General features: G+C 52.0%; 34 protein-coding genes and 1 tRNA gene. 21 read left to right on the top strand and 14 right to left on the bottom strand.

What is annotated here, in order from left to right; genetic code table 11:
• Positions 1-161 precede the first annotated feature (161 nt).
• Positions 162-641 (bottom strand): DUF1844 domain-containing protein, encoded by a 480-nt coding sequence (locus P8J86_12795; GenBank protein ID MDG2055567.1) that lies wholly within the window; start codon positions 639-641, stop codon positions 162-164.
• Positions 642-848: 207 nt separating this feature from the next.
• Here P8J86_12795 and P8J86_12790 point away from each other — a divergent pair, with 207 nt between their 5' ends.
• The 4 genes from P8J86_12790 to P8J86_12775 all read left to right on the top strand — a co-directional run bounded on the left by P8J86_12790 (position 849) and on the right by P8J86_12775 (position 3,446).
• On the top strand, positions 849-2,168 hold the full coding sequence (locus P8J86_12790; GenBank protein MDG2055566.1) for a hypothetical protein: 1,320 nt from the start codon (positions 849-851) through the stop codon (positions 2,166-2,168).
• A 5-nt stretch (positions 2,169-2,173) separates the two neighbouring features.
• Positions 2,174-2,617: a YraN family protein gene (locus P8J86_12785; GenBank protein MDG2055565.1), complete on the top strand. Its 444-nt coding sequence runs from the start codon at positions 2,174-2,176 to the stop codon at positions 2,615-2,617.
• Between the two features lie 301 nt (positions 2,618-2,918).
• Positions 2,919-3,122: a hypothetical protein gene (locus P8J86_12780; GenBank protein MDG2055564.1), complete on the top strand. Its 204-nt coding sequence runs from the start codon at positions 2,919-2,921 to the stop codon at positions 3,120-3,122.
• 3 nt (positions 3,123-3,125) lie between these two features.
• A complete protein-coding gene (locus P8J86_12775) occupies positions 3,126-3,446 on the top strand; it encodes a hypothetical protein (GenBank protein MDG2055563.1) in 321 nt (106 codons plus the stop codon).
• An 18-nt stretch (positions 3,447-3,464) separates the two neighbouring features.
• Here the strand turns inward: P8J86_12775 and rfbD are convergent, their stop codons facing one another.
• Positions 3,465-4,364 carry a dTDP-4-dehydrorhamnose reductase gene (gene rfbD / locus P8J86_12770; protein ID MDG2055562.1) on the bottom strand — a complete coding sequence of 300 codons (900 nt, stop codon included), beginning with the start codon at positions 4,362-4,364 and terminating at the stop codon, positions 3,465-3,467.
• A 112-nt stretch (positions 4,365-4,476) separates the two neighbouring features.
• Here rfbD and P8J86_12765 point away from each other — a divergent pair, with 112 nt between their 5' ends.
• The gene (locus P8J86_12765; protein MDG2055561.1) at positions 4,477-4,947 is read left to right on the top strand and encodes a redoxin domain-containing protein; all 471 of its coding nucleotides are present in this window, start codon (positions 4,477-4,479) and stop codon (positions 4,945-4,947) included.
• On the opposite strand, the gene P8J86_12760 is transcribed toward P8J86_12765, so the two are convergent.
• On the bottom strand, positions 4,944-5,972 hold the full coding sequence (locus tag P8J86_12760; GenBank protein MDG2055560.1) for an NAD(P)-binding domain-containing protein: 1,029 nt from the start codon (positions 5,970-5,972) through the stop codon (positions 4,944-4,946). The two genes, P8J86_12765 and P8J86_12760, sit on opposite strands and share 4 nt — an antisense overlap.
• Positions 5,973-6,013: 41 nt before the next feature.
• Between P8J86_12760 and P8J86_12755 the strand changes: the two genes are divergently transcribed.
• Positions 6,014-7,513, top strand: a complete 1,500-nt coding sequence (locus P8J86_12755; protein MDG2055559.1) for a hypothetical protein — start codon at positions 6,014-6,016, stop codon at positions 7,511-7,513.
• Here the strand turns inward: P8J86_12755 and P8J86_12750 are convergent.
• Positions 7,398-8,528 carry a radical SAM protein gene (locus P8J86_12750; GenBank protein MDG2055558.1) on the bottom strand — a complete coding sequence of 377 codons (1,131 nt, stop codon included), beginning with the start codon at positions 8,526-8,528 and terminating at the stop codon, positions 7,398-7,400. The genes P8J86_12755 and P8J86_12750 overlap by 116 nt on opposite strands.
• 131 nt (positions 8,529-8,659) lie before the next feature.
• Here P8J86_12750 and P8J86_12745 point away from each other — a divergent pair, with 131 nt between their 5' ends.
• Together P8J86_12745 and P8J86_12740 are read left to right on the top strand one after the other, a co-directional pair.
• Positions 8,660-9,709, top strand: coding sequence for an NAD-dependent epimerase/dehydratase family protein (locus tag P8J86_12745; protein ID MDG2055557.1), 1,050 nt, complete (start codon positions 8,660-8,662; stop codon positions 9,707-9,709).
• Between the two features lies 1 nt (position 9,710).
• Entirely contained in the window at positions 9,711-10,946 is a 1,236-nt protein-coding gene (locus P8J86_12740) for an aminotransferase class I/II-fold pyridoxal phosphate-dependent enzyme (protein ID MDG2055556.1), read from the top strand.
• A 4-nt stretch (positions 10,947-10,950) separates the two neighbouring features.
• Here P8J86_12740 and P8J86_12735 read toward each other — a convergent pair whose 3' ends face one another.
• The 4 genes from P8J86_12735 to P8J86_12720 are packed head-to-tail and all read right to left on the bottom strand — an operon-like array spanning position 10,951 to position 14,941.
• Positions 10,951-11,778 (bottom strand): BtpA/SgcQ family protein, encoded by an 828-nt coding sequence (locus tag P8J86_12735; protein MDG2055555.1) that lies wholly within the window; start codon positions 11,776-11,778, stop codon positions 10,951-10,953.
• A complete protein-coding gene (gene folE, locus P8J86_12730) occupies positions 11,771-12,388 on the bottom strand; it encodes a GTP cyclohydrolase I FolE (protein MDG2055554.1) in 618 nt (205 codons plus the stop codon). The genes P8J86_12735 and folE overlap by 8 nt, the downstream gene beginning before the upstream one ends.
• A gap of 57 nt (positions 12,389-12,445) precedes the next feature.
• On the bottom strand, positions 12,446-14,515 hold the full coding sequence (locus tag P8J86_12725) for a S9 family peptidase (GenBank protein MDG2055553.1): 2,070 nt from the start codon (positions 14,513-14,515) through the stop codon (positions 12,446-12,448).
• Positions 14,516-14,527: 12 nt separating this feature from the next.
• Positions 14,528-14,941 carry a VOC family protein gene (locus P8J86_12720; protein ID MDG2055552.1) on the bottom strand — a complete coding sequence of 138 codons (414 nt, stop codon included), beginning with the start codon at positions 14,939-14,941 and terminating at the stop codon, positions 14,528-14,530.
• 7 nt (positions 14,942-14,948) lie between these two features.
• Between P8J86_12720 and argE the strand changes: the two genes are divergently transcribed.
• The 6 genes from argE (at position 14,949) to P8J86_12690 (ending at position 23,459) form a co-directional block, all read left to right on the top strand.
• Positions 14,949-16,091, top strand: coding sequence for an acetylornithine deacetylase (argE, locus tag P8J86_12715; GenBank protein ID MDG2055551.1), 1,143 nt, complete (start codon positions 14,949-14,951; stop codon positions 16,089-16,091).
• Complete coding sequence (locus P8J86_12710; protein MDG2055550.1) at positions 16,091-17,386, top strand: formimidoylglutamate deiminase; 1,296 nt, start codon at positions 16,091-16,093, stop codon at positions 17,384-17,386. The genes argE and P8J86_12710 overlap by 1 nt, the downstream gene beginning before the upstream one ends.
• A gap of 367 nt (positions 17,387-17,753) precedes the next feature.
• Positions 17,754-20,942: a hypothetical protein gene (locus tag P8J86_12705; GenBank protein MDG2055549.1), complete on the top strand. Its 3,189-nt coding sequence runs from the start codon at positions 17,754-17,756 to the stop codon at positions 20,940-20,942.
• Between the two features lie 307 nt (positions 20,943-21,249).
• Positions 21,250-22,203 carry a hypothetical protein gene (locus P8J86_12700; GenBank protein ID MDG2055548.1) on the top strand — a complete coding sequence of 318 codons (954 nt, stop codon included), beginning with the start codon at positions 21,250-21,252 and terminating at the stop codon, positions 22,201-22,203.
• 274 nt (positions 22,204-22,477) lie between these two features.
• Positions 22,478-23,140 (top strand): class I SAM-dependent methyltransferase, encoded by a 663-nt coding sequence (locus tag P8J86_12695; protein MDG2055547.1) that lies wholly within the window; start codon positions 22,478-22,480, stop codon positions 23,138-23,140.
• A 19-nt stretch (positions 23,141-23,159) separates the two neighbouring features.
• A complete protein-coding gene (locus tag P8J86_12690) occupies positions 23,160-23,459 on the top strand; it encodes a DUF493 domain-containing protein (GenBank protein ID MDG2055546.1) in 300 nt (99 codons plus the stop codon).
• On the opposite strand, the gene P8J86_12685 is transcribed toward P8J86_12690, so the two are convergent.
• Positions 23,449-25,764 carry an aminotransferase class III-fold pyridoxal phosphate-dependent enzyme gene (locus tag P8J86_12685; protein ID MDG2055545.1) on the bottom strand — a complete coding sequence of 772 codons (2,316 nt, stop codon included), beginning with the start codon at positions 25,762-25,764 and terminating at the stop codon, positions 23,449-23,451. The two genes, P8J86_12690 and P8J86_12685, sit on opposite strands and share 11 nt — an antisense overlap.
• A gap of 136 nt (positions 25,765-25,900) precedes the next feature.
• On the opposite strand from P8J86_12685, the gene P8J86_12680 reads away from it, so the two are divergent.
• Positions 25,901-27,409: a potassium/proton antiporter gene (locus P8J86_12680; GenBank protein MDG2055544.1), complete on the top strand. Its 1,509-nt coding sequence runs from the start codon at positions 25,901-25,903 to the stop codon at positions 27,407-27,409.
• 49 nt (positions 27,410-27,458) lie between these two features.
• Positions 27,459-29,876: a DUF6288 domain-containing protein gene (locus P8J86_12675; protein MDG2055543.1), complete on the top strand. Its 2,418-nt coding sequence runs from the start codon at positions 27,459-27,461 to the stop codon at positions 29,874-29,876.
• A 65-nt stretch (positions 29,877-29,941) separates the two neighbouring features.
• Here P8J86_12675 and P8J86_12670 read toward each other — a convergent pair.
• Positions 29,942-30,015 (bottom strand) — tRNA-Met (locus tag P8J86_12670).
• Positions 30,016-30,261: 246 nt separating this feature from the next.
• Here P8J86_12670 and P8J86_12665 point away from each other — a divergent pair.
• A complete protein-coding gene (locus P8J86_12665) occupies positions 30,262-31,593 on the top strand; it encodes a hypothetical protein (protein ID MDG2055542.1) in 1,332 nt (443 codons plus the stop codon).
• 43 nt (positions 31,594-31,636) lie between these two features.
• Here P8J86_12665 and P8J86_12660 read toward each other — a convergent pair whose 3' ends face one another.
• The gene (locus P8J86_12660) at positions 31,637-34,021 is read right to left on the bottom strand and encodes a PQQ-dependent sugar dehydrogenase (protein ID MDG2055541.1); all 2,385 of its coding nucleotides are present in this window, start codon (positions 34,019-34,021) and stop codon (positions 31,637-31,639) included.
• A 214-nt stretch (positions 34,022-34,235) separates the two neighbouring features.
• Here P8J86_12660 and dprA point away from each other — a divergent pair, with 214 nt between their 5' ends.
• Positions 34,236-35,288 (top strand): DNA-processing protein DprA, encoded by a 1,053-nt coding sequence (gene dprA / locus P8J86_12655; GenBank protein ID MDG2055540.1) that lies wholly within the window; start codon positions 34,236-34,238, stop codon positions 35,286-35,288.
• Here dprA and lexA read toward each other — a convergent pair.
• Positions 35,196-35,798, bottom strand: a complete 603-nt coding sequence (lexA, locus tag P8J86_12650; GenBank protein MDG2055539.1) for a transcriptional repressor LexA — start codon at positions 35,796-35,798, stop codon at positions 35,196-35,198. The genes dprA and lexA overlap by 93 nt on opposite strands.
• Before the next feature lie 1,039 nt (positions 35,799-36,837).
• Here lexA and P8J86_12645 point away from each other — a divergent pair.
• Genes P8J86_12645 through P8J86_12635 form a run of 3 tightly spaced genes read left to right on the top strand, consistent with a single transcriptional unit; the run spans position 36,838 to position 40,434 of the window.
• Positions 36,838-38,073 carry an aminotransferase class V-fold PLP-dependent enzyme gene (locus P8J86_12645; protein MDG2055538.1) on the top strand — a complete coding sequence of 412 codons (1,236 nt, stop codon included), beginning with the start codon at positions 36,838-36,840 and terminating at the stop codon, positions 38,071-38,073.
• Entirely contained in the window at positions 38,073-38,957 is an 885-nt protein-coding gene (locus P8J86_12640) for a hypothetical protein (GenBank protein ID MDG2055537.1), read from the top strand. The genes P8J86_12645 and P8J86_12640 overlap by 1 nt, the downstream gene beginning before the upstream one ends.
• The gene (locus P8J86_12635; GenBank protein ID MDG2055536.1) at positions 38,950-40,434 is read left to right on the top strand and encodes a tetratricopeptide repeat protein; all 1,485 of its coding nucleotides are present in this window, start codon (positions 38,950-38,952) and stop codon (positions 40,432-40,434) included. The genes P8J86_12640 and P8J86_12635 overlap by 8 nt, the downstream gene beginning before the upstream one ends.
• Before the next feature lie 5 nt (positions 40,435-40,439).
• Here the strand turns inward: P8J86_12635 and P8J86_12630 are convergent, their stop codons facing one another.
• Positions 40,440-42,161 carry a CRTAC1 family protein gene (locus P8J86_12630; GenBank protein ID MDG2055535.1) on the bottom strand — a complete coding sequence of 574 codons (1,722 nt, stop codon included), beginning with the start codon at positions 42,159-42,161 and terminating at the stop codon, positions 40,440-40,442.
• Positions 42,158-43,594 carry a tetratricopeptide repeat protein gene (locus tag P8J86_12625; GenBank protein ID MDG2055534.1) on the bottom strand — a complete coding sequence of 479 codons (1,437 nt, stop codon included), beginning with the start codon at positions 43,592-43,594 and terminating at the stop codon, positions 42,158-42,160. The genes P8J86_12630 and P8J86_12625 overlap by 4 nt, the downstream gene beginning before the upstream one ends.
• Positions 43,595-43,924 lie beyond the last annotated feature (330 nt).

Below are 43,924 nucleotides of genomic sequence, written 5' to 3'. Positions count from 1 at the left end.
CTCGATGCGCTGATGAGCGACATGGTGTTGGCTATTGCAGTGCTTCTCTTTGGCATCGGCATCTTGGTCGTGCTCTACGTGCCTCAGGTGCAAGAGTTGCTCGGCGAGATCTTTGATGTCTCTGGCTATGCAGGGCAAGGGGCGCTATCGCCAGATAGCTCTTAAGGCGCTTCGATGATTCCTGGAGCTCCTGGGGGCATGCCGCCCGGTCCGGCAGGCGCATTGCCACTGGCCGCTTGTTGTGCCACCAGCTCGGCAATCTGCACAAATCGAGATTGAAGTTCGGAGAGCACTTGGGTCATCTCAGTTTCTTCTTCAGGGCTGAGGTTGCCCTTGGTTTTCTCTTGGACGACTGCCAGCATGTCGATATTGAATTTGGCACCCTCAAGATCGATGACGACGCGTTTGGTTTCAGGGTCAGCCATCGCCCCAAGGCCCATGATGGCTTGTGAGGCAAGCATGCCCATGAGCGTTTTGAAGCTCGCTTCTGGCATGCCTCTTTGCTCAGCGGGGTCATCCACTCGGGTGGCTTCCTCTTCTGCGAGTCGGTCTTTTTCGCGTTGGGCTTCTTCCTTCCAGTCGCTGTCGATCTGGATCTTGGGCTCATCGCTACCTGGTGTGATATTTTCTTGGTCAGTCATGATCGGTGGTCCGAGATAAGGGTTGAGAGGTGGTCAAAAGCCATAAGAGCGCAGGCATCTGGGTTGATGCGAGAATCCATCGTACAATGCAACGGCCTGGGTCGGGGCAATTACGGCCCGACTCAAATGAGAATTGAACCCATAGCAGGCAGGATGGCCATCAGTCAGTGGGAATTCATGGGTAACTAGAGCAAAAGGACCTGAGGCATGAGGCCGATGTTTACTTTTCTAAAAAAGACCATCTTGGTGGTAGGGCTTCTTTCACTGTCGGCATTGGTGGTCGGATGTGCTTCGACCAGTGAAGGAGGGTCGCCTAGCAAAGTCCAACTCAAAGACTTCGTCAAACCAGATCCATCCAGTAGCAGTGATACTGATGATGCATCTTCGGTCGCGGGCGCTGAGCAGACTGCTGGCGGTGAACAACGTATTGCGAATGCCGTATTGGCCCCAGGCGCTGAATCTCCAGAAGAAATCGCCAGTGCGGCCAACAAAGAAAAGGAAGAGGCTCGCTTGGGGCAAACGGTAGGGCCGCCTAAGCCGGGTACCGTTGTGCGTCGCACCGGCGAACGTATTGTTGTTGATAGCATGATTGGCCAAGTCAATGGTCGGCCAATCTTTGCCAATGAAGTGCTTGATCCTGTTGCGGATGAACTTTGGGCAGAAGCACGCCGATTGAGCTTAGAGGCCTTTCGCAGCAAAGCGTTTAAGACTGTTCAAAAACGACTGGAAGATGTGATTCTCAATGAGTTGTTTCTTTCCGAAGCTCAGATCGGCCTGACCAAAGAGCAGGAAACTGGCCTGCTTGGATTCTTACGCAATTTACGTGAGGAGTTGGTTGGTCAAGGTGGCGGCGTGAGAACGCAGGCTGAGCAGCGGATGCAAGAAGAAGAGGGACTTACGCTGGATGAGAAAGTTGATCTTGAAAAGAACAAGATGCTCATTGGGCACTTGATGCGATCCAAAATATCCCCGCATGTGGTGGTCAGCTGGCGCGATATTGAACGCGAATACAAGCGAAAAAATGAACGATACAACCCTCAGCCCAAAGTTGTATTGGGGCGAATTCAGGTCACCACTGAGGGGAATCAAGAGCGGATCGAGTCAATTGAGAAGCGTCTGGTTTCAGGTGAGTCATTCATGGATGTGGCCAAGGCTGAAGGGATGCGCAATGATGGCCGCTGGGATTCATTCCTGATGGGGCCTGAGGGCATTAGTGATATTGAGATCGCAGCAGAATTTAAGCAGCACCTCGTTGGCTTAGAACAGGGCGATTCAGTGGGGCCCTTTGTACGGGGAAGTCGTACCATCTGGCTTCATGTGATTATGCTTGAGCAAGCTGATGTAAAGAGCCTGTTTACTGCCGAAGTGCAAACCGAGTTACGACAGGAGCTTCATGCTCGGTCATTTCAGCGCGAGCAAAAGCGATATGTCGATCAGCTCATGCAGCGTGGTATTTATGATGACATGATGGAGATGTCTAATCGTGTGATGGACATCGTGATGGTTCGGTTTGTGCCCAAAGGGTAATTCTTGTGCAGCGATGGACGCCTTCCCGCTGGCTGGCTCGGGCGTTTTCTAAATCGCCGCATCACCTCTGTACAGGTAAAAAAGGCGAGCGGTTGGCACAGCGCTGGTTGCAGCGACGGGGCTATCGCACTGTCGCGCGTAATATGCGGCTCGGTGCTGATGAAATTGATTTACTGATGTGGGCACCTCGCCGTGAAGCTTTGGTGATTGTTGAGGTGAAAACCCGTGTGTTGCCGCGAGGGGCATCTGGGGAAGCTCACAACCCACTTGATTCAATGACCTCGACCAAACAGGCTCGCCAAATGCGTGCTGGTCAGCAGTTGATCGCTCGATTAGCACGTTCAGACCAAGCCATTCGCTTTGATGTGGTCAGTGTGCGGCTGCCAGATGGTGGACGACCAGTCGTCGAGCACTATGTCAGCGCCTTTGATCATAAGAGGGGTGCTTGATTTTGGTTAATCTTGTCATCTTTTAAGATTCATCGCCGTGGATGAGGGGATCCGCAATCATGGTGAACGGGAATTGTTTCCATTGAGTTTAGCCAATGGATTGTCTTTGGAATTCCTGAAGCTTTGATCAAATACTTGGTCCTCTTGAAGAGGACTGATGCGACCGAGGTCATCACTTCAAGATGTGAATTCTTAGTGAATTTATTGAAACTCCTAAAAACAAATGCGCGGCAGGTCTACACTAAGGGATTACTCGAGAAACGATCTCTTTTCTTTTTCCCTAAGACATTGGAGCTTATTGATGACTACGACAGACACCCACACCTGGCCTGACTTGGCCAGCGGACTCTATGAGCGTTTGACCGGACAGCAGGCTGAAATTATTTACCAGTTTGAAGAGATGACCGTTGAGATTCCCAGCGGAACTGGCACTGATGCTCGTCATGCACCTTGGCGCCTCAATGGAACACTTCGGATCCGGAGCCGTGCTCACGACGGTGCGTGATTGATGTCCCTTCAGATTGAATCCGATCTCCATCTGGAATTCGATGGACACGTGCTGTCGCTCCGTGATGAGGGTGGTCAGAGCCTTGTCGCGGAGTTCAGCTCATTGAGGGCTGTGCGCCGTCTGAAGCGATCTCTTCCGCTTCGGCCGGGGCCACTTCCCCCAATGCTCCAGCGACCTGGGCTTGATGACATCGTCGCAAGAGTGGTGGTGCGGGGGCGTACCGTCGCAGTGCTTGACACACGCGGGCATGTCGCATCACTCAATCTATCTTGGTGGGGCTTGATCGCGACTTTGCTGCACTTGCCATGCTCGCGTTCTTGATCGGTCGCCATTTCAGAATCACCGTTTGAGTTCGTCTGAACTTTCTTGAAGGCACTCTGTCATCGCCTCTTGCCAGGACGGCAGGCTCAGCTCAAAGGTCTCGATGGTCTTAGTGAGATCAAGCCTTGAGTTGCTGGGGCGATGGGCGGGTCGCGGAAAGGCGTCTGAGGTTACTGGTTCAATGGTGGGTTGGGTGGGGCCATGGTCAATAATGGCTGAAGCAAAACCGAACCAGGTTGTTTCACCAGTGCAGGTCAAGTGATAGATGCCGCCAGGGACGCCCAGGCAACGTGCGCCGTGCTCGCCACTGACTGTTTGGGCCAGCGCCGCTGCGGTTGCGTCGGCGATCGTTTTGCTAAAGGTCGGGGCGCCGTGTTGATCATTGACGACCTGGAGGGTATCAAGCCGGCTTGCCAGTCGCTGCATGGTTAGCAAAAAGTTGCTGCCAACATTGTCATAAATCCAACTGGTACGAAAAATAAGTGATCGCTGGCTAGCACCATCGATAGCGAGGATGGCCCGCTCGCCATCGCGTTTGGTTGTTCCGTAAACACTCAGTGGATTTGTAGCGTCATCAGGAAGGTAAGGTCTTGGGCTGGTTCCATCAAAGACGTAATCTGTTGAGTAGTGGACGAGTACGGCGCCACATGAATCAGCAGCGAGGGCAATCTGGCTTGGGGCCTCGGCATTAATGCGTGCTGCAGTGTCTCTGTCGTCTTCGGCGCCATCGACATCTGTATAAGCGGCAGCGTTGACGATGATGTCTGGCTTGGTATTCGCTAGCGTCTTTTCGATGGCGTTGAGATCAGAGAGATCCAGTTGGCTGCGGGTTAGCGCCGTGATCGATCCCAGTGGTGCCAGGCTTGTGAGGAGTCGGCGGCCGATCTGGCCATCAGAGCCAATAATTGTGATGTTCATGTTTATTCACCAGGCGATAGGGTCGCATGATAGAAGCAGGAGCCGGTGGCGTGTCAATGTGACATGAGTTATTGTGTCAGGGCTCAGTCAACATACAAGAGAGGATAGACATATGTCGCTACAGATCGGTGATAAGGCCCCTCGTTTCGAGCTTCCAGAAGGTCCCGGTGAAATGGTTGATGTTGGTGCAGCATTTGATGCTGGCCGCACCGTGCTGCTCTTTTATCCATTTGCATTCAGTCCCGTATGCTCAGATGGGTTCTGTCACGTTCGCGATCATTGGTCATCTTTGCTTGAATCTGGCACCAAGGTGTTTGGCATCAGTATTGACAGCCCCTTTGTCGCCAAGAAGTTCCGAGAGACTGAAGGTCTTCCATATCAACTGCTGGCAGATTTCAATAAAGAAGTTGCGACCAGTTATGGCGTTTTGCATGAAGACTTGATGGGGCTCAAGGGCGTCGCCAAGCGGAGTGCTTTTGTGGTTGAGTCAGACGGCACCATCTCGTTTGCATGGGTGACTGATGATCCACGCGTGCCAGTTCCCTTTGAAGAATTAGAGGCCGCGGTCTCAGCTTCGGTCTAGCTCTCGGGCAATTCGAGCAGCGTTGGATCTGGTGGTGGCGGCAACCCCCGCAGGTGATGGGTAATGCGCCGTGTGTGTACATGCGAATTCTCGATGTACACGCGGAAGCGATGTTGTGTGCCGGCGGTAGCGGTTCCAGCCACGTAGACGCCAGGGGCGTTGGTGAGCATGGTCTTGCTGTCAAAGCATGGTGCTTGATAGGGTTCTTCGGTGTTGATGCCAAACATGTCAAACATGGCGCCGTCGCAGTTGTAGCCGATCATCAGAAGCACGTCGTCGGCTGGAACATCGTGTTCCTTTTGATCACTGGTACTCATGAGTGTGACATGGTCAGGTGTGATCGCTGTTGGCTCTGTGTTGAAGAAATGTTTGATGGCGCCGCTTCGCATCAGCGCGTCGAGTTCAGGGCGTAGCCAATACTTGACACGCTCGGCAAGCTCGGGGCCGCGATAGCTGATGGTCACGTCCGCCCCGACTCGGTAGCATCGCAATGCTGCTTCGGCTGCTGAGTTTCGCCCACCAATAATCAGTACGCGGCGGTCATAGAATCGATGGGGATCGCCAAGATCGTGCGTGACATGGCTAAGTGTTTCTCCAGGGATATCAAGTGTTCTTGGAAAGGCCGTGCCACCAGTGGCAAGCACAATATGGTTGGCGGTCATGCTCTTGGGACGCATGTGTTGGTCGGTGAGCGTGAGGTGCCAGAGCTGATCTTTGAATTGGGCGGCCGAGGCTCGCGTGTACGTCTGCACCTTCAAGTCAAAGGCGCCAGCGACTTGACGAAGATAGGTCAAGTATTCTTCACGTGTGGCCTTGCCTTGGGTCGGTGTTTGTAGGGGCATGCCAGCAATAGCGATGCGTTCGCTCGAGCTGAAAAAAGTTGTTTGGGGCGGAAATTCTGTGAATATGGTGCTGCCAATTGGGCCTGCGTCAATGTGGTAATAGTCGAGTTGAGCCCTTTGGAATTCGATGGCTGTTTCTAAGCCGATTGGGCCAGCGCCGATGATGAGCGTATCGTGATGCATGTGCGATAGGATACGGCACAGACAGCAGAAGGGATTTTCTTGTGAGTGTATTGTCCACATTCGTTTTTATTGGCTTGTTGGCAATGGGGCAGTCAGGAGTGACTGGTCGTCAATTTGATCGCGGGCCGAGCTTGCCTGTGCGTTCGGTGTATGAGCTCGATCAGCCGCGTTTGATGACATCGCCGCTGGGAATCGTGATGCTTGGTGACGGCGATGGGCAAGGCATCAGCATTGATGGCGGGTCACCGATTGATCTTGGCGGGCTGGGATTGGTCGATGAGATGCAGGCAGGTTTGCAAGTGATGATGGCGGAGCATCGTGAGGTGTTTCGGAAATCGCTCGCTGAACTCAATGGAGACTTGACGCAGCTTATGCCGCTTCCGCTGTCATCGACTGACGAGCGGTTGGTCGCAGTTGCGAGCCTGATGACTGAATTGGATGAGGCGTTGGCTTCGTTGCGAATGGCGCGGCAGGCGGCTTCACTTGCTGGAAGTGATGATGAGGCGGCTCAGGCTGCTCTCAAGAACAGCCAGGACGTCTTAGATGAAGTCAAGGCAGAATTAGATGAGGCCAAATTAGCGACGGTCAACCGCCATGAATTCTTTGATGCTGGACAAATGCAGTTAGAACGATTGAAAGCCTGGGATCTCAAGCGGGCCGCTTTAGAGGCAGCGCTTGTTCAAGACATCGCGACCTGGGCTGAATCGCAGGGATTTCCAGATAGCAATGAGTTAGTGGATGCTTTGCGTCGGCGAATGTGGATTGGGCTCAGTACGCTCAGCGGCGAGGGCATCGATCTATCTCGCGTTGTTCCATCTTTGGAGTTGGGAAGAGCTGCTCGCGATGTTCTTTCGGAGGAGCTCTTGGTTTACCAAGATCTGATGCATGCAGCATTGTTACAGCGTGAAATGATGATCGCACGCACGGCATCAGAATTACGCCGCGCAAAGTTCGACGGAGACTGGGAGCAGGTGGAGGCCATTGAGCGGGAGCGCATGGTCGCAGCGGTGGCGATTCGGGGTGTTAATGATCTTTGGCTCAAGCGTCTGGTCGAACTGGTTGCTGGGGTGAATCCCGCGCATGCAGCCAAATTGCAGAGTGAGGGGCTTCGGGCGGCGTACCCTCGCGTATTTGAGCCAACAAGAAACCAGGAACGCATCGCCCGAGCAATATTGATTGAAAATCTAACGCCAGTGGCGCGCACCCAAGCGCTTGCAGCAGAGGCGGCGTTACAGGAGCAAATGAAGCCGCTCTACGAACGTCTGGTTGAAGCTGTTCGAGCGTATGAGCCACTACGCGCGCTTGCAGATGCGTCGCGGGACTCGGATGAAGGCGTGCTGATGGCCGATGTGGCGCGCGCAGGTGCTCGGCTTCGTTATCTTCTTGGTGAACAGAAGCGTCTTGAAAAGGAAGCAATTGAGGTGCTTAGCCAGTATGTATTTGATAGCGATCAGGCGGAGATGGATCGGATTGATCGTGCGATTGATCCGACCCCAGAGCAGGATCGAGAAATGGATGATCAAGAGGGGCAGTCGCCGTAGCGGGTGTGTTGCCGAGTTGGCCACACGCAGCCATGAGCTGCCGGCCTCGATGGCGCCTGACCATGACCTTGCTTCCTTGTTCAGAGAGCCAAGTCGCAAATTGTGAAACTGCCTGGTCTGAGCATGCTGGCCATGGCGAGTTCCGACGTGGGTTATATGGGATGACATTAATAGTGGTGCGAGGCAAGTCAGAAAGATAATGAGCCACTTCTTCTGCGTGTGCGGCCTGGTCGTTGACTGTCGGAATAACAACATATTCGATGAGCAGGCGTCGTTTTTCTCCGAGCCAGTGGAGCATTGCTGCATGGAGGGCCGTCATGTTATTGGCTTTATTGAGGGGCATGATCTGGCTACGAATGGTGTCATTTGGCGCGTTGAGTGAAACAGCAAGGCCTAAGCGACCCATGCCAGGGGTTTGGGCCATCGCTGTGTAGCGAGTCATGCCCTTAATGTGGCCAACTGTTGAGACCGTGATGCGCGATGGGGCAATGCATGGGCCATTCTGATCAGTCAGAATGGCAATGGCGGCCTCGACATTCTCAAAGTTATCCATTGGTTCGCCCATGCCCATAAAGACAATGTTTGTGATTGTGGCGCCGACAAAATGAGTTGCGGCATACCACTGAGCGATGATCTCTTCTGGTAAGCAGTTGCGGAGTCGACCCATTTGAGCGGTCTCGCAAAACGTGCATCCCATGGCGCAGCCGATCTGGCTTGAGACGCAAAGTGTGCACCGTTCTCGGCCACTGCGAGATTGGATTGGAAGGACAACGCTTTCGAGTTCAAGCCCATCTTCTGTTTCGAGCAAAAACTTGGTGGCTTGGCCATCAACCATTGATTGGGTGAGCGGTAAAATGCCGGAACGTGTTATTGCGGGGTCCAGTACGCCTGTTCGATAGGCCTGCCGATAGCTGGCCATGGCCTGGTCTTTGTGGCCACTAAAGTCAGCGGCCGTCGCACTGAAGCTTTGACTGGTCATTCCCAAGAGGGATGGCTGTTTGGACAGGGATGGCATTGAGGCATGCTAGCACGCGCTTGGCAGTGGATCGCTGTCAAGAGATTGGGAAACGGGCCTTGTGTTGTTTTTGTTTGGCCGGGAGGGGCCTTTGTTCCGCTACAATGTGGGCTATGGAACTGGAAGCCACAATGGATATCACACCACAGAAAACTCCGGGTAAGCCAGAGCAGGTACTGATTACCGGCGCTGGGGGCGAAGTCGGTCATGGTCTTTTGCACGCCTTTGTTGATTCGGGTGCGGGGCAGGTGAGTACGCTCGATCTCGCTCAGTTGCCGAAAACACATGCTTCGATGGTCAAGCGATCGTATTTAGGTGACATACGGGATGAGTCCCTTGTCAGCGAGATCTTCGCGACCACTGAAATCGATGAGGTGTATCACCTTGCAGCGCTCCTAAGTAGTGCTACTGAGCATGCGCCAGCTGTCGGCTATGACGTCAATGTCACAGGCAGCGTGGGTATGATTCGGCAGGCAACCCAAGCAGCTCAGCAGCGTGATCAATCAATACTCTTCTTTTTTCCGAGTTCGATTGCTGTGTACGGTTTTAGTGATCTTGCCCATAAAACAAAATCAGGACAGGTTGACGAACGCGTATTTCATCACCCGCGAACGATGTATGGGTGCAATAAATTGGCAGTTGAGAACATAGGTCGCTACTACGCGCTTTATCACGGTCGCCAAGGAGATGTCTCTTCGTGTCCGCCTGGCATTGATTTTCGATGCCTGCGTTTTCCAGGTCTCATCAGTGCGGCGACCCAGCCGACCGGCGGCACCAGCGATTTTATTCCTGAAATGCTCCATGCCGCATTAAGGGGTGAGCCGTACGAGTGTTTTGTGCGGCCAGACACGCGCATTCCATTTATGACCATGCCAGATGCAATTAATGCAACATTGAAGTATACGGCTGCATCATCAGAGCAGTTGACAAAGTCGTGTTACAACGTGTCTGCATTTAATCCTTCAGCCGAGGAGTGCGTTGAAATGATCAAGCGGCACTATCCAGCGGCGAAGGTTGATTTTAAGGTGACGCCTGAACGTCAGGCGATCGTTGATTCTTGGCCTGAATCGGTCGATTGTTCAGCGGCTCAAAATGATTGGGGCTTTGCTCCTGAGCATGATCTTGAAAAGACGTTCACCGAGTACATCATTCCTTACTTTGAATCATATTCAGGATCGTGACATGAGCATGACGGGATTGACCGGGTCTGATTTGTTTGAACAGCGTAGTGCGAAAACGCTTGGTCATCTTGAGGCGACTGGCCAGCTCAAAAAGCTGCAGACGATTAAGGGGCCCATGGATCCCCATATTGATCTGGAGGGATATGGCCAAGTTGATTGCTTCTGCTCCAATAATTACCTGGGACTTGCAAATCATCCTGACGTCGTCGCGGCAGGTATTGAAGGTATGCAGCATTATGGTGCCGGCACGGCTTCAGTGCGATTTATTTGCGGCACGTTTGAGCCACATTTGGTTCTTGAAAAGCGTATTGCTGAGTTTCTTGGCAAAGAAGCTGCTTATAGTTTTGTGTCTTGTTGGACCGCAACTGAAGCGCTGTTGCCAACGCTCTGTGAGCCCGGTGATGTGATTATTTCTGACGAGCTCAACCACGCTTGCATTATTGATGCAATGCGATTGGCCGGTGTTATTAATAAAGGCCTGCATAAATCAATCTATAAGCACAGTGATATGGACTCGCTCCGTCAGTCATTGATCAAGGGACGTGAAATCGTCGCTGACGGAGGCGTGCTCTGGGTTATTACTGATGGTGTCTTTTCGATGGAGGGTGATTTGGCTCACCTGCCAGCGATTCGGGCCTTGTGTGATGAGTACGGCGCGATGCTGGCCGTTGATGATTCTCATGGCACTGGCGTCATGGGCGCCACGGGGCGCGGTACGCATGAACACTTTGGTATGGCCAGTGATGAGATTGATCTGTTTACAGGCACTATCGGAAAAGCGCTCGGTGGTGCGGCGGGCGGCTATCTCGCAGGTTCGCAGGCTGCCATGGAAATGATTGTGCAGCGAGCCCGACCAACCTTGTTTACCAATGCGCTTCCAGTGTCAGTGGCTTGTAGCGCCAATCGCGCTATTGAATTGTTGATGAACGACCCTGGAATGGTTGACCGGCTTCGACAGAACACGGCTCGAGCTCGGGAGGGTATTCGAAGCAAAGGGTTTGAAGTCATTGAGTCGCCCACAGCTATTTGCCCCATTATTGTTGGCGATACAGCGAAGGCGATTGCGATGAGCAATCGTCTGCTTGAATTGGGCGTCTTTGTGATTGGGTTTGGGTATCCAGTTGTGCCTGAGGGCACGGCTCGTCTTCGTGTGCAAATTTCTGCTGCTCACACAGATGCGCAGATCGACAATTTGATCGACAAGCTCAGTCAACTCAAAGATGAAATGGATGGTTGACCTCTTACTTCGTCGTCCGGCAGCCTTGCACTGCTTGGGCAATCGCCGTGACGCGCGCGGGGTCTAGCGCCTCGTCCCAGTGCCCGTCTTGCTTGAGAGCTGAGCCAATGATGAGGCCGTCGCTCACTTGAGCAAACGACTCAATGTTGTCTGTTGTAAGCCCTGAGCCGATCAATACTGGGCGTTCGCATTTGGCCGCAGCGGCCGCCTCATGAGGATCGGGTGGGATGCTGGTCACAGTGCCTGTCACAATGACGCCATCAGCGCCGTTGAATGCGGCAGCATGAGCCATTTCAGTCAGTGAGATATCGCTGGTCAGTGCATGGGCGCTGTGCTTCTTTTTGATGTCAGCGAGGATCGCGACGTTCTCTGCGTCAAGTGATTTTCTTGTTCGCAGCAATGGGCCTGCGGCAGCTTGTTCAATGATGCCTTCATCAGCAACTGATGCAAAGACAAATCCTTCGCACCGTATGAAGGAGGCGCCAATCGTGTGGGCCACGGCCAGTGAAGCACTATTGGCGGCAGCCAATACTTGTACGCCAAGCGGAAGATCGATGCGGCTGCGTATTGCTTGGCCGACGGCGGTCATGCCAGCGACAATCTCGGGTCCCACTTGACCAAGCAGGTAGGGGAGATCGTGCATGTTTTCAATCATCAAGGCATCAAACCCAGCTTCGGCGAGGCAAGTTGCTTCTTGAACAGCCGTGTTGATGATCTGATCAATCGTCTTTGTATGTCGGGGTGTGCCGGGCAGGGCCTGTACATGAACCATGCCAATCAACGCTGGTCGGCGTTGAGCGAGAAAACTCAGGCTGGAGTGCAGATCAGCCAATATCGCGTTTAAGACCAAGCAAGGTGAAGAGCTCTGCGCGGCTCGACGCATCATTCAGAAACTGGCCATGCAGTTTGCTCGTTGTTGTCCAGGCGCCGGGTTTCTTGACGCCCCGATAGCACATGCAGAAGTGTTGGCATTGCAGGATGACCGCGACGCCTTTGGGATTCAAGCAGTCATTGATCGTATTGGCGATCTGTGCAGTGAGTTTTTCCTGGACTTGGAGTCGGTGGCTATAGACATCTACGACGCGCGCCAGTTTGGACAGTCCAACAATCCGATCGCCGGGGATATAGGCGACATGTGCCTTGCCTACGAATGGCACCATGTGGTGTTCGCAGTGGCTGTGTAACTCGATGTCAGAGATCAAGACCAGTTCTTGATAGCCTTCGACCTCAGTAAAGCTTTTGCTGAGAAAACTTGCGGGGTCTTCGTGGTATCCACGAAAGTGATCCTGCATGGCTGCCAGGACACGGCGGGGCGTTTCGATTAACCCTTCGCGTGTTGGATCTTCCCCGATGAAGTCAAGGAGGCCGCGGACATGGTCCATCGCATCGGCACGAGCCTTTGTGGCTTGTTTATGTTGGCTTTCGCTTGCAGAAGTAGTCATGGTTTCTCCGGAAGACCCTCCATGATAGTCCCTTTAGGGTATGGAGGGAACAACGAGCTAGCGTCGCTTTTGAAGATGGCGTTTGAACCACCACAAGATCTGTTCTAGGCGGTGCTCCCGTAGATCCATAGGGCCGTCACGGCTCATTCCATGGCTTGTGCTGCGAGGATATCGGACAAAGCGAGTCGGTACTTTTAGAAGCTTTAGTGCCGAGAAGACCTGTTCTGCTTGTTCAATATTGCAGCGAAGATCGCCTTCGCTATGAATGATCATGGTCGGCGTCTTGGCATTGCCAATATGTTTCATGGGGCTTTGGTCCCATCTCGCGTCAATATTGTCCCAGAAATTGCCGGGGAAGTAATGATCAGGTGCATCAATAAAGTCACTGTTGCCACCCATGGTCACCATATTGGAAACACATCGGTCTGTGATTGCTGCCGCAAAGCGATTGGTATGACCAATGGCCCAAAGTGTCATATAGCCACCATAGCTGCCGCCCATAATGGCCATGGCCTGCGTGTCTACATCATTGCGTGATTCCATATGGTCGGCGACGGCGGTGATGTCCTGCCAATCATGGTGGCCCCATCTTCCCTCAATCGAAGTGGTAAAGGCTTCTCCATAGCCTTTGCTACCGCGCGGATTGGCGTAGAAGACACGATAGCCATTGGCTGCGAGGAGCTGGAATTCATGAAAGAACACTTCGCCATATTGCGCATGTGGCCCACCATGTACTTCAAGTACGGCTGGTGCCTTTTTACGTTTGGGGCCGCCGGTTGGATCCATGGCCCACAGCTGTACCCGCGTGCCATCAGCAGATCGGATCCACTTGGGCTTGGGCTTGCTGAGTTTAAGTTCTTTTAGAAGCGGCCCATTGAAGTTGGTTAAGGTGCGTTTCTCAAGACCATCTTTGGTCAGTATTCCTACCGCAATTTCTGAAGGGTGCGTCGCATCTCCCCACATCAGTGCCACGCGTGTTCCATCATGAGAACTATTGCCCATGCCATAGCCACATCGCCCAGAGGTCAGCAATTCGACTGAGCCAGAATTCGTCTTGGCACAACCGATCTGGTTTTGTCCATGGAAGCCAATGGTGATCAGGATGCGTTTGCCGTTTTCGATGTAGTGGAAGTTTGTTCCAAATTCGATCTCCTCAGTGTCGCTGAGCGTGCCAGTTGATGTGCAATAGTCATGCTTGCTTGTCAGGTTACGAATCTTTTTCGTTGCAAGATTCATGACAAACAAGGAATCATTCTCAGCGCCCCAGCCAGGTACTGTGGAGATCAGCCCAGCCCAGGCGATGGTCTTGCCATCGGGGGACCATTTGGGCGCATGTTTGGGGCCGGAGGGGACGCCACGTACTGGTGTGATCTTACCGCTGGCAACATTGACTCTGACCAGCTCAGCAGCATCGCGGCGGACCATTGCTTGCTTGTGGCGATTGGTTGCGATCAAAAGCTCGCGGCTATTCGGCGAGAAGTCGTATTCGGTCCACCCCATGGTGTCCTTGTCATAGAGACGGCGATGCTTGCCAGTTTCAATTTCAACGATATACACAGCAAAACGCTGGGCTCCAAAGTAACCGTCGCCGTCAAGTCGATACCACCAGTCATCGATGACCCAGGGGGGATCACTGAGGCCTTTTTTCTTTCTCTTTGCTTCAGCTGCCTTGGTGAAGTGTGGGTCAGTTTCGCGAAAGGAAACGGCGAGTAATCGGCTATCGGGGCTAAAGACATAGCCATGAATTGATCCTTGGCTAAAAGAGGTGAGCTCTTTCGCTTCGCCGCCGTGGCGATCAATGATGTGTAGTTGTTGTGACTGGGGGTTGCGGCCCGAGGCAAAGACAATGCTGTTTCCATCAGGGGAGAAGCGGCCGCCTCTGTCTTTGCCGCTGGAGGTGAATTGTCGTGGGCGCCCCCCATCACAAGGGACGCGCCAGAGGTTTGATGTTTTTTTGTTCTTTGGCGCTGTGTGTGTCTTGGTGAATAAAATCTCTTTGCCATCGGGTGAGATTTGGGGATCGCTGACCATCTGTAGCCGACTGAGATCATCTGCAGTTACCAGTCTTTTTTTTGTTGACTGCTTGGCGGGTTTCGTGGTCTGTTTTTTCTTGAGGGCTTTTGCCATCGTGGACTCCAGTTAGCCAGATGATGTCGAGGGTTGTTGTTCAGCAAGTTCGATGAGATTCTGATCTGGATCACGCACGTAGATTGATCTGATGGGCCCCTGTGAACCAGTTCGCTCGATGGGGCCAAGCTCCACCGCGACCTTCGCCTGCTCGAGGCGTTCAATGGCCTCTTCAAGGCGACCATTAACCAGAAGGCATAAATCAGCGGCTCCTGGGGTTGGGAAGGCGGCATGTGGATGGATGGGATCGGTGGCTGGATGAAGGTTGATCTTCTGCTGTCCGCACTTCAGGGCATGCCGTCCCTCACCAAAACGAATATGCTCAAGCCCGATCGCGCGCACATAAAAGGCAATCGTCTCGTCTAGATCAGCCACAGTCAGCACGAAATGGTCAAGTCCTGCGATCAACATAAGGATGGATATCATACTTGGTATGAATTCCTTACTGAGCGATATTGATCTGGCCCAGCGGTTGATTGCCTTTGATACCACCAGCTGTGAAAGTAACCTTGAGCTGATCTCTTGGGTGGCAGAATACCTGGATGCCAGTGGGGCCAAAGTCGACCTCGTCTCATCAGAGGATGGGCTGAAGGCCAATCTTGTGGCAATGGTTGGGCCAGACTGTGAGAAAGGTGAGGGGCTCACCCTCTCTGGGCATGTCGATACCGTGCCAGCGGACGAAGATGATTGGATCAGTCCTGCGTTTGAGTTGACTGAACGAGAGGGCGCTCTATTCGGTCGTGGTAGTTGTGATATGAAGGGTTTCTGTGCTATTGCCGTCAATGCGTTGCGAGCAGCGTCACAGCGAACACTGAAGGCCCCGTTATGTGTGCTGCTGACCTATGACGAGGAAGTTGGATCTCTCGGCGCCAAACAATTGTCTCAACAATGGAAACAGCCTCTTCCACGCGCGACTGTTGTTGGTGAGCCAACCTCGCTGCGCGTTGTCCGTATGCATAAAGGTCACTTGAAAATTCGGATTGACGTCAAAGGAATACCGGCTCATAGTGGCAGCCCACACCTGGGTCGCAATGCGGTTGAGGAAGCGACACGCATTGTCGCGTTACTTCAAGAGTTGAGCTTGCAAATGCAGCAAGAGTCTCTGGAATCCAGTCAGTACTTTCGTGGTGTGCCATACGCGGTATTGACAGTCGTTGGCATTCGTGGCGGAAACGCGATGAATATTGTCCCTGAGAAGTGTGAGATTGACCTCAGCGTCCGTCTGCTTCCTGGGCAAGATAAGGCGGTGCTGATGTCTCGTATCAACAGCTGTATTGCTGATGCTGGCGATGGTGGAAAGATCGTCACTGCTGAGGAGAACCCCACGCTGCTCACGCCGCAAGAGGCCTCTATTTGTGAGGCATGTTGCAAATTGGTTGGACAAACAGAAACCCTGGGCGTGTCTTATGCCAGTGACGGTGGATTCCTTGCGGCCCTTGGTCTTGAAGCGGTGTTGTTTGGCCCTGGTGATATTGGGGTCGCACATAAGAGCAATGAATATGTGCCGATTCATGAGTTTCGAGATTGCAGTGGTTATGTCGAGGCTCTTGCTTTGCAAATGTGTGGAGGTTCCTGATGAGCCAGCGGATTGAACCGGCTTTGCTTTGGGATGGATCAGCATTTGTTGAATCGATGGCTGTCGTCATCGATGATTCGGGGCGGATCGCTGCGGTTGAGCCTTCCACTGGTGAAGGTGAGCAGTGGCCTGATAAGGCACTCATGCCTGGATTTGTTAATGCTCATAGCCATGTGTTTCAGCGCGCGATGCGTGGTGATGGTGAGCGTTTTATAGAGGGTGTTGGAAGCTTCTGGACTTGGCGTGAGCATATGTATGAGCTTGTTTGCCAGATAGATCAACAGCATCTCTATGAACTCGCTGTGGAAACATATCGAGAGATGCGAGCATGCGGTATGACCACGGTCGGTGAGTTTCATTACTTACATCATGTTGATGGTCAACGCCGTTTTGAGTTTGACCAGGTCATTCTTGATGCTGCTGCCGCCGCGGGTATTCGCGTGGTGTTGCTGAATGCGTATTACGTCTCAGGTGCGATCGGTGAACCGCTTAGTCAGAAGCAGCAGCGATTTGATGGCTGTGATTCAAGTACATTTTGGAAGCAGATGGATTTGCTTTCTAAGCGTGTGGAGGGTCAGTCTCAGGCTCATCTTGGCGCCGTGATCCACTCGATTCGAGCGGCAGGGGATTTGACTGAGATGGCAAAGGTGGCTCGAGAGGCACAGGTCCGCGGCATGGTCTTGCATATGCATGTTGAAGAGCAGCCGGCAGAAATAGCGGCATCTCTGAAAGCCTACGGTCGAACTCCAATGTCTATCCTGATGGAACTTGCTGGGGTTGGGCCACGTTTTACAGCAGTGCACTGCACGCATACGGCTGAACGTGATATGGATGACTTTTTGCAGGCGGGCGGGACCGTTTGTATTTGTCCATTGACCGAGGCAAACCTGGGAGACGGTCTTGCCAATATTCCATTTATTCTCCGGCATGGAGGTCGCATCTGTTTAGGGAGCGACTCGAATGCGCGTATTGATATGCTCGAGGAGATGCGGCTGCTCGAGTATGGTCAGCGATTATTGAATCAGGGGCGCGGCATCATTCGTGATCAGCAGGGGCAGATGGCTCCACTGCTTATGCAGGCGGCAACGCTCAATGGAGCCCATAGCCTTGGGCTTCCTACAGGGGCCATTAAGCAGGGGCGACTTGCCGACCTGGCTTGTATTAACTTGCGGCATCAGCAGTTAGCACATATTGACCCAGTCAACCTGGCCGAAGCGATGATTACTGGCTGTGATGGATCTGTCGTATCGTCGACCTGTGTTCATGGCATCTGGTCGTCTGGGGACTCTAACTAAGGTCGTAACAGCAGGTTTGTTCTGTTAAAAGTTGATGAGTCTGGGGTGTATTCAGCTGGAACCGATGGCCAATTCAATGCGAAGAGTCTCATGAGAAGGCTGTTTTTTAGCTGACGCAGGCGGATAAGGCGATCTCGATGCCTGTTTTTAGGCTCAAAAAGCTGCTGTTCTGAGTTTGAGATCGAGAAGTTAACATGGGCATGATGAACCATCATGCAATTTAGAGAAATAGTAAGAGAAGGTTTGCAGCATCATTCCGTGCAATAGCCCGTTTTTAGGCTTGTAATGAATAGAAAGCTCAGTCATTCTGTATATTGAGCTGGACGATCATTATTCGCCCAAGTGCGGCAAGAAACTAGGAGATAGCATGAATAAGTTGTGTTTTCGGTTGTTCGTAGCCGGTTGTGTATCGATCGGAACGACTACCTCCGTGGTCGTCTCAGATCCAGTGTCACTTTCCAAAGCCGATCAGGCCATGCAGGCGTTTACCAAGAGCAAGCCTCGGGCTCGGTTCATGGAAGCAACTCCAGGTGTCCTGAACATTTCAGATAAGCAAATCGCCACAGCTCGAACGGCCAAGGGGTCAGGTGAGCAAGCACTCAATACGCTTGCACCAGCCTTGGGACTCGACTCCAACGAGTTTATTCCAGTTGGCCCGTTTCCATCCGGTCAGCATGAACTGGGCTTGATGTATCAACCTGATACCGGTGACTACAAGTTCACTGCTTACTATTGGACGCAGACGGCTGGTGGAATTCCAGTGTTCCGGACGCGTTTTATGGCCTTAGTAAGAAACGATGTTGGTTTCCCAACAGTACACGTGACTGCGAATACGCGAGCTGTTGGCAATTTTCAGCCCCCAGTCGTGATGATGGTGAACCGTGTCATGGCGATGAATGCTGCAGCCATGAATGTTGGCCCGAACCCTGAGATTTCTGAACCAAAAATGGCGGTCTACGCAGGTATGGGTGAAAAGAACTTCACTCCAGTGACAGCAATGGTTTTTGAGGCCTCATCGGGCACGACTTGGGATGCGGACTACGCGAAAAAGTTGCTCGTCGTCGACTTGGCTACTGGTCAAGTTGTGTATGAAGAAAATATGATCCTGCATGGCGTGGAGGGCACTGTTCAAGGTCAAGCCACGCAGGGCAGTGGTGCTGATGAGTGTGAGGCTGAACAATATGAGCCTCTGCCATACGCGCTGGTCACGAGTGCTGGTTTGTCAGCCTATGCCGATGAGAACGGTGACTTCCAACTTAATACAAGCGGCACAGTGACGGTCAATAGTGGTGTTGAAGGTCGCTATTTCTCCGTGAACAACCAGTCTGGCTCAAATGGTTCAGCCAGTGCGTCAATCAATGACGGCGGTTCCGGGTTGCTTAGTCATAATGCAACGAATTCATCTGAAAGTGAGCGAGCTGAAGTAAACGCCTACATTCAATCGAATGTCGTCCGAGACTTCGTGCTTGAATACCATCCAGATTATCCAACCGTCAGTACTGAGTTGGATTTTTCGATCAATGTTGGTGTGAGTGGTACTTGCAATGCTTTCTATGACGGAAGCTCGATCAACTTTTATAACGCGGGTGGTGGCTGCAATAACACAGCGTTTTCTGTGGTTGTGCACCATGAGAATGGTCACCACTACGTCGCTACAGGTGGATCAGGCCAGCAGCAATATGGCGAGGGTATGAGCGACTGTTTCGCTGTACTCGTCTCAGGTGATTCAAAACTGGCTCGAGGCTTCTTTCAGGGCGACTGTGTAGATGGTATTCGTAATGCAGATAACAGTTATCAGTATGGCGGCGCCTGCAGTGGTATTCATGACTGTGGCCAGTTGATTTCAGGCTGTATTTGGGATTCACTCCAGTTGTTGCCTCTCGAGACTGTGGCGGCACTAACGGTCAACTCTGTTCCAATGCATGTCGGGGGTGGAATTGCTCCGGACATTTTCCTGCACTGGTTGCTTCTTGATGATGATGATGGCGACCTTGATAACGGTACGCCTAATTCAGTACTTCTTACGCAGGCATTTGCGCTGCATAACATGAGTGAAATTCCTGAGCCTTTGGCGAATGATGAATGCGGCAGTGCCACTGAGATTACTTGGGGTACGCATCCAATCAATACGCTTGGTGGTAGCACCAGTAGTGATGCATATAACGACGCGCAATGCTCTGGAACATCCCTTGGTGCGATGACTGCTGATGTTTGGTACCGAGTGCAGGCTTGTGGTACTGGTACTATGACAGTGAGTACCTGTGACCAGATCTCCTTCGATAGCGATATCGTTGTCTATCAAGGTAGTAGTTGTGGTACGAAGACCCAAGTCGGCTGTAATGGTGATGATGGTGGCTGTGGCGGTTATTCTTCTATTGCATCTGTGAACGTCACCGAAGGCGAGACCTATTTCATCCGCATCGGTGGATGGGATGGCGCTGCTGTTGGCGCAGGTAGCATCATCGTTTCTGGTCCTGGTGAACCTTGTGAAAATGGACCAGTAGTGACAGTGAGTTATCCAGATGGTCGTCCCGATACCATCGAGCCTAGTGGTGGAACACAGGTCAGTATTCAGATTGACAGTGGCTCTTCTAGTCCTGTCTCTGGTACCGAGTCGCTGAACTATCGTGCTGATGGTGGCGCCTGGTTATCTCAGGCTCTCTCCCCTCAGGGTGGTGGTTCTTATCTTGCGACCTTCCCTACAGTTGAGTGCGACAGTGATGTCGACTGGTATATCTCAATGGATGTCGTTGCAGACGGTGATGGAACTGTGTCTCAGGTGACGAGTCCATCCGGCGGTGCAAGTGATCCATGGGGCACAACCGCTGCTGGCGATATTGTGAAGAAGTTTGAAGATGACTTCCAAGACGATAAGGGTTGGACCGTCAGTTCTGACGTCTCGACTGGTGCTTGGGAACGCGTCTTGCCAGCTGGTAGTAGTGGTGGTCGCTGTGATGCTCCAACGGATGCAGATTCATCTGGAAACGCATATGTCACTGGCAATGCGTTTGATGAGGATGTCGATGGTGGTACCACCACTTTGGAAAGTCCCGATATGGATGCTTCTGAGGGCGGCACACTGAGTTACTGGCGTTGGTACAGCAACGGCTCAGACTGCGGAGGTGCTGATTCTCAGAATGACATCTTTGAAGTTGAAGCTTCATCAGATGGTGGTAACACTTGGTATGACGTTGAAACACTCGGCCCAACCGGCAGTGAAGTCAGTGGTCAGTGGTTCCAGGTCAATGTTGATCTCGATACGCTTGCGGGTTTCACTCCAAGCTCTAACTTCCGCTTACGCTTTATCTGCGGTGATCTCAATAGCGGATCCGTTGTTGAGGCATCTGTCGATGGTGTTGAGATAAAGATCACCGACTGTGGTGTTGCTTGTCAGGGTGACATTGATGGTGATGGGACGGTTGGAATCTCCGACTTCTCATTGTTCCTTGTCGACTTTGGAACTTCGAACCCTCAATCTGACTTTGATGGCAGTGGTGTTGTTGATATTGCAGACTTCAGTATCTTCCTGGTCAACTATGGAGATTGTGATAGCTAAGTCATAATGCTGTTGTAAAAAGTTCTGCTCAGTATCTAATAGCAGTGGGCCTCCTCAACTGAGGGGGCCCGCTTTATTTTTGATCAAGGAGTGCTCATTTTGGGGTCCGGTTGGGCGTGCTTGCTCAGCTGGTGGGCGCAACTACTGCTGCTTTCGCCCTTTATAGCTATATAGAGTGGTGATCCCATCGCTAACTGAGATCGTATCGCCCTAAGGAGGCAGGCAATCAGTATCATGATCTGCCTTGTATAGGTGGCGTTGATGTCAAGGCTGCACGGGGAAGTTAAAAATAACATTGGAAACAACTATGTCTTTAAGAATGAAATGTAAGCAATACACTTCACTTGCGGTGGCCGTCACATTTGTCCTATTGCTCAATGCGTGTGGTCCTTCATCTGCACATAAAGATACGCCAGATGCAATGTTTGTTGCAGCGAAAGAAGCGGTCATTAATGATAAGCCGGTGGCTCTTTGGAATGCGATGCCATCAACTTACAAGACTCAGATCAATGGTCTCGTGCATGACTTCGGCGCCCAGGTAGATGCTGCTGGCTATGACGCCGTTATGGGAATGGTTCGTGATGTTGCTGCGATGCTCAAAGATAAAAAGACCTTCGTTTTGAACTCGCCGATGATTAAGTCTCAGATGGCCAGCGAAGATATTCCCATGAAGGTCATGGAAGAGAATTACGACATGATGGTGACGTTCTTGCAGGCACTGTCTGACAGTGATTTGGGGAGCGCCGCCGGACTGCAGAAGGTTGATCTAGGTGCCATCATCAATAAGTATGGCGGTACGATGATTAAGCTTGCTAAGTCGGTGATGGAAGCAGCGCCACCAAACAGCGCTGCTGAAGTTGCTCAGGTCAAAATGATGATGGAGATGTTGAAAAAGTCATCCTTCGTTGTGACCAACAAGACCGCAACCACAGCGACTGTGACAGTCAGTGAGCCTGGCCCAGATGGTAAGCCAGCACCTGGTCAGGCAGTTACGATGGTCAAAGTTGATGATGGATGGGTGCCTCAAGAAATGGCGGACCAATTCGAACAGGCAATCGCCCAGGCGAAAGCTCAGATGGCAGTAGAAATGCAAGATCTGAATAGCGGTTTGAAGCAGGCGCCGATGTTAGTAGGCATGGCGTCAGGTATGATGGAGCCTCTCAAGAAGGCAAAGACCCAAGCAGAGTTTGATAAGGCTGTGTCTCAACTGATGGGCATGATGGGTGGTATGGGTCCTGGTCCTGGTGCTGGTCAAGGCTAATAGTGGTCATGATCACAACCGATCTTTAAAAATGTTGCTGGCAGCTGATCGTAGATCAGCTTGATAGAAAAGCAATTTCGAATCAAAAGCGGGCGGCTCAACGGAGCTGCCCGCTTTTTCATATTTGATGGGCTGGTGCCCCCGGTGATAGCGATTCCGCCGAAGCGACGCGCACAAGATTTGATATCGCTCTGATTTCAGCGTTTGTGTTTTATGACAAGGGTCAACGTAAGTCATTATTATGAGCAGTCGTCTTTGGACATAGGAGATCAATATGTCGCGTCGAACAAATCAAATTGATGAAATGTTGCAGGACTGGCTCCATGCAAATTCACTGCGAAAGACTGAGGTGCAGCGAGAGCTTCGTGAGGCCATGGTGCAGCATCCAGAAGGTGAGATGCAAACCTCGCCAGAGCAAGTGCAATTTATGGGCTTGATGCTCAAGGCAATGAATGCCAAATGTGTGGTTGAAGTTGGTGTTTTTACGGGCTACAGCGCGTTGGGTATGGCGCTCTCTCTTCCCAAGGGCGGCAAACTCATTGCTTGTGACATTAGTGAGCAGTACATGGCTGAAGCACGATCTTGGTGGCAGAAGGCTGCAATTGATCATCTCATTGAAGAGCGTATTGGTCCAGGCGCCGACACGCTTCGGGCTTTGATTGAGGAGGGTCATGATGGAACAGTCGACTTTATGTATGTCGATGCTGATAAGACGGGCTATCCAGACTATTACGAATTAGGTTTTCAGCTACTACGGGTTGGCGGCATTATCGCCTTTGATAATATGTTTCGGGGTGGAAACGTTGCTGATTTGAAAGTCAACGATGAAAATACGGTTGCAACACGGGCGCTCGCATCCAAGCTGCTCCATGATGATCGGATTGAGTACAGCCTGGTCCCAATTGGTGATGGCCTTGGCTTAGGTATGAAGCGGTAGTCTTAGATGGAGTTTTGGTATGAGTTCCCCGGAAGATTCAGTTGTTCCTGATGGTAATGAAGAACAGAAGCAGCCTGAACTTGAGTTGGCCTATCCATGCCAGTGGGGCTATCGTTTGATTGGCCCCGATGGCGATGAAATTAAGCGCATGGTGGCTGCGGTCCTTGGCGACCGTCCTTATCAAATCACCGCGGGAAAAACAAGTAGCGGCGGTAAGTATGTATCGCTGAATTTGCAGCTAGAGGTGTCCAGTGAAGAAGATCGCAAGTCTCTGTTTAAGACGTTGAGTGTATCGCCAGCGGTCAAGGTTATTCTCTAGTTGTGCCTTCGCTTAGCTCACTTAGAGCATCATCAAGTAGCCGAAGTGTCATATTGATGTCACTGATGTCGACGACCATTGGTGGCTTGATCTTGATGACATTATGGAGTGGCCCGTCGGTGCTCAACAAGACGCCATGTTCCCGCATCGCATTGACGATAGCCGTTGCCTGCGCCGCGGCTGGTTCGCGTGTGTTGTGATCTGTGACAAGCTCAATTCCTAAGAAAAGGCCGTGCCCACGGACATCGCCGATGAGCGGGTGCCGAGATTGCATTTCTCTTAGGCCCGTCAAGAAGTGGGTGCCAAGGGTGCGAGCATTTTGCTGAAGGAGCTCTTGCTCAATGACATCGAGGACTGCATTGCCGCAGGCGCACGAAACGGGGTTGCCGCCGAACGTTGAGAAGAACTCCATTCCGTTATTGAATGCTTCTGCGATTTCTTTGGTTGTGACCACGGCACCCATTGGATGGCCATTGCCGATTGGCTTGCCCATGACCACAATGTCAGGGATCACATCGTGTTGTTGGAATGCCCAGAAGTGACTTCCCACTCTTCCAAAGCCAACTTGCACTTCATCGGCGATACATAAGCCTCCAGCCTGGCGCACATGTTCAAAGGCGGCCTTGAGATATCCTTGCGGGAGTGGTATTTGTCCACCGCAAGAGAGAATGGGCTCGGCAAAGAAGCCAGCAATTGGCTGCCCATTTTGACGGGCGTTTTCTAAAAGGGCAGGTAGCTCTGCTGCATAGGCCATCGCTGCTTCTGATGGAGAGCCACGATAGCGTCCGCGATAGAGATCGGGGCTCGGCGCAATCTGGATCCAATCGGCCTGCCCGCTCCCTCCGGGGCCATTAAATTTATAAGGGCTCATGGCAACGCAATTGCCGGTGTTTCCGTGATAGGCGCCGTCGATCACCATCACGCCATTGCGTTTTGTGGCGGTGCGTGCCAGTCGAATCGCCAGTTCATTGGCCTCTGATCCAGAGTTGACCAGGAAGCATGTATCGAGCGCATCGGGAAGGGTGGCACAGAGCCGATCTGTGTATTGGATGATGCCTTCGTGGAGATACCGCGTATTGGTGTTGAGGGTTTCTATTTGTGTGGTGAGGGATGCAACAACGTGGGGGTGGCAGTGTCCGACGTGACAGACGTTGTTGACCATGTCCAGATATGGCCTTCCGTCGGCACTGATAAGGAACTGCTGCTGCCCGCGAACAATATGCAGCGGTTTTTTATAGCTCACAGAGAGCGTTGTACTCAAATGAGCATCACGACGTTTTGTGAGTTCGTCAATAGTGGCTGTGTCGTTGGGTGTCGTTGAGGTCAGAAGGTCAGTAGCTATAGAGGGGCTGATTGATGAAAACGCTTCTAATGCAGTCCAGGTCGTTTGGTCGTGTGAAAACCATGTGGTGTGTTCGGGTTGATGCTGTCGTCGCTGGGCACTGATGCAGAGGCTCGTGGCCAGGCGTGTGAGGGCCAGCGGGAACAATACTTCTTGCTCGCAAGGCGTCAGCTGTCGAATGCTCTGGTAGCCTGCAATCAGTGACGCGCTGTTTTTCAGTGAGGCGTTGGGTTGCTGAAGCGCATAAGCAAGGCATGTTCCCAGGTCGACAATGAGTTGGCTATATAAGCAGTCACTTGCATCAATCAGGCCGACCACATCATCGCCATCCATCAGAATATTTTCATCATTGGGGTCGCCATGTAGCATGCCCATTGGGCAGCGAGCAAGCAGCGGTTGCGTAATGCCCGCGTGTAATTGATAGCAGTATTCGAGTACTTGTCGCTGATGTCGGTCGGTGATCAGGTTGACTGTGTCTCGATGTTGCTGAGCATTGGCAAGATCCCAACGATGTGATCGCTCTGCTTCGGAAGAGGTGATTCCAGTCGTTGCCTCATGGGCCCGAGCAAGCAGGGCGCCAATGTTATAGAGGCCAGTAAGGCCCACTGCCGCCGTGCGCCACGCGGTTCCTGGCAAGAAAAGCTGTAGTCGCGCATCAAGAAATTGTCCTGTAAGTGACACTTTGACAATCGTCTGACCATTGGCGTCCGGTACTGTTGTGGGCACCGGGATATCTGCTTGCCGGAGCGTTTCAAGGACTGTCTCCTCAAGACGGACATCCGTAGAAGGGTCAAGGGTGATTTTCAGGACATGCTTTTGTGTCGACTTGCTGGTCACCAGAAAGTTGGCGTTCTCTCCGGGCAGACGTTTGACGGTTCCCTGCATATGCCAATAGTCAGTAAGCAGCTGGTGGGCAACTTGGTCAAGGTTCAGTGGCTCAGTTGCAGAGTGAGGCACGGTCATAGAGGCGAGCCTATCAGATGGCCTCGTCGCTGGGTATGAGATTGTTCAAAGGTACAGTTCATGGCTCTGTGTGTTACTGTTTGAGTCAAAGGCCGCTCAGCGGCTCAAGATTTACAGTTTATTGAAGGTCTTGCTTTTGGAACATCTTTTCTTTGAACAGCTTCCGTTTATTACGCTGATTGTTGGCGTCTTGCTTGCAGTTGGCGCCATTCTTGGTCGCTTAGGCCGGTTTATTGGTCTGCCTGCGGGACTACTCTTTCTGGTTGTCGGGATGTTGATTGGTGAAGATGGTATCTGGGGCGTTGAGTTTGATGATTTTGATCTGACCTACGCGTTAGGTTCCACGGCATTGGGTCTGATTCTGTTTCACGGTGGTCTGAGCACGCCAGTTGCGACGCTCAAATGTGCATGGAAGCCCGCACTCGCATTGGCAACCCTTGGTGTGATCGGTGTCACCGTAGTGACCGCATTTGGGCTGTGGATTACGAATCCTGAGAATACGATCGCAGTGTGCCTTCTCATTGGGGCCATTCTCGGATCCACCGATGCTGCTGCGGTTTTCGATCTCTTGGCTGGGCAGAAACTCAAGGGGCGTGCCAAAGAGATTATTGAAGTTGAAAGTGGTCTCAATGACCCGATGGCCTTTGTTCTTGTATTTGGTTTCACGGCCCAGGTGGCCTATGGCACTGAGCCCGGTATGCCACTGGTTTGGTTCTTATGTGAACAGATGTTCTTGGGGGCCATCTTGGGAGTTGTCTTAGGTTGGATATGGCTACATATCCTGAGAAAGGCACGCGTTGGACCAGGCTTGTATCCAGTGCTTGCCATCGCGGCTGCGATCACGACATTGGGTATTACTATGCAACTTGGAGGTAGCGGATTGCTTGCTGCTTATTTGGCTGGCATGGTGATCGGTAATCACAGTATTCCATATCGCCCCACAGTTGATCGCATCTTCGCAACACTCGCTTGGGCCAGCCAGATCACGATGTTCTTTATTCTCGGTCTTCTCGTGACGCCGAGTCTTCTGATTGCAGATCATTATGAACTGATGATTGGTGGAGCACTTTTGGCCCTTTGGGTCGCCTTTGTGTCTCGTCCGCTCGTGGTCGGAACCATTTTGCTTGTGTTCCGAGTGCCATGGAGAGAGAACTTGTTGATCTGCTGGTCGGGTTTACGAGGTGCTGTGCCGATTATCTTGGCCACAGTTCCGGTTTTGGCCATGTCAACAGGAAATGATGCTATGGATCCGAACCTCGTTCGCATTTATGGCGTTGTTTTTATGGCTGTTGTTGTTGGAAGTATTGTGCCTGGGTTTTTAGTTCGCCCAGTCACGCGCTGGCTTGCGATGAACGCGGGTCGTGTTATGGAGCCTGAAGTTGAATTGGATATTGTGTCAGGTGGGACGTTAGAGCACATCAACAAGACGTTCTTTGTTTCAAGCGGTAGTGTGGCTGATGGTCGTACGATTAAGGAAATTGGCTTCTCGCACGGGGTCACTGTCGTGATGGTGCTCAGAAACGGAGAGCTGCATACGCCGCATGGTACGCTTCGTGTTCTCGCAGGTGATCATGTGATGCTCGTTTATAAGCCCAAGTTTGCGTTAGAGGTCGAACACTCTTTTATAAAGAGGGCAGAGGCATAAAATAGTGTGGCTCCTGGTGCCGGTGTGGGTGGGTGATGAAAGGACTCTTATGTACGTAGTTCGGCTGCTCATTTTGTGTGTTGCTCTGGGTGCTGGTTTGAATCAAGCCCGTGCCAGTTTGTTGATGGGTCCGTCTTCAAAGGTGCCGAATCCTGATTTTACGATGGGCGAGAAGATTCCTGATGGTGCGAGTCATGATTGGAATCTTGGCCCAATCGGCGTTCGAGGCTGGATGCATAGCAATGGACTGGAAACCACAGAAGCTCGGCAAGTGGTCATCACCGACGTCGCCGTGGGATCGCCTGCGGACGGCTTGTTAGAGCCGGGGGATGTGATCCTGGGTGTCGCCAGTCAGCCATTTCGATTTGATCCACGAACTGAAATCGGCCACGCAATCAGCGGCGCTGAGGCATCGGACGGGCGGCTGGGCCTGATTCGCTGGCGGAATGGCAAGCAAGAAAGTGTTTTTATATCTCTGCCAGTACTTGGTCGGTACTCGCGATCGGCGCCCTTTGACTGTGAAAAATCAGCACAGATTTTCAGAAACGGCTGCGCAGCGCTTGCCAGGCGCATCGAAGCGAATCCGAGCAAGGGCAACCCAATTGAACGCACGTTCAATGCTTTGGCATTGCTTGCCAGTGGCGATCCACAGTACCTACCACTTGTACGGGCGCAAGTTGAGTTGGTGTCAGACTATTCTGATCTTGAGCGCCGTTCATATCACTCATGGTGGTATGGGCCGATCAACATATTGATGGCTGAATATGTATTGGCTACTGGAGATCGTACCTTTATGCCTGATCTAGAACGTATCACCATGGAGATTGTTCGGGGGCAGAGCGAGGTGGGATCATGGGGGCATCGGTTCGTTCAGGGCAATGGTCGCTTGGCTGGATATGGCATGATGAACGCACCCGGGCTTCCGTTATCTATTTCGTTGGTGCTTGCTCGAGAAGCTGGCGTAAAAAACCCGGAACTTGATGAGGCTATTGACAAGAGTGCGCGACTTATTCGGTTTTATGTCGACAAAGGGAGTGTGCCTTACGGTGACCATCAGCCCTGGATTGAGATGCATGAAGACAACGGAAAAAATGGTGCTGCAGCAATGTTCTTCGATTTGCTCGGTGATGTAGAGGCTGCTACTTATTTCTCTCGAATGAGCGTTGCCTCGCATGGCGCTGAACGTGATACCGGTCATACCGGCAATTACTTCAACATGCTTTGGGCGATGCCAGGTGTCGCGTTGTCGGGATCGCATGCCACGGGCGCATGGATGGAGGAGTTTGGGTGGTACTTCGACTTGGCGAGATCTTGGGACGGAACCTATGTTCATCAAGGGCCACCACAGCGAAAGCCAGACAGTTATGGTGGTTGGGACGCGACTGGCGTCTTTTTACTTGCCTACGCGCAGCCACTGAACACGATCTATCTCACTGGTCGCAAGCCAAGCATCGTTCCAGAGGCAGATCGGCGGAGCGCTGAATTATTGATCGCCGATGGACGTGATTGGGGGCCTCGCACTGGCCTGGAGACCTGGGCGGAACGCTCAGATGAGCGTCTCTTTCGTGGGCTTAAGAGTTGGTCGCCAGTCGTGCGAGAACGTTCGGCAATCGAACTTGCTCGCCGCGATGGTGATCCCACGCCTGTACTGCGTAGGATGCTTTTGGGAACTGATTTGGATGGACGACTTGGCGCGTGTCAGGCTGCGATCATGTTGAAGGATCGGGCAGCCTCTCTGGTGCCAGCACTGAGAGTCACTCTTGAAGCTGATGATCTTTGGCTGCGCATTAAGGCTGCAGAAGCCCTCGCGGCCATTGGTGATGCTGCGATGCCAGCGCTTCCAGAGCTCCTGGCGATGCTCACGAAGACGCCCGGTGAGGCTGATCCGCGCGGGATGCAGCAGCGCTATCTTTGTCTTGCTTTATTCGATAGGCGCGATGGAATGCTTGGTCGTTCATTGGAGGGTGTTGATCCTAAAGCACTGCAAGCGGCCGTGGTGGCAGGACTGAAGAACGAAGACGGCCGTGCTCGGGGTGCGATCGGATCGGTCTATCGTAATCTTTCGTATGACGCGATAGAGCCATTGTTGCCAGTCATTCATGCCGCGATTGTTGAGCCCGCTCCAAGTGGCATTATGTTTGGTGATGTCATTCGACTTGCTGGACTTGAGTTTCTTGCAAAGCACAGGATTGCAGAGGGCTTGCCTTTGTCTGTCATGCTGATCGATCCTGGCCGCTGGGGCGCAGACAATCGGATTCGTCGTTGCTTGGATGTCATCCGAATTTATGGCGGTGCCGCCCGTCCCCAGATCGCTCGTTTGAAATCGCTGCCATCTGAATTAGCTGCAAACGGTTGGAAGGCAAAAAAGATTGACGCACTTGGCATATCCGAACTGATTCTCGAAATCGAAGAAGACGTTAGTCCGGCGCCACTGCGGCCTCTTGAGGCAACTCGTCAGGGGACTTAGGGGCCACAGCCCCAAAAAGAGAACAACCCTCTTCGTTGAAGGAAGAGGGTTGATTTCGTGTTCAATAGCGGGGGTAGGATTCGAACCTACGACCTCCGGGTTATGAGCCCGACGAGCTACCAGACTGCTCTACCCCGCAGTAGACCAGCAAGGATACAGTTCTTGGGGGTTGGGTCAAGATGGGGCCAAAAAAGCCCAGGCCTCAAGGAGCCCCAATTTGGCCCAATTGTCGATGTGATGCCATTCTGATTGGCCTCTAGGCATCAGTCCTGAAAAGCATTCAGATTGATCGTGAGGGCCGGCCGATATTGGCAGCGTGAGACAGGTTTCCCAACCCCTATTTCGATTTGATCCTGGCTGGCTTTTTCTTGCCGCTGGATTGGCCATGATGGCCGCATGCATTTTGCTGCCGCCAGCGGATGATCTGGAGCGACTCACCAGTCAACGTGATGCGTTGGGGGATCGTGAAAAAGCGGTGGCGCTTCAGTTGGCGGCCTATACGAGTTTTCTCTCTGAAGTCGAGCAACCCGATTCACAGCTCATCCAGCGCCTTGTGGAATGCGAACTCAACCAGGTGCCAGCAGGGCAGCAGGCAGTACTGATGTCCTCAGGTGGTCCCATCAGCACGCTGGGATGGTTACAGGAGGCGGGTGCCAGTCATCAAGCTGAGACTCCCCAAGCCAATATATACGAAGGTCCGAAAGGAGTTCTAACCGCATATGAGGGCATGGGCGCCCTGTCTGATCCTGATCAAGGTCATGGGAAACAGCGATCATTTCTCCAGCATATTGCATCGAGTCAGCACCGATTATGGGTGCTGGGGGCATCAGGTCTTTGCATCTTCTTAGGCCTGATGACGAGTATGCCTACGATTCGTGTTTCGAAGAATATTCGTTCATCGCGCATCAAGTATCAGGCAAAGGTGCCGCGTAAGAAAACGCCCAAATGTTTGCCTTCATTGATGACCTGTGGTCAGGTTGTTTCGGCTGTTCATGGTTCAGTGAAATCGCTGGTCGTTGTTGAAGCAGAAGAAAGCGATGATGAAGCTGCGTCTGTCTCGGTGAGTGATGCAGCGGATCTACAAGATGAAGTCGAATCTGTCTCAGTGAGTGATGCAGAGGATCTACAAGATGAAGCTGCGTCTGTCTCAGTGAGTGATGCAGAGGATCTACAAGATGAAGCTGATGTTGTTTCGATCTGTCCGCCTCCGGTTGATCAGGTAGTGGTGCCAACGGAGAGCGATACAGAAGAGGTTGGTTTGATTGATTCGGATGTCTCAACTCATGATGATCAAGAGCAGCAGCTTGAAGATGATGGTGAGTGGGAATATGAGTACGTCGAAGAGATCATTGAAGTGGAAGTTGATGAGAATGGTGTAGAGGTGTTGGGCTACGAGGATGATGTCAATCAAGCGGATGTCGCTCTCGAGCATGATGAGGATGAAGAGTGGGAGGAAGAGGAAGCATCGTTCGTCGACGATGAAGAGCAGTGTGAGGGCGATGAGGAAGACGAAGAGGAGGATCTTGAGGATGATGAAGAAGAGGGTGAATGGGAAGAAGAGGGTGCAGAAGCATCTCTAGGCGACGATGAAGAGCAGTGTGAGGGCGATGAGGAAGACGAAGAGGAGGATCTTGAGGACGAAGAAGAAGAGGGGGAATGGGAAGAAGAGGGTGATGAGGAAGACGACGAGGGGGCTCTTGAGGATGAAGAAGATTGAACTGTAAGATGCCCGCGTCGTGAGATTTGCTTCGTCGCTTAGCTCATTGCGATTGCGATGCCGTCGCTGCTCTTGCACGAATCCACTGACGAATCAACTCAATCGCTTTTTGATCAGGCACACTGGTTGATAGTGGTGGCATTCGGAATCCACTGGTCTTCGATGCAACCCGATTAAGAAGTTCTGAAGCATCAGGATTTGCCGGGTTTACCAAGAGTGTCCTGGTTCCATTCATTGGGTTGACCGCTTCTGTTTCATACAGGTGTCGTTGGAGTTCATCGGCACCCCAGCGAAGGTCGAGAGCAGTGCGCATCATGTAGGGACGATGGCAGTGTGCACAGTTGCTATCCACATAGGACATCATGCGATCATTGAGGTCTTCTGAAGCGTCATAAGGGTCAACGAGCGCATCAAAACCGAAAAAAAGCGACGGTCTTATTGTCTTTACTTTTTCTCGTGACCGCGTAATCAGATCGATTCCATTCCATGTCCGTAGTTGGTGTCCATCGCGTCGTGTTTCTGGATAGTGGGTCCACCCGTTGAGTTGGCGGGTATTGACGCCTAGTACATAGCCGGCATCTTCAGTGTGACAACTGAGGCAGTCAATTCGGCTCGGGTATTCCCAAGTCTGTTGGTGTGAAGAGCCATCTTCGCACATGATTGCATGTGCTTCTTCCTGGCCTTGGTGAAGGAGCAGTGCTTCTGTGTCATCTTCGTTCCATTTATAGGTTGCTCCGTAGATACCTTTTGCATCATCGCGCATGATGATTCGGGTTTCGAGTCGCTTGGTTTTTGTGGGGTCACTCTGATCGATTGGTAACTCGAAGTGCTTAATGAAGCAGGTTCCTGTGGGGAATTCCCAGTTGTTCTTTCTGGATATGTAGATGCGATCCTCTGTGGGGTTCACACTAGAGCCATCTCCGGGGACGCAAATCCATCGACTTTTAACAGCGTTATCTGACCAGAGAGGAGACTTTACTTCATAAGGAATAAAGCCTGGCGCCGGAGTCAGGGTTGCCAGGTCTGCAAAGACACCGGTTTGAGATAGTCTCTGCGGTAAGCTGACCAGTTCATCTTGATTGTTGCGAGGTTCGAGGCGGTAGATGTTTCCGGCTAGTGTTGCGGCGTATATTTCACCATCTTCGGTAGTCGTCAATGCGCAAAGAGATCGGGCTGCAGCAGATTCAAGATGTGTCAATAAAGAGCGTTCTTCGATGGCCAGTGGATGATCGGGAGAGAGTGTGGCTGCCCAGACCCTTCCCGAAGAAAGATCGCCGTGAATGTACTTGTTTTTTAGTTCAGGGTATTTTTCATTGTGATATACAAAGCCACCAATAATGCACTTGTTGCCATTGGTATGGGCATATGCCAGAAGCGGGCTGTTTGGCGTTCCGTACATGGGCGATGGTAAGGCGCCATTGTTAAACGGGCCTTCTGTAGGTAAGAAGTCGCCTTCACGAAAACTCCATTCATAGTTGCCGCCGCTGACCAGTTGGTTGAGCTCTTCTTGCTGGTTCTCACCAACATCTGTGACAAAGCCATTTCCGGTGAGTTCATCGAAGAATAGATCATGAGGGTTGCGTAGCCCGATCGCATAAAACTCTTCCAACGCTCCGGGAACACCAACAAACGGATTGTCATTGGGAATCATGTAGTGTGCGGTCACGCCTGTCTCAGGTTGGCGAGGAGGCCAGTGGCTGATCTCTCCACCCTGCGCATCAACGTCGATACGAAGTACCCCTGAAAAGAGATCCTTCTTGATCTCTTGGCTATTGCCGAGTGCATCGCTGGAGAGGCCTTCGTCACCCATGGTGAGATAGAGGAATCCATCGGGTCCAAATGTTAGTCCGCCGCCGTCGTGCCAATCATGCTCATCATCCTGGTCAATAAGTATGAGCTCAGATTTAGGATCTAATTCGTCAAAAGAGGCGGTTGCTGTCAAGCGGGAAAGTCGGTTGCTGCGGGTGCCATCATCTCTCTCTGCGGAGTAATACACATAGGCGTAACGACCATTGGGATCGTCGTTGTTGCCAAATTCTGGATGAAGGGCAAGTCCTAGTAAGCCACCTTCTCCTGCTGAAGAGACATTTTTAAGTTTCAAAAATCGTATTGGATCGCCACTGCCAAGTGTGATGGGTAAGCGATAAATACGGCCCCGCTGTTCAAGAATGTAGAGGTGCCCATCACAGGCCTCGACCAGTCGTGTGACATTCTTGAAGGAGCCGCCTACTTCAATAGGCCGGAGTTTCCAGTTGGTAACAGATCGGGGTGTCGTGGGCATCTTTAGAGAAGTATTTAAGACCCGATAGTCGAGACCGACTTGCCCCTTGTGCCAGTAGAGAAAACCCAAATAGACGATAAGCACCACGGCGCAGAGAATTGCCGTATTGCGGACAAATCGAAATGGCTGAAATTTGGCCACTTTCATTGGGCTTGTTCTCACTCTCGTGCAATCAATATAGCTTCGTTGGTCTTGTTTGCTGATTCATTTTTTGTTGATTGCAAGTATTCCATATAGGTGCTCTGAGAAGCGATTGTTTTCATATCTATGGAGCGCAATGACAACCTCATAAAACCCTACCTCAATCCTGAAGTCAAGGTTCCCAGAGGTCTATCTTGAGTTCTCCTAGGAGGGTACTTTCGTGTTTCAAAAACCACAGGATGTCAGCGAGGGGCGGCTTCGAGCCATTGCTGTGTCTGGTCTTGGCCCAACCTGGATCGCTCGATTGATAGGAAATCTGGGATCCCTAGAACGTATTGGGCATGCAGATAGGCATCAGCTTGAGGCTGCGGGAATGAGTTGTCGCCGGGCTCATAAGATCGCTCGCGCTCTTGCCAGCGTCAATACCGCTCAGCTACGAGATCAAATGGAGCGATGTGACGTGGGGTTAGTGACAATTGATGATCAATGTTTTCCACCTCTGCTACGGCTGATACCTGATTCGCCGTTGGCCTTGTTTGGAAAGGGGGCCTTTGAAGCGCTACAGCTCCCATCCTTGGCCATCGTTGGAAGCAGACGCTGCTCAGCAGAAGGGACGCGAGCGGCACAGCGATTTGCGGGGCAACTAGCAAGCTGGGGGCTTGCGGTCGTTTCTGGTGGTGCTCGCGGCATTGATGCGTCAGCCCATCGAGCCACACTCGCCGTGGGTGGGTGTACGACGGTCGTTCTGGGGTGTGGTCATGGTCACTGTTATCCCACCGAACACACAGAACTATTTAGTCAGATTGCACAACGGGGAGGTGTTTTGGTGAGCGAGTTCTTGCCAGATATGGGGCCCAGGCCCGGATACTTTCCCCGTCGTAATAGAATTATCTCGGGATTAGCGCTGGGTGTTCTTGTTATCGAGGCTGGTCCCCGAAGTGGTGCATTGGTGACGGCCCGCCTTGCAGCAGAAGAACATGGCCGGGAGGTGATGGCACTGCCAGCCTCGCTTGAAACGCCCCAAGCAGTTGGCTCATTGTCACTACTTGCACGTGGCGAAGCGCAAATGGTCCTCGTTCCACAAGACGTTATTGCGCAGTTGCGATTCTCCGCCAACTTGATGGAGGCCGGTTCCGAAGCATCTCTCCAAAGAAGTGAGTTGCTTGGTTCAAGCGATGCTTTAGTATCGCCTAAGTACGCCAATGACAACGCCCTGGATAGTGCATTGATCGACCACGATATCGTTGAACGCAGGGTTCGCGGGGCGAAGTAAGACTTGGCCATTGGGTTGCCTGTGAAATGTCTTGAGGGTCGATTCGCCATCCGGTAGCAGGGCGATCACTCTCTCTCCATCACGCGCCGTGCTTTGCTGAGAAACGAGCACGTAGTCACCATCCAGAATTCCCTCATCCCGCATAGACTCGCCTTCAACCTGTAGTGCAAAAGTGTTATTGCTTTGGGCAACACTTGGGCCGAACATCGTCGTGATGTCTAGCTCATCGGTTTGTTCGAACTTCTCAAGCGGGTAACCGGCGGCAATCCGACCTGCGAGAGGGTAGGTCAGTGACTCGGTGTTATTGCTCGTATTTGTTGCAGCGTTCGGAAGCTGGGCGTCTTCAGGAATCGACAAAGAGCGTGCCTTGTTCGGTTCCCGAATCAGGGCGCCCTTCTTGATGAGTGCCTCGATGTGTTCGAAGACGGTCACTTTGCTGATATCGAGGGCTTCGGCCAGCTCTCTCATCGTTGGTGAGTATCCCAATCTCTGGCGATACTCTTGAATCATGGTTAGCACGCGAAGTTGTTTGGGCGTGAGGTTCATGCAGTCGTTCCCTAGTTTGGTTTCGGGGTAGAGGCGCATTAAGAGGCGTTGGTTCTGGTTTGATTTTTCCGGCTGTCTGACAAATAGTTCCACCGAAGAGATCGGTGGCCAGCTCTAGGTCATCATGTGTTTTAAGATAATCGCGAAGCTGTTTCCCAACACGATCAAGGACCGTGTCCAGATGGGTCATCGCCCGTCGTTGCTCGTGCAGCCATGTGGTCAGAAGATTGCCAATATCAGGTTCTTTTTGTCCGCATGCTTGGTGAACGCGGGTGGGGATCATTGCTTCGAGTCGCGACTCTGGCCTTTGGGAGGCACTGTAATCCTGTTCAGGTGCATGATGGGCGGCGTTGCTCGGGGCATTGGCGCTCTCAATCTCCGTTTGCTTGAGTCGTCCACCCCAAGCCTTGTAAGTGGTTGTAAAGTCGCCACCGGGCCCAGTCACGAGAACTGGTGTGCTCTTGCCGTTGCTCCCGGGGATTGGCGGCGTTTCGGCTGGGGTGGTTGTCATCGAGGAAGTACGGCTGGATTTTCGAGTCAGTCTATTGAGCATGGTCTGGGCCCTTCCGGCCTTGAATGGTTGGAACAGCTGCATTGGGCGGGCTGTGAGCTCGCTGAGCGCAGTTGTTCGGTTGTGTCTGGCCCATCCAAGGCCGAAGTTCTGACCGCTCTCCAGCGGTACCACCCCCGGTACGTTGGGCAGCCGGCCCAGTGGGCATGGCTGCCATTGATCAGCCTGAAACCCGTATCTGGCCCACCACGGAGGACCACCAGATATTGGGTGTCGAAGCGTCTCGAGCAAACTGAGTCTCAAGATCTGGGAAATTTCGACCATAAGGCTTAGCTCGCTTGATTTTCTATCGGCTATTTTGTTCGTGTTACGTTACCCAAACAAAGACCAAATAGCAAATTATCCTTGGTTGATTGAGAAAAAAGCCGTTCCTAAGGCATTGAGACGGATTGCAGAGGGGCGATTTATTCTTGGCCTGCTACGCTTTGCAGCATGAACAATGCTCAAGGGACTGCTGGTGATCGTGCAAGACTGCTGGGGCCACCCGAGCCCATCGTGGGTGCAGGCCTTGAGGCATGGGGCCTTGATCCCAGAGTCAATTTCCTAAATCACGGCTCTTTTGGTGCCCGCCCGCGGGAAGTCATGCGTCATCAAGGCATGCTTCGTGATCAGTTTGAAGCAGCTCCAATCGAGGTGCTTGATCGAAAGTGGCGCGGTCAGAGTTTGTTGGCAGCCCGGGATGAGGTTGCGAGCTTTCTTGGAGCATCAGGAGAAGATATTGGGTTTGTTCATAATGCAAGTACTGGGGTGGCGTGTGTTTTACGCAATCTCAAATGGTCAAAAGGTGATGAGATTGTCACCACCGACCATGCCTACAACGCCGTTTTTCAAATGATGCGTTATATCGACACTTACGAACATCCATCGATGCGTCAGATCAAATTGCCATTTCCGGTGTCTGGTCATGATGAAATCATTGAGCGCGTTATGGCGGGTATCTCTGCTTCGACGCGATTGCTTGTCATTGATCATGTGACCTCTCCAACAGGTTTGCGCCTTCCTGTTGAACAGATTTGTAATCGCTGTCGAGAACTTGATGTTGAGGTTCTTGTTGACGGTGCTCACGGGCCAGGGATGCTTGATCTTGAAGTGCCAGCAATTGGCTGTGACTACTACACAGGCAATTTACATAAATGGGTCTGCGCTCCACCGGGTTCAGCATTCCTGTGGGTTGATCGCGATAAGCAGCGCGGTATTCATCCATTAGTAGTGAGTCATCATTATGAAGAGGGGTTTGCTCAAGAGTTTGTCTGGCAGGGTACAGGTGATATGACGCCTTGGTTGACGGCGCCTATTGCGATTCAATGGTTAGGGCAATTTGGTTGGGATCGGATTCGGAAACACAATCGCGACATGGTCCTGTGGGCACAATCACACTTATGTCGTTCGTGGTCGGTTGAACCAGCTTCACCACGAGATGGCTCGATGCTTGGATCGATGGCCGCGATTGAGCTTCCAGGTCATGCCGATCTCTGGGCATCACATTGGAAGGATGCTGCTGGGCTGATGGATCATCTTTATCAGATTCATCTACTGGAAGTCCCAGTTATGACGATGTGGAATAAGTGGTGGGTCCGTATTTCCTGTCATTTGCACAACTCACCACAGCAGTATGAGCATCTTGCTGCAGTCATCCTTGAAGAGTCAACGAAGATAGGAGCTCGATAATGTTATTGATCGCAAGTTGGGCAGATGCTTGGCAAGATCCTGTAATGCGGCATGCGATGTTTATTCACTTTCCTGTTGTGCTCTCATGCGGCCTGGCTTTGTTGGCACTGCTGGCAGCGCTGGCTTGGGGGCGTTGGCGGCGTGGGCTTGCCATTGTTTGCTTGGTTGGATATGCGCTGCTTGTTGTTTCTGCGTTCCTCGCTGAAAACGCAGGCGGTGATGCCCATCAAGCTGTTGAAGGCTCAGCCGGGGTTGCTGTTGAAGCGATGATTGTCGCTCATGGTGAGGCCGGGGAGCGTGTTTGGTGGTTGTCGGTGTGCATTGCTTTGGTGCTTATTGTGTCCCTCTTTGGAAGTCGGCTATGGCAGCAATGTTGGCGATGGGGGTTTGCGGTACTGTCGCTCTGTTTGGTGGTGTATGTTGGTTGGGTCGCTGATCTTGGTGGCCATCTGGTTTACGCAGAGGGCGTCGGTATGCCTCAGGCAGCTATTGAGAGAGCGATCAAAATTCAACGAAGTGCAGAGCAGCCTAGCCAGGAGGGGCAAGTTAAAAACGCTTCGGTTGCGCCTGATCCACGTGGGGTGTTCTTTGCAAAAAGTGTCAGGCCAGTTCTTTCGAAGCATTGTTGGAAGTGCCACAATACAGCTGAAGATGATGACCCCGCAGGGGGGCTCGACCTGACCTCTATTTCGGGAGTCCTCAAAGGGGGCGCCGGCGGTCCGGTGGTCCTGGTCGGTAATCCGGCGCAGAGTAAGCTTGTTCAGGTGGTGCGGTGGGAGATTGCAGATTTGCATATGCCGCCAAAGAAGCCGCAGCTCTCTAAGGATGACATCGAAGCACTAGCGACTTGGGTACGTGAGGGAGTTGTCTGGCAAGGTGAGTAATAAACAGCTGAAAACACTCATGTTGTTCTCTGTTTTGCTGCTTTGTGGTGCGCTCTTTAGCTGCGGTCATGAAGAAGTGGTGGTTGTAGATTCAGTGCCGCCAGCTCCACCTGAGATGATCTCTAGCTTTGATCCAAAGAGCATCGTACTGATCGAAGAGCTCCATGAAAAAGCAGTTCAGGAGCCAACAAATTTGAAGGCACGTCTTGAGCTGGCCATGGTGTATCACGCCCATGCGCTCTGGGCGCAAGCGAACGAGGCCTATCGACAGGCCATTGAGATGGATTCAAAAAATGCTTTTTTCCACCATCTCAGATCGCTTGTCCAGATCGCTCAAGATGATCTGCCGGCGAGCATGGAATCAATATGGCGCGTCATTGAATTGGATCCTGGATACGCGCCGGCGCAGTATTTGCTTGCGTTGAAGTTGCGAGATTCGGGCGATCTAGAGCAAGCCGCAGAAGTTGCGGAAAACGCTCTACGCGTTGCAGAAGCATCGGCTAAGCAGCAGGCTGGAAACCAAATCGCAATTGATATTCTTCAGTCAGCAAGGCTTATTTATGCACTGATCTTCCTTGATCAAGGTGAGCCACGTCTGGCAGCCATTCAAGCAAAGTATGCAATTGAGACCGATGCCAATAATCGTTACGCTCGATTTATCTATGGGACGGCAATGCGTCAGTTGGGCGAAGGGGAGGTGGGAAATCGTTTTGTTCAGCTCGGCCAGGGTGCGAAACCAGAATGGGTTGATCCGTGGAATAACGAGCTGTATCGATTTCAAGTTGGCGATCAGGTTGAGTTGATTCGGGCCAATAAATTAATTTCGCAAGGGCGTGCTCAAGAGGCGTTGGCGATGCTTTTAAAACAACATGACGAGAACCCAGAAGATGCGGCTGTTTTAGTGGCGTTGAGTATGGCCTATAAACGTCTTGGAGAAAATGATCTGGCTTATCGCCTTGGGCATAAGGTGATTAAGTTAGATCCCAATAACTTTGAGGCTCGGGTCGTGTTGGCGGGCATTTGCCAAAAGAAGCTTGCGTTGGCAGATCCGAGTGATCGTAGTGAGATCTTTGATGAGGGACTTCAGCACGCTCATCTTGCTATTGAACTGCGTCCTACAACGGCTGTTGGATATGCGATCAATGCTGATATTCTCTTTACAAGTGGGCAGTATGGTGAGGCGGCCGAACAGTATAGAGAGGCTGCTCGTCTCGATGAGAAGGGCCGTGGCCTCTATCGACAGGCAGGTGTTTCTTTTTTGAAGGGGCAGCGGTGGGAAGAGGCTTTGGAGTTATTGCAACAAGTGGCGATTCTGTACCCACAAGATGTTAATGTGCTGGCAGAGTTGGCCGAGGCGCAAATCGGCGCGGGGTATTTTAATCTTGCTCAACAGACATTGGCTCAAATAGAGGGCATTGATCCCAGTTCGCCACGGCTTATCCAATTGCGCGCATTGATGGAGCAACTCAATCAATGAGAGGGCTACTTTTCAGGTAAGTCAGGTGTGGAGTCTTCTCTTAACTCGATCATTTGATTGATTGGTTGAGGGCCAAATGTCTGTGTTTGTCCAGTTGGCCAAGTGATGGTGATGTCATCGATGGTGCTTGCTTTTCCAAGGCCAATATGAACTCTGGGATCATTCGCAGTGCAGTAGCTTCCATCAGTTCTCACGATCTGGGTCCATGTTTTGTCGCCTGCTTTTGTCATGATCTGGGCGCCAATCGCGTCGCGGCCGTGGCGATCGATTGCTCGGATCATGGCCCAGTTGCCCGTATCCTGTTGAATGTTCATCAGCACGTGTGGGGCCGCGTCACGATTCACAACAATGACATCAAGGCGGCCATCATTGTCGAGGTCGCCAAAAGCGGCGCCTCGGCTCGTGAGCGCTGGTGTGCCATCGGCGCCGCCGCGCGGGGTGACTTCTTCAAAGCGAATGCCACCAGCATTTGAGCTGCCTTTAAACAAGAGGTTTGGCTCTCCGTAAGGATCCTCCCCCCATCGGCGTGCCAGCTGTGCTACACGTCCATTTGCTTGATAAAGATCAAGCGTGCCATCATTATCAAAGTCTGCCAATCCGAGTCCGAAGCGGGTGAACGTCTTTGGTGTTGCCGCCAGGCCGGATCTTGTGGTGGCGTCCCGAAAGCCGCCGCTGCCGTTATTGATAAAGAGCGAATCTGTTTCTCTCCATAGGTTGCAAACCATCACATCTTGATCGCCATCATGATCAATGTCATCTGTGGTGACGCCCATTCCTGCCTTTGCTTTGCCGCTCATGTCCATTGCTGTGCCGGAGAGTAGGGCCTCGTCTTTGAATGTGTTGTTGCCCTGATTGATCCAAAGACGATCAGGCATGCCATCATTGGCGACAAAGAGATCAGGCTTTCCATCACCTGAAAAGTCACTGGCAACGACTCCAAGTGCTGTGCCCGGAATCGCGGCAATGCCAGATGGCTCTGAAGCATCAATGAAGGTTCCATTACCTTGATTGATATAAAGGCGATCGCTGGCGGGCGCCCTGTAGGCAATAGGGGCGCAGTAGTCAGGCTTGCTTAGAGAATTCTTGCACTCGAGTTCTGTTTGGGGCGACCAATACAAATAGTTGCAGACGTACAGGTCAAGATCACCATCACTGTCAGCATCGAAAAAGCTGGCGCTGGCACTGTAATCGTCATCGTTAATTCCAGCGGCAGCGGTGACATCAGTGAACTGGCCTTGGCCATCATTCTGTAGCAGTGCGTTGGCTCCAACATTGGTGACATACAGGTCAATGTCGCCATCATTGTCGTAATCGCCTGTCGCTGCGCCGATGCCATACCCCTGGTTATCAGCGCCACTTCCAGCTGTTGCATTCGTAAACTTGCCCGTGCCGTCATTCTTGTAGAGTTGATTGGGCGGATTCTCTATTGTTGCATTGTTTACATCTCCGCTCTGAATGAGATAGAGATCGAGATCGCCATCTGCATCCATGTCAAAAAGAGCGGCGCCACCAGCCATGATTTCTGGAATGTAAAATTTTCCGGACTGCCCTGACTGATGGATGAAGTCAACGCCGCTCTCATTAACTTGATCGACAAACCAGGGCTTCTCAGTAGCGGGGGCATCTGATGGGGTGTCAGTCGTCTTTGGGGCGCCCTTGTCATCACTGCACGCGCTTGCAATCAGCAAGCAAAAGCATATCTGGCAGATTGTCGTGCGTGTTTTCATGAGCCATCGATCTCCCGAAGTGCGGCGTTGACCTCAGGGTCATTTGGATTTGTTGATTGATACTGGGTCAAACTTTTCTGGGCCTCAGGCCATTTTCCAGCAGCATACTGTGTCATCGCTAGTTCACGAAGTAATGGGACGTCATATGGGTAGCGATCAACCAATTCAATGAGGAGTGGTTCCGCTTTGAGCCACTTTTCTTGGTCGAGATAGACCTTCGCGGCTTGGTAGCCATGGGAACTGTATGTAGTATCAAGCGAATCAGCTTTCTGAAAAGCGGCAACGCTTTGGTCATATTGTCCCATGAGGTTCAGCAATATTCCACGCAGGGCATAGCTGCGGCTATCGCTAGGATTGAGCGAAATGGCGTGATTCACTTTCTCAAAGGCGCTGTTCAGTAGAGGGTCATCGAGGGGTTTTCCTTTGAGATTCCAGCGATCTAGGTCGAGGCATGCATTTTGATAATGTAATCGGTAGCTGTCTTCGCTGATAGCCAGGCCGGCATTCAGCATCTTTTGTGCGTTATCTAGTTCAATAAGCCTGCGATATGTTTTGGTTAGTGAAATGTAATAGTTCACATCATCAGAAAGCTGTGGCTCCAGTGCCAGTAATCCTGGAAGAGATTGTCTGGCTTCGCCTCTATTGCTGGCCATACTTAACAGTTCAAACTCGTGAGCTGGGCCTGTGCGAAGAAAAATAAGGTCATTGTAATGTTTGTCGGGCCAGTGCGGTTTGCTATGTTTGCCAAGTTCTAGGTGAGCACGAGAGTCAAAAGTATTGCCGAGTTGGCTCAACGCTGTGCCAAGCAGATAGTGTGCGTATCTGTTTTCTGGAAACTGCTTTAACAAGGCGACTAAAGTTCTAGTCGCATCTTCAGGACGGTCGGTGTCTAAGAAAAACTTAGCTATGGCCAGTGTGGTTGTCGGGTCATTTGGCGCGGAATCATAAGCCTGACGCATAAACGTTTCGGCTGACGAACGGTCGCCAGTTTCAAGAATCCATTGCCCAAGCCGCCAGTATGTGGGGCTATGAGTGGGCTCTCGTTTTGCCGCGCGTCTCATTGCGTCTAGGGCGGCGGATCGGTCACCTGTTTCGTCGAGGGCAAGAGCAAGCAGATGCGATGTCCGATTGCTGTTGTCTCCAGCTTTGATCGCATACTGATAGCATTCAATTGCATCATCGAGCTGTTCATGGGCATGATAGATGCGGCCGAGTTCTGCCCAGTTCTCAGGGGAGGGCAGGGCCATTACTTTTTCTGTTGCTTTATTAAAAACGGCAAGGGTCTCTGGCGAGAAAAGGCTCTGGTCCTCAGGGCCAGGCAAGATGGCATCGGGTCCTAGGGGCGATGGCTCACGCTCACAGCCAAGAATGAATACAAGCAGAAAGCCAAACGTGAGGCCCAAGCGGGCATATTTTTGTATCAGTAAATTCATGGCTGCCTAAGAGTGTAGTCCGCCTGTCGATCGGGAGCATTTGCTGCTTTGAATAACAAAAAAGAAGCTGCCCCGTCCTAAAAAGAACGGGGCAGCTGTCAGAATCATAGATCAGTCCGATCTACTCGCTAGCTCAAGCCAGCGTAGTCAATCGCTGATTAGGCGCGTCGACGGCGAGTGCCGGCGATACCTGCAAGACCCAGAAGTGCCAAAGCACCTGGAGCAGGAATTTCGTTGTACTCGATGGTTACTGAGCCACCGGTGTACTTTGCGTCTGCACTACCGACGTGGTCATTGTAGCCTTCATAGAATTCCATTGTCAGAATGCCA

The organism is Phycisphaerales bacterium (assembly GCA_029268515.1).
Lineage (GTDB): Bacteria > Planctomycetota > Phycisphaerae > Phycisphaerales > SM1A02 > JAQWNP01.
The sequence above is the reverse complement of the archived record's forward strand: the minus strand, read 5'-3'. Positions and strand labels throughout refer to the sequence as shown.

Coding starts and splice junctions, on each gene's coding strand:
- P8J86_12795 (MDG2055567.1), bottom strand. CDS start 641: ATGACTGACCAAGAAAATATCACACCAGGTAGCGATGAGCCCAAGATC.
- P8J86_12790 (MDG2055566.1), top strand. CDS start 849: ATGAGGCCGATGTTTACTTTTCTAAAAAAGACCATCTTGGTGGTAGGG.
- P8J86_12780 (MDG2055564.1), top strand. CDS start 2,919: ATGACTACGACAGACACCCACACCTGGCCTGACTTGGCCAGCGGACTC.
- P8J86_12775 (MDG2055563.1), top strand. CDS start 3,126: ATGTCCCTTCAGATTGAATCCGATCTCCATCTGGAATTCGATGGACAC.
- rfbD (MDG2055562.1), bottom strand. CDS start 4,364: ATGAACATCACAATTATTGGCTCTGATGGCCAGATCGGCCGCCGACTC.
- P8J86_12765 (MDG2055561.1), top strand. CDS start 4,477: ATGTCGCTACAGATCGGTGATAAGGCCCCTCGTTTCGAGCTTCCAGAA.
- P8J86_12760 (MDG2055560.1), bottom strand. CDS start 5,972: ATGCATCACGATACGCTCATCATCGGCGCTGGCCCAATCGGCTTAGAA.
- P8J86_12750 (MDG2055558.1), bottom strand. CDS start 8,528: ATGCCATCCCTGTCCAAACAGCCATCCCTCTTGGGAATGACCAGTCAA.
- P8J86_12745 (MDG2055557.1), top strand. CDS start 8,660: ATGGATATCACACCACAGAAAACTCCGGGTAAGCCAGAGCAGGTACTG.
- P8J86_12740 (MDG2055556.1), top strand. CDS start 9,711: ATGAGCATGACGGGATTGACCGGGTCTGATTTGTTTGAACAGCGTAGT.
- folE (MDG2055554.1), bottom strand. CDS start 12,388: ATGACTACTTCTGCAAGCGAAAGCCAACATAAACAAGCCACAAAGGCT.
- P8J86_12725 (MDG2055553.1), bottom strand. CDS start 14,515: ATGGCAAAAGCCCTCAAGAAAAAACAGACCACGAAACCCGCCAAGCAG.
- P8J86_12720 (MDG2055552.1), bottom strand. CDS start 14,941: ATGATATCCATCCTTATGTTGATCGCAGGACTTGACCATTTCGTGCTG.
- argE (MDG2055551.1), top strand. CDS start 14,949: ATGAATTCCTTACTGAGCGATATTGATCTGGCCCAGCGGTTGATTGCC.
- P8J86_12710 (MDG2055550.1), top strand. CDS start 16,091: ATGAGCCAGCGGATTGAACCGGCTTTGCTTTGGGATGGATCAGCATTT.
- P8J86_12705 (MDG2055549.1), top strand. CDS start 17,754: ATGAATAAGTTGTGTTTTCGGTTGTTCGTAGCCGGTTGTGTATCGATC.
- P8J86_12700 (MDG2055548.1), top strand. CDS start 21,250: ATGTCTTTAAGAATGAAATGTAAGCAATACACTTCACTTGCGGTGGCC.
- P8J86_12695 (MDG2055547.1), top strand. CDS start 22,478: ATGTCGCGTCGAACAAATCAAATTGATGAAATGTTGCAGGACTGGCTC.
- P8J86_12690 (MDG2055546.1), top strand. CDS start 23,160: ATGAGTTCCCCGGAAGATTCAGTTGTTCCTGATGGTAATGAAGAACAG.
- P8J86_12685 (MDG2055545.1), bottom strand. CDS start 25,764: ATGACCGTGCCTCACTCTGCAACTGAGCCACTGAACCTTGACCAAGTT.
- P8J86_12675 (MDG2055543.1), top strand. CDS start 27,459: ATGTACGTAGTTCGGCTGCTCATTTTGTGTGTTGCTCTGGGTGCTGGT.
- P8J86_12665 (MDG2055542.1), top strand. CDS start 30,262: ATGATGGCCGCATGCATTTTGCTGCCGCCAGCGGATGATCTGGAGCGA.
- P8J86_12660 (MDG2055541.1), bottom strand. CDS start 34,021: ATGAAAGTGGCCAAATTTCAGCCATTTCGATTTGTCCGCAATACGGCA.
- lexA (MDG2055539.1), bottom strand. CDS start 35,798: ATGATTCAAGAGTATCGCCAGAGATTGGGATACTCACCAACGATGAGA.
- P8J86_12645 (MDG2055538.1), top strand. CDS start 36,838: ATGAACAATGCTCAAGGGACTGCTGGTGATCGTGCAAGACTGCTGGGG.
- P8J86_12640 (MDG2055537.1), top strand. CDS start 38,073: ATGTTATTGATCGCAAGTTGGGCAGATGCTTGGCAAGATCCTGTAATG.
- P8J86_12630 (MDG2055535.1), bottom strand. CDS start 42,161: ATGAAAACACGCACGACAATCTGCCAGATATGCTTTTGCTTGCTGATT.
- P8J86_12625 (MDG2055534.1), bottom strand. CDS start 43,594: ATGAATTTACTGATACAAAAATATGCCCGCTTGGGCCTCACGTTTGGC.